This window comes from Actinocorallia libanotica (assembly GCF_039525175.1).
Lineage (GTDB): Bacteria > Actinomycetota > Actinomycetes > Streptosporangiales > Streptosporangiaceae > Actinocorallia > Actinocorallia libanotica.
Genome location: NZ_BAAAHH010000001.1, coordinates 136,963 through 188,818, shown reverse-complemented (window position 1 = coordinate 188,818; position 51,856 = coordinate 136,963). Strand labels below are relative to the sequence as shown.

Genomic DNA, 51,856 nt, shown 5'->3' with positions numbered 1-51,856 from the left:
GCTCCTCGAAGGTGACCGGGATGCCGAGGCCGGTCTCCTCGAAGGACTGGGTGGCGAAGAAGTCCAGGGAGTACAGGCCGATCTTGGCCGCCTCCTGGATGATCGGCCAGGGGGTCTCCTCCCGTTCGTCCCACTCCTCGGCCGCAGGCCGGATCACGTCCCGGGCGAACTCGCGGGTCCAGGCCTGGGCTTCGCGAAGATCCTCCGTGAGCTCCAGGGAGAAGCTCTTGGCTGCGTCGGACATGGTGTGTAGACCCCTTACCGAAATTCCGTCGAATAGCGTGTTACCCACGGTAGCACCGAGGGGTTACCGGAGAGTAGCCCCTGGTGGGAATGATCCGGAGACCCGTGGGGAGTATCACAGTTTGCGGGCGGGGCGGGTCTACTCTCCCCGGCCACAGACCTGGGGGCGAAGTGCTCAGTCGCGTGAGTGGCCGCGGCCCGCTCCCCGTGCCCGCTCCCCCGCGGGCCCCAGGGTCAGCGCGTACTCCGGGACCTCGATCATGGGCGGCCGCTCGGCCACCCCGGCGTCGCGGTCGACGGGCTCGTGCCCCGACGGGCCGCGGTGGAACTGGGTGAGCGCCGGGGACGGCGAGGACAGCGGCATCATCAGGCCGCGCCGGTCCAGCCGGGACCAGGCGGTCTGCAGGATCTGCGCCGCCATGACGGCCAGCGCCTCGGTGGACTGGTGGGAGTGCTCGCGCGCGCCCAGGTCCACCTGGGCCATCCCGTCGAGCCCCACGGCCTCCAGCGCGTCCAGGAGCAGGCCCAGCTCGACGCCGTAGCCGGTCATGAACGGCAGGCGCTCCAGCAGCGAGCGCCGCCCGGCGTACTCCCCGCCCAGCGGCTGGACGATCCCGGCGAGCAGCGGCCAGTGCAGGTTGAGCAGCGGCCGCGCCACCAGCTCGGTGACCCGCCCGCCTCCGGCGAAGGACTCCTCGGGGCCGTTGTAGGGGCGGTCGTAGCAGGCCTTGACGTACGACACTTCCGGACACGTCAGCAGCGGGCCCAGCAGCCCCGTCACGAAGGACGGGGAGAAGTTCACCAGATCGGCGTCCACGAACACCACGATGTCCCCGGACGTCACCGCCAGGGACTTCCACAACGCCTCCCCCTTGCCCGAAAGGCACGGCAGGCGCGGCAGGATCGCGTCCTGCCCGAAGACCTTGGCCCCCGCGGCGGCGGCGACGGCGGCGGTGTCGTCCACCGACCTGGAGTCGATCACGACGATCTCGTCCACCAGCGGCGTGCGCTCGACCAGGTCCCGCCTGATCGCCGAGACGATGCCCCCGACGGTGTCCTGCTCGTCGCGGGCCGGCAGGACGACGCTCACCCGGGTCGACCCCTTCAGTCCCAGCAACGGCTCGGCCGGCCAGTCCGCGGCCGAGCTGGACCGGCGGCGGAGCCAGTCCGCGGCTTCAGCGAGCACAGCACCCTCCTCTCCCAGAAAGGAACATCGCGGACATCCCCGATCATTCACCTACCTATACGGAGGCCGACAGACCGACCCAAGAACTTAACCCGCCGTAACACCCCGTTCACTTCCCTACCTTGCCCCCATAAACCCCATATAGAAGGCATACCGCATCGAGTGTCACACTCGCCGCGAACAGGGCGAACGATTTCTCAGTGCGAGATTCTCTCAACCAGCGAAACGTCTGCGAAACCCTGCGGAATACGCCGCTTCCTTGAGAGAATCCTCGTACCGGAAAACCCCGCCCAAGGACTATCAATGATCATTTTTGTCCTGATCGCCGTCGCGGCCCTGGTGATCGCACTCACCTACTGGTACTTCAGCCGGAAGTCGGCGGACTGAGTCACGGAACGACGATGGGCGGCGCGGAGAACCGCACCGCCCATTGCCCGCACCGGGACGGCGAACCAGAGGCCCGAAGGCCCCTACGCCGGTTCGATGCTGTGCTTGTCCAGGAAGGTGTAGACGTCCGCCTCGTCCACGCCGGGGAAGGCGCCGGGCGGCAGCACCGACAGCACGTGCGAATGGGCGCGGGCCGACGGCCAGGACTGCCCCTCCCAGCGGGCGGCCAGGTCGGCCGGCGGCAGCTGGCAGCACTCGCCGTCGGGGCAGGCGGACCTGACCCGGTTGGCGGTCTCCCGGCCGCGGAACCAGCGGGAGTCCTCGAACCGCACGCCCAGCGTGATCGCGAAGTCCCGCTCGTGGCTGGGGTCGATGTGCGACAGGCACCAGTACGTGCCCTTGGGGGTGTCGGTGTACTGGTAGAAGACCGAGAACCTGTCGTTGCTGTTGAACACGCGGCGCCCGGCCCACTGCCGGCACATGCGCTGGCCCTCGATCGCGCCGTCCTCGTCGGCGGGGAAGAGCAGCCCGTCGTTGGCGTACGCCTTGTAGATCGTGCCGCTCTCGTCGTTCTTGGTGAAGTGGCAGCGCAGGTCCAGGTGGTGGGAGGCGATGTTGGTGAAGCGGTGCGCGGCCATCTCGTAGGAGACGGAGAAGACGTCCGCGAGGTCCTCCACCGACAGCTCCCGGTCGGCCTTGGCGTCGCGCAGGTAGGGCACGACCGCGGCCTCGGGGATCAGCGTCGCCGCCGCGAAGTAGTTGGCCTCCACCCGCTGGCGCAGGAAGTCGGCGAAGTCGCGGGGCACCGAGTGGCCCAGCGCGATGTGGCCGAGGGTCTGGAGCAGGATCGTGCGGGGCGTGTGCATGCCCAGCTGCTCGCGCTCCAGGTAGATGCGCCGGTTGCGCTGGTCGGTGATCGACCGGACGGAGCGGGGCAGGTCCTGGACGTAGCGCAGGGTGTAGCCGAAGTGGTTGACCAGCGCCATGAGCATGCCCTGCGACAGCGCGCCTGAGCGGTAGCCGACGTTGTCGAGGGTCTTGCGCGCCACCTGCTCGATCTCGCCGAAGTAGTTGCCGCGGTCGTGCATCTTGCGCCGCAGCTCGGCGTTGGCCAGGCGGGCCTCCTCCGGGGAGGCGGTGGGCTTGGTGCGCGAGCGCTTCAGCTCGTCGTACAGCCCCAGCAGGTGCTCCAGGACGTCGTTGGGCAGCCGCTTGGACGCCTTCAGGTAGGGCAGGCCGAGGCTCTTGTAGATCGGGTCGCGCTGTGCCTCCTCCAGGGCGATCTCCAGCTGCGCGCGCCGCGAAGGGGCCTCCCGCTGAAGAAGTTCCTCGACCGGCACGCCCAGGGCCGTCGCCAGCGCCTGGAGCAGTGACAGCTTCGGCTCGCGCTTGCCGTTCTCCAGCAGGGACAGCTGCGAGGGGGCCCGGCCGACACGTTCTCCCAGCTCAGAGAGGGTAAGACCACGTTGACGGCGGAGGTGTCGCAGGCGCTGGCCGAAGACGGAAAGGTCTACACCACTCGACAAGTTCAGCGTTTCTTCACTTCGCAAGGTCGCCACGGGTTGATAGTAGCGCAAAAACGACAGAAGTTTCTGTTACTCAGTGGTAGAACCTTGACGTCAAGATATGCAGACTCAGAGACGAAGCACCCAGGGGACGACACAACGAGGGAGCAGGACAATGACCAACGGTCGCCTCAAGGGCGCAGCCGAAGCGCTGCAGAACCAGTGGAACACCGACCCGCGCTGGAAGGGCATCGAGCGGACCTACACCGCCGAGGACGTCGTCAAGCTGCGCGGCTCGGTCCAGGTGGAGCACACCCTGGCCCGCCAGGGCGCCGAGCGCCTGTGGAACCTGCTGCACACCGAGGACTACGTCCACGCCCTGGGCGCCCTGACCGGCAACCAGGCCGTCCAGCAGATCAAGGCCGGCCTCAAGGCCATCTACCTGTCGGGCTGGCAGGTCGCCGGCGACGCCAACCTGGCGGGCCAGACCTACCCCGACCAGTCGATCTACCCGGCCAACTCGGTCCCGGCCGTGGTCAAGCGCATCAACAACGCGCTGACCCGCGCCGACCAGATCACCTGGTCCGAGGGCCAGGAGGACGCCCCGCACTGGTTCGCGCCGATCGTCGCGGACGCCGAGGCCGGCTTCGGCGGCGTGCTCAACGCCTACGAGCTGATGAAGGGCATGATCGAGGCCGGCGCCGCGGGCGTGCACTGGGAGGACCAGCTGGCCTCCGAGAAGAAGTGCGGCCACCTGGGCGGCAAGGTCCTCATCCCGACCGGCCAGCACATCAAGACGCTGAACGCCGCCCGCCTCGCCGCGGACGTCTCCAACGTCCCGACCCTGGTGATCGCGCGGACCGACGCCGAGGCCGCGACCCTCATCACCACCGACGTGGACGAGCGCGACCGCCCGTTCATCACCGGCGAGCGCACCGCCGAGGGCTTCTACCGGGTCCGCAACGGCGTCGAGCCCTGCATCGCCCGCGCCCTGGCCTACGCGCCCTACTCCGACCTCATCTGGATGGAGACCGGCACCCCGGACCTGGAGCTGGCCCGCAAGTTCGCCGAGGCCGTCAAGGCCGAGTACCCGGACCAGATGCTGGCCTACAACTGCTCGCCTTCCTTCAACTGGAAGAAGCACCTGGACGACGCGACCATCGCGAAGTTCCAGCGCGAGCTCGGCCACATGGGCTTCAAGTTCCAGTTCATCACCCTGGCCGGCTTCCACGCGCTCAACTACTCCATGTTCGACCTGGCCCACGGCTACGCCCGCGAGGGCATGACCGCCTACGTCGACCTGCAGGAGCGCGAGTTCGCCAGCGAGGCCCGCGGCTACACCGCCACCAAGCACCAGCGCGAGGTCGGCACCGGCTACTTCGACGCCGTCTCCACCGCCATCAACCCGAACTCCTCGACCACCGCCTACAAGGGCTCCACCGAGGACGAGCAGTTCCACTAAAGAACACACGCCTGACGGCGTGCTGAACGACCCGCACGGTCACTCCCCTCAGGCCGTGCGGTTCCCCTGAGAAGACCCTTCCGGCCCCTGCGGCCGGAAGGGTCTTTTGCCTATGCTTGATCGTTCGGCATCTCACCGGGGAGGGAACCATGGCCTACGCGCTGGTCTGCTGGTTCTCGTTCCGGCGGCACTCCGCCTACCGGCTGGCCGCGCTCGGCGAGGCCGTCTCCAACACGATGTTCGGGTTCCTGCGCGCCTACGTGCTCATGGCGCTCTGGGCCTACCGCCCCCACCTGGGCGGCTACACGGTCACCGACGCGATCACGTTCTCCTTCCTCACCCAGGCGCTCATCGGCCCCGTCCAGATCTTCGGCGGCCTCGACCTCACCGAGCGGGTCCGCACCGGCGACGTCTCCATCGACCTGCACCGGCCCGCCGACCTCCAGCTGTGGTGGCTCTCCGACGACCTGGGCCGCGCCGCGTTCACGTTCGTCGCCCGCGGGTTCGTGCCGATGGCCGCGGGCTGGCTGGCCTTCGACATCCTCCTGCCGGGGCCCGGCCGGTGGGCCGCGTTCCTGCTGGCCGTGCTGCTGGCCGTCCTGGTCAGCTTCGCGCTGCGCTACCTCGTGGCGCTCGCGGTGTTCTGGATCCACGACGCGCGCGGCATCGAGGGGCTGATGCTGGTCTGCACGCTGTTCTTCTCCGGCATGATCCTGCCCCTCGTCGCCTTCCCCGGCCTCCTCGGCACCGTCGCGCACACGCTGCCGTGGGCGGCGCTCGTCCAGATCCCGGCCGACGTCTACCTCGGCAAGCGCGAGGGCTGGGACCTCCTGGCCGCCTACGGGTTCCAGGCCGCTTGGGCGGCCGCGCTGCTGGGCCTCGGCCGGCTGCTCACCCGCGCCGCCCACCGGAAACTGGTGATCCAAGGTGGTTAGGACCTGGTTCCTGCTCGCCTGGACGTGGCTGCGCGCGGCGGCCCAGTACCCGGGGACGATGCTCCTGATGACCGCGGGCGCCGCCGTCAGCACCTCGCTCGACCTGATCGCGCTCGTCATCCTCTTCACCCACCTGCCGCTGCTGGGCGGGCTGACCGCGGCCGAGGCGGGGTTCCTCTACGGCGCCTGCCAGATCTCCTTCACCATCAGCGACCTCGCCGTGGGCGCCGCCGACCGGCTCGGCCGTCACATCCGGGCCGGGACGCTCGACACCATGCTGATCCGCCCGGTCAGCCCGCTCGTCCAGCTGGCGACCGAGGACTTCACGCCCCGCAAGCTGGGCCGGCTCCTGCCCGCGGGCACCGTCCTGGTCTGGAGCACGGCGCGGCTCGACCTGACGCCCGCCGACCTGCTGCTCACCCTGCTGATGGTCGTCAACGGCGCCGTCCTGTTCTGCGCGCTGTGGGTGCTGGCCGCCTCGGCGCAGTTCGTCCTGGTCACCGGGCACGAGGCGACCAAGGCCGTGACGTGGGGCGGGGTGTTCATGACCCAGCACCCGATGTCGCTGTACGGGCGCGACTTCGTCCGCGCCGTCACGTTCACGGTGCCCCTGGCCTTCGTGAACTGGCAGCCGTCCCTCTACATCCTCGGGAAGCCCGACCCCCTGGGCCTGCCGGAGTTCGTCCGCTTCCTCGGGCCCGTCGTGACCGCGCTGCTGTGCGCGGTGGCGGCCGCCGCCTGGCGCGCGGGCCTGCGGCACCACCGATCGACCGGGAGTTGACATGATCCACCTCTCCGAGGTGAGCAAGACCTTCCCCGTCCACCACCGCAAGGGCCCGCTGCGCCGGACGCGAAAGCTGGTCACGGCCGTGGACGCGATGAGCTTCGACGTCGCGCCCGGGGAGTTCGTCGGCTACCTGGGCCCCAACGGGGCGGGCAAGAGCACGACGATCAAGATGCTGACCGGCATCCTCACGCCGTCCTCCGGCCGGATCCGGGTCGCGGGCCTCGACCCGTCGCGGCGCCGGACGGAGCTGGCGCTGCGCCTGGGCGTGGTGTTCGGCCAGCGCACCACGCTGTGGTGGGACCTGCCGCTGCGGGACAGCTTCGCCCTGATCCGGCGCCTTTACAAAGTAGAGCAGCAACGGTTCGCCGCGCGGCTGGCCGAGCTCACCGAGCTGCTGGACCTCGGCCCGTTCCTGGGCACGCCCGTCCGCCAGCTCAGCCTCGGCCAGCGCATGCGCGGCGACCTCACCGCGGCCCTGCTGCACTCCCCCGCGCTGCTCGTGCTGGACGAGCCGACGATCGGCCTGGACGTGGTGAGCAAGGCGACCGTGCGCGAGTTCCTGGCCCGCGTCAACGCCGAGGAGGGCACCACGATCCTGCTCACCACCCACGACCTGGGCGACATCGAGCGCCTGTGCCGCCGCGTCATGGTCATCGACCACGGCCGCCTCGCCTTCGACGGCACCCTGGACGCCCTGCGCGCCACCGCCCCGGCCGACCGCACCCTCGTCGTCGACCTGGCCTCGCCCGTCCCCGCCCCCGCCCTCCCCGAGGGCGTGCGGCTCGTCCGCCGCGAGGGCCCCCGCCTCTGGCTCGCCATCGCCCCGGAGACCAACGCCGCCTCCGTGGTCGCCGCCGTCGCCCGCGACCACGACGTCGCCGACATCGCGCTACGCGAACCCGACATCGAGGACGTGGTCACCCGGCTGTACCGGGGGTCGCCCGTGGAGGCGTGAGGCGCGGGGGTCAGCGGCGGGCGCGGGGCGGGGGACGGTAGTCGTAGTCGTCCTCGAGGCCGTCGTGGGGGTGGGGCCAGCGGTAGGGGGCCCAGGCGGTGACGAAGAGGACGAAGCCGACGAGGGCCAGGAGGCCGGTCGAGAGGAGCATCTGCAGGGCGGCGTCGAGCTCGCCCGAGGGCGGGAAGCGGTCGACCAGTTCGGCGGCCCTGGCGGGCTCCACCACGTACCACACGCTCCAGGACAGCAGGCCCAGGGCGGGGAGCATGGAGACGAACGGCGAGATCCAGCGGGCCACCACGAGGATGCCGATGACCAGGCCGACGGCCGCCATCGCCGCGTAGGCGCCGTAGAACTGGGTCTGGTCGGTCACCGCCAGGTCCGCGGCGTCGACCGACGCCCGGGAGCGGGCGAATCCCCAGCCCATTCCGTAGGCGAGCGCCGGGGTGAGCAGGATGCCGAGCAGAAACCCGAAGGCGTGCCGCAAGGAGAACCACCGTCCCTGTCCGAGGTGCGACTGCACCGCCGCAACTTCATAACAGGTCGATCACCCTAAGGCTATGGTTTCTCCAATATTTCAGACATTCCCCTGCCCACGGCGGGCGCGCTCCTTCTCCTCCTCCTGCTCGTCCAGCTCCGCCACCCACTCCTCCCCCGGCTTGTTGGCCATGATCACGGCTATCAGGGGGAGCGCCGCCGCCACCACGAGCATGATGAACATCAGCAGGGTGGACCAGGGACGAACCACCAGCAGGGCGAGCACGAAGAGCACCAGGCTCGTCCCCATCGCGATCAGGTAGTTGCGCTTCCACTTCTCCATGCGTTCCAGGCTACGCCGGGAAGTTAAAACGTTACCTAAAGTGCATACAGGACACAGCACGCGCGAAAAGCGAGAAGGACGGCGCCGCGGCGCCGCCCGCCTTTCTCAGACCACCTTCTGGGTGCAGTGGGCGCAGCGGCTCGCCTTGATCGGGATCATGCTCAGGCAGTGCGGGCACTCCCGCTCGGTGGCCGCCTTGTCGCGGTCGAGGTAGGCGATGAGCTTGGCCATCGGCGCGACCATCACGAAGTAGACCACCAGCGCCGAGATCAGGAAGGTCAGCGCCACCGAGATGAAGTCCCCGTAGCGGAACTCGCCCTCGCCGAGGCTGAACTTCCAGTGGCTGAGGTTGGGGTTACCGCCGACCAGGGCGAGGAGCGGGTTGATGAACGAGTTCACGAACTGGGTCACCAGCGCGCTGAACTGGGCGCCGACCACGACGGCGACCGCGAGCTGCACGAGGTTGCCGCGGAAGAGGAACTGCTTGAGCCCTGACATGCGATTCACTCCAGAACACCGGACGGGCCCCGTCCGGGACCCGCGTTCACGCGCCGCTCCCGATGAGCGGCAGCCTGCGATCCCGGTATCTTTTCAGCCCAGAACGCCCTAAATGCCAGATCTCATTGTTCTGTTGCGCCACGGCCGCGCGGTCAGCCGTCGGCGCCGGCGCGGTCGTGGTGGTCGTCCCGGGGCGCCCGCGGGGTGAGCAGCACCCACGCGGCCGGGCGGGGCGGCGGGGGCGGGGTGTCGGCGGGCACGGGGCGGGGCGCGTCCCGGCGCTCCTGTGCGGTCATGTCGATCTCCCCCTTCCTGCGGGCTCCGGGCCCCGGGTGGAGAATCCGGTTCCCTCCGTCCGGTGACACCCTGCCGGATGCACCGCTCCCGGAGCAAATACTTTCCGGCCGGATCCCCGCCGGCGCTCCACCGCGGTTACCTTGGTCCCGAACCGGACGGAAGGAGCGTACCCGTGACACCGAGGACACCGGACCCGGAGTTCGAGGCCGGGGAGATCGTCAGGGACGTGTGCTGGCTCGGCGAGGACCACCCCGACTTCCGCGACGACTACCCGCCCGCCTTCCCGCCCGAGCCGCCCGGCGGCGATACCACCGGATCCGCCGAATGAGCCGGGCCCGGCACTTCCCTTCGACCGGCGGAGCGAACACACTAGAATCGCATTCGGTCATCTGAGAGAGGGGCGCACATGAGCCAGTACGCCATGACGATCGGCGGCGAGAGCGTCGCGGCCAAGGAGACGTTCGACGTCGTCAACCCCGCCACCGGCGAGGTGTACACCCAGGCGCCCGACGCCTCCGTCGAGCAGGTCGACGCCGCCTTCGACGCCGCGCAGCAGGCCTACCGGACCTGGAAGAAGGACGAGGCGGCCCGCCGCCGGGCGCTGCACGCCGCGGGCGACCTGCTCATGGCCAAGGCCGGCGACCTGGCCCCGGTGCTCACCAGTGAGCAGGGCAAGCCGCTGCAGGAGGCCACGTTCGAGATCATCGGATCCGGCATGTGGCTGAAGCACTTCGCCGACCTGGAGATGCCGCGCGAGGTGCTCCAGGACGACGACAGGGCCTTCGTCGAGGTGGTGCGCCGCCCGATGGGCGTGGTCGCCGCCATCACCCCGTGGAACTTCCCGTGGCTCCTGGCCTGCTGGAAGATCGCCCCCGCGCTGCTGGCGGGCAACACGATGGTGCTCAAGCCCTCCCCGTACACCCCCGTCACCACGCTGGCGGCCGGGCAGCTGCTGCAGGAGGTGCTGCCCGCGGGCGTGCTGAACGTGGTGAGCGGCCGCGACCCGCTGGGCGCGCACATGACCTCCCACCCCGTCCCCCGCAAGATCAGCTTCACCGGCAGCGTGGCCACCGGCAAGCGGGTCGCCGCCGCGGCGGCCGAGGACCTCAAGCGCGTCACCCTGGAGCTGGGCGGCAACGACCCGGCGATCGTCCTGGACGACGCCGACGTCGCCGAGGTGGCGCCGAAGCTGTACGGCTCGGCGTTCCAGAACAACGGCCAGATCTGCTCGGCCATCAAGCGCGTCTACGTGCCCGAGGCGCTGCACGACGACCTCGTGGAGGCCATCGCCGACATCGCCCGCTCCGCCAAGGTCGGCAACGGCCTGGAGGAGGGCGTGCAGCTCGGCCCGCTCAACAACCGCCCGCAGCTGGAGCGGGTCTCGGAACTGGTCTCCGACGCCCTGTCCCGCGGCGCGCGGGCGGTCGCCGGCGGCAAGGCCGTCGACGGCCCCGGCTACTTCCACGAGCCGACCATCCTGGCCGGCGTCGAGGACGGCTTCCCCATCGTGGACGAGGAGCAGTTCGGCCCCGCCCTGCCGATCGTGAAGTACCGCTCGGTCGACGAGGCCGTCGAGCGCGCCAACGGCACCCTCTTCGGCCTGGGCGGCTCGGTCTGGGGCGGGGACGCCGAGCGCGCCGCCGCGGTCGCCGACGAGCTGGAGTGCGGCTCGGTCTGGATCAACACCCACCTCGCCATCGGCCCCGGCCAGCCCTTCGGCGGCTTCAAGTGGAGCGGCGTGGGCACCGAGAACGGCCACTGGGGCGTGGAGGGCTTCACCGAGGTGCAGGTGCGGCACCAGGCCAAGGGGTAAGTTCTGTCCCATGTGGGACGTTATGTTGCAGGATGATGGTGGTGGTCGGGTGAAGGTCGCCGGCCATCCGACGCGGGTCTCCGCGCTCGCCCAGATGCTGACGCTGCAGAGCGCCTCGGCGCAGCAGCACTATCTGGTCGAAGGGCCCGGTGAGGCGGAGCTCACCACCAACCGCGATCTGTACCTGCACGTCCTGAAGAGCGGCCGGGACGCCCGCGCGGCGTCCTGGTCGCTCTCGGCCTTCCTGCGCTCGCTGTGGAAGACCAGCACGGCGCTGCGCGAGCGCTCCTCGCTCAGCCCCGACGAGGTCGCCGCGCTGTTCTCCGCGGCCGGGAGCACTCCCCCGCCGCCCTTCGACCCGGCCTGGAGCGGCAAGGACCTCGGCCTGGCGGGCGACCCCGCCTCCTACGCCGACTGGGAGCGGGTGCTGCTCGCCCAGGTCGCCGATCTGGAGGACTTCGTCAGCCATCCGCAGTCCGCCGCCGGAACGGGCGTCGAGGCGCCCCGCCCGCCCGGCTCGGGCGCCCGCCCCACCCCCGCCGTGTGGCGCAACTTCGACCCCGCCTCCTACTGCGAGTGCGCGGTCGCCGGCGCCTTCGGCGGCTGGCACCGCGCCGACGGCGCCCGCGTGCCCCGCCCCGGCGCCCCCGACCACTCCCCCGTCCGCGACCTGGCCGAGATCGGCTGGCTCGAACTGAGCCGCCTGATCGTATGCGGACAGATTTTCGAGTAATTCCGGGGAGTAGCCCTTGCTAGCCGTTTCGAACGGCTGGCAATATGGCTTCAGCCTCCCCGAAAGGACTCGAACAATGGATCTCGGATCGGCAACGGACCATTACCTGATCCACCTGGAAACGGTGCTCGGATACTCGCGGGGGACCGTGAGCCAGCGCTCACGGATCCTCCGCCGCTTCACCGGGTGGCTGGAGGAGCTGGGGGTCTCCGACACCACCGGCATCACCGGGGCCGTGATGGAGCGGATCGTGGTCGGCCACCTGGCGGACTCCACCGAGGCCGCGGCCCACTCCGAGCGGGAGCAGCCGCTCGCGGAGCGGACGGCCAACCTCTACAAGAGCCAGCTGCGCGGGTACCTCGCGTGGCTGGGCGAAGAGGGCCACCTGGGCGAAGACCCCTCGCCCGAGCGCAAGCTGGTCAGCCGGCGCAGCCCCAAGCCCGCCAAGGCCAAGACGTTCGTGCACCGCCGGGAGATCCACCATGCCGCGGGCAGGGCCCGCCAGTGGCACCCCCGGGACGAGGCGTGGGTCTACTTCCAGCACTACCTCGGTCGCCGCTACGTGGAGCTGGCGCCCATGCGGGTCAGGCACCTGGACCTGACCCCGCGGCCGGGCTACCCCTGCGGGGTGTTCGTCTACGACAACGTCAAGGCCCGCAAGTACAACATCTCGGGCCAGATAGAGCCCGAGTTCGTGCCCATCGCCCAGGCATGGCTCAAGGAGTACGCCCAGCTCCTCGGTCGTCCGCTGAGGCCGGACGACCACCTGATCCCGGCCCTGAGCGCGGGCAAGGGCGCATGCCTCAAGGGCGTACGCCGGCCTCTGAAGCTGGTCCCGGACAAGCCCGCGTCCTACGACGCGGTGGAGGAGGCCCTCAAGCGGGCGGGTATCCCGGCCTCCCACGCCCTGAGGCGGGGGGAGGCGTCCTACCTCACGCAGAAGTACGGCATCCGGGCGGCCAAGACGATGCTGGGGCACTCCAGCCAGGCGACGACTGAGGGTTACGTGGACTACGACCAGGAGGTCGTGGACCTGGGCGAGATGTTCGCCAGGGGCTCCGAGGAGCAGCGGGGGCCCCAGGAGGCCCCCGCGTTCGATCGGGAGGCCGTGGCCGTCGTGGACTTCTCCGAGCGCCGCAGGAGGCGACTGGGGAGCGCCTGGGGCGCATAGCGGGCGTAGGGGTGGTGGCCACTCCTGCCAGACGTTCCCAACGTCTGGTGATGCCTGAGTGCTAGGCTCGAACGCAGAAGGGCCCGGGGCGCGCTAACGCCACCGGGCCCGGACCCCCAATTCGCACTACCGAAGGAGGGGCCCTTGATGAACAAGGGTACCGAGCTTCAGCCGTTCACGTTCCCGACCACCGGACAGCGAGTCCGGTCCACCCTCATCAACGATGAGCCGTGGTTCGTCGCGGCCGACGTCTGCAAGGCGCTGGAGATCAAGAACAGCCGGGACGCCCTCGCGGGTCTGGACGACGACGAGAAGGGTGTCGCTACTACCGACACCCCCGGCGGTGACCAGCAGGTTTCCGTCATCAACGAGGCGGGGCTCTACTCCCTGATCCTCCGCAGCCGCAAGCCGGAGGCCAAGGCGTTCAAGCGGTGGATCACCCACGAAGTCCTCCCGGCCATCCGCAAGACGGGTAGCTACTCCGTCGCCCAGAAGCCCGCCTCCGCACTGGAGGCGCTCGCCCAGACGGTCGCCATCCTCCAGGAGCAGGAGACCCGCCTCGCCTCTGTGGAGGCGAAGGTGGAGGCCATCGAGGGTCGCCACGACTGGTTCGCTGCGCTGGGCTTCGCCAAGCTCCACGGCCTCCCGACGGAGAACTCCTACCTCATCCGGGTCGGGCTCAAGGCGTCCAGCCTCATGCGCAAGGACGGGCTCAAGCCCGTCAAGCGCCAGAACGCCATGTACGGCGAGGTCAACACCTACCCCGTCGCCTACCTGGAGCAGGCGTTCGCGGAGGTGAAGGCGTGATGGAGCCTGAAGACGTGCCCGCCGAACTGGTCGAGATCGGCGTCACGGCCTGGCGCAAGTCCGGTCGCTACTTCATGGCCCCTTGCACCCGCGCGATCCTCGCCGCGGTGCTGCCTACCCATGAGCGCATGGTGCGGGGGCAGGTTGCCACCGAGATCCGCACGGAGGCCGACCGCGTCGACGACGGCGGTCCGTGGGGCTACGGGATGGACCGCGCGGAGGAGATCGCCCGGGGTGACCAATGAGGTGGCGTTACGAGACCGAGCACCCGTGACCTGACCGTGACATACTGAAGACGCCCGCCGATCGCGACGGCGGGAAGTGGCGAGGGATGGTGTAAAGGCAGCCCGCCCGGCTGGCGATCGGTACGACCGGGTAGTGCGGGTTCGAATCCTCGCTCCCTTGCCCAACACAGAAGACCCCCGGTTTCCACCGGGGGTCTTCGTCGTTCTCGGGACGAGAACTACTCGGCTTTGTTCGGGGTCTGGAAGACCGTGCCGAAGGCGACGATCGCCACGCCCAGCGAGGCGAGGATCTCGACCTCGTCCAGCTTGCCGTCCGCCATGGAGGTGCCCAGGGCGCCGATGAGGGCCGTCAGGCCCGCGGCCCCGGCCTTGGCGTAGGTCTTCGGGTTCTTGAGGGTCTCGAACATCAGGGGGTACCGGTCCTTTGGGTCAGGGTCCCGAAGGACCGTTGAAGGCTCCAGAGGCTTCGCTCTGGGGCCGGGTCTCCTTCTCCCGGATGAGGGTCTCCACCCGCGCTATCTGCGCGGAGAGATTGGCGATCTCCTGGCGGGCGCTGGCCGCCTCGTGCTTGGCGAGCTTCGCCTCCGCCATGGAGGCGATGAGCACGAAGCTCAGCGGGTACTTCTCGCCCCGGAAGAGGGAGGCGTAGTACTCCCCCACGGGGACCATGTCGGTCAGTTCCAAGGTCTGCTCCTCCACCTTCGTGGCGGTTGTCTTGGGCTTGCCTTCGAGCTCCTCCCTCAGGGCCGTGATGAACCAGTCCCAGGGGAAACCCTCCCCGGGGTCGGTGTGGTCGCTGCGCTTGTAGACCGCGGTGACGTCCGCATGGGACGTCAGGCCCTTCTCGCCGGCGCGGAGCTGAGCGCGGGTCAGCCTCCGCGGGGGGATCGAGTACTTCTTGCACCAGGCGGCGACGACGTAGACCGCACGCTGGAGCATCTTCAGCGAGTAGTCGTCCAGCCAGTCCTTGCGGGACTGGCGTGCGTAGCCCGCCAGCTCCAGCTGGAGGCCGTCGGAGTTCGCACCCGGAGCGGCCCAGGCGGTGTCCTCATCGGCCACCGACCGGACCTCGGAGTTGTTGTCCACGGTCACGTGGGCGCTGGCCTTGGTGGAGGGCTGGGCGAAGTAGTTCGCCACGTTCTCCGCGGTGAGAGGCCCCTCGGGGGCCTCGGTGCTATGGATGACGATGACCCTGGGAGGCGAGAGCCGCCCCTCGGTCTGGTTGGGGGTGGGGACGGTCTTCACTTCGTCCTCCGAAAGGCATTGGTGTCCACGGGGCCGATGGCCCCGAGCTTGGAGCTGACCTGCTCGGCCCCGTAGTGGCCGGGCTTGGTGAAGCGGCTGCCGTACCGGGCGTAGCTCTCAGGTGGCCCTAGAGGCCATGACCGCGGCACACAGAGGCCCTCGCAGAGGGCGAGGGGTACTGAGAGGTGGGGGGAGCCCGTAAAGGGCTCAGATTCCTGCGGTACAACCTCGATGGCGTACATCTCCGAGAGGGGGTCCTCCGGGGAGAACAGCGCGTTGCGGTGCCCGGGGGCGATCATCTCGATGATCTCCCCGGTCTCGGCATCCCAGATGAGATGCGGAGCCCTGCCCACCCGGTTGTGCCACTCGGCAAGGCGCTCCAGGTTGTGGCCCGGGAACTGAGGCGGGATCCACAGGACCCGCCCGGAGTGGTCGCACTCGGGAGTCTTGAAATAGGACGGGCTCATACGCGCCCCCCATGAGCGTCGGGGTCGGTGACGTGGGCGTGCAGCTCGTGCTGCACCGCCTTGGCGACCTGCGTGCTCTCCTCGGTCGCATCCTTGATGCTGACGAGGTTCGCCACGATCTCCCGCTGGAGGAAGTTGCGGAACGGCTTGCCCACCGCCCACCACAGCACGCCGCCGATGGCGGCGAGCGCTGCGGCCAGAGCCCCCAGCTCTTTGATGTGCTGCACGATCTGGTCGACGGTCATTCCAGGGTCCTCAGGGTCAGGTTCAGGACGCCGCCCCATGCGGCGTCGCTCTGCTTGGAAGGTGCGGTCTGGCGGAAGTTGACGTCCTCGATGGTCACCAGGTCCGAGAGCCCCGTGTTCAGCTCGGTCAGCATGACGACCGAGCCCTGGGAGGCGATGCCCATCACCTGGTGGAGCCGCTCCCAGCCGAAGCCGGGGTAGCCGATCTCCTGGCCGTCCTGACCCTTCTCGTGGTCGAAGCAGAGCAAAGGCAGCACGTATTCGTACTGCCTCGGGCCACCGGGCAGGGCCTTGAGGATGTAGCCCCGCAGGGTGGGGCCGACCGTCAGAGAGGCCCGATTCAGGGTGAACTTCAGCGCCAGCTGCTCTTGCGGGGTGTCCGGGACGTTGATGGCCAGGTCCGCCGTGAGATCGGTGTTCTCGCCGATCGTGGCGATCGTCGTCATGACGCCCGTGTAGTCCACCGTCTCGACGACGATGGAACCGTAGACCAGGGCACGGACAGAAAGCCGCTTGAAGAGCTTCGGCCAGAGCGTGTTGAAGCGCGTGGCCGCGGTCTGGACCCACCCGGACTCCACGAGCCGGGTGGCGCTGGCCAGGTAGACGCCCTCGCCGGGGACGGCGAAGGCCATGCGGGAGGTCTCCCCCACGGTGGCCACCGCGGTGACGGTGCCCACGTCCGGGATCTGGAGGTCGTGTGCCCAGGCGTAGCGTCCGGAGACCTCGTGCAGCAGCGAGAGGTCCACCCGGATGAGCCCGGCGCCCTCGGTGGAGCTGGAGGCGGCGACGTAGGCGAAGCGGTCGAAGGACGACATGTCCTCCACCGACGCCTCCGTCTCGATCAGCGGGCCGTAGGCGATGGAGCCGCCCGACTCGATGTCGGCGACTCTCACGCCCTTGTTGCTCCCGATGACCATCAGGGTCCCCAGATAGGCGCGGATGCAGCGGGGGGTCTCCCCCGTGGGCAGCTGCGCCACTTCGGTGGCCCCGGTGAGGGTCGGCAGGGCACCGGAGGTGTCCAGGGTCGCGGCCAGGATGGAGCCCCGGTTGCCGGCGTAGCCCGAGGCATAGATCGCCTCAGGGCCCGCCGTGATGGAGGTCCACCTCCAGTCGGGGGTCAGCGAGGTGTAGACCGCATTGGTGGGGAGCGCCTCGGGGAGGGCTCCCCCGGTGAGCACCAGCTCGTACAGCTTGGTGTCCACCCCGGCCATGAGGCGGCCCATGGCCCAGCCCAGGGCGACGGTGGCCGTGGTGGTGACTCCCCAGTCCCAGATCTGGCGGTAGGTGTAGGTTCCCGGGAAGGACGTCCACCGCAGCTCCCAGACGCCCTCGCCGTTGGCGAGGAAGAAGCAGGCGCCATCGGTGGCGATGGCCTGCCACGCGGTAGTGGGGGCGGCCCCCGAGGTCGTCGTCAGGGTCCCGTTGGCGAAGGCATCGGTGACGTACCTCAGAGTCGTTCCCGAGCCGAACACCACCAGGTCCACGCCCGCGATACGGGCGCCCACCATGACTATCTTGTCCGTCGCCGGTACTGCGTAGGCTTCCGGGGCCTCTGGGAGCAGGGTCACCTGCCCCGGAGTCCAGATGTCACAGCCGCGGGAGTCCTCGAACCGGATGGGGGCCGACTCGTCCAGGGCGGGGTCTGAGTACTTCAGACCCGCGCCACCGTGCATGGACAGCTGCGAGCGAGCCCACCAGCCGGTGAGGCTCTGCTCGCCGGGCTCCGCACTCTGGTCGATCTGCTGCTTGCGGAACTCCGCGGACTTGATGAGGACGGGGTCCTCTCGGGAGATCCCCGAGAGGAAGGGCACTCCACCGACCGAGAAGTCGTAGACGCCTTCGAGATCGGTGTAGGTCCCCGAGCCGGCCGAAGCCGGACCGGTGAGGGAGAACGGGAGACCCCTACCGAGGTCCAGGCCTGCCATCAGCTCGTCCCCTGGTCGAGAAGATGGCGAGAGCCACGAAGTTCCTTCGTGTGCTTGGCCATCTCAGTACCTCTTCAGCAGGGCCAGACCGAAGCCCGCGAAGGTCGCCAGGGTCAGGGCTGCGCCCGACTCCTGGCGGACGGTCATGTAGACCTGGTCTCCGGCGGCCAGCGGGTACATGCTGGCGCCGTGCATCCCGGCCCAGAAACCCGCGGACCCGCCGGGTCCGGTGGTGTATCCCTCGCACAGGAGGTCGTCCACCCCGGGCTGGGTGCGCCAGACCTGCGCCACCCGGCCACCGCCATTGACCCCGGCGGCCTGGAAAGTGGCGTTGACCATGACCAAGTAGGTCCCGTCCGCAGGGACGACGACGTAGTTGTTGGGGGCCGTCCACCAGGTGCCGGGCTCCTCGGGACCGGCACCGTCCAGGGGGACGGTGTAGTCCGTCGCCGTGGCCAGGGCGTGGGTACCGGAGTAGCTGACCCACACGTGCGGCACCGACAGGATGCCGCCCAGGGCCGCGGAGCTGTGGTCGTGGGTGGCGTTGACGAAGCTGGCGATGGTGGGCGTGGTGATCGTGGGCGAACCCGCCCACGAGCCGCCCCCCGTCATGACGGGGCTCGTGATGCTCGGGGCCGTCAGCGTCTTGTTGGTCAGCGTCTGAGTTCCCCCGGTGCCGACCACGGAGCCGGTAACCCCATGGACGCCCGTAGGGGCGTCGATGTGCTCCTGCGGCTCGCGGAAGTCCCGGGCGCTGATCCCGTGGCGGACCGAGCCACCCAGGGAGTGGCTCAGGGCCGTGGTGCCGTCTTCCCCGCGGACGACCGTCAGGACGGTCCCCGCCGCGGCGGTCACGGTCATGACCTCCTCGGAGGAGGTCCCTTCGTCCACGATGATCGTGTACGGGTAGCTCGTCGGGTAGCCCGTGAGGGAGTCCACCTGGAGCGAGGTGGCGCTGTTGTTGATGCCTGCGCTCAGGGCCGTGGGGACGGCCGCTGAGCTGTAGTAGCGGTTGACGGCCATCAGAACCTCGTGAAGTGAATCTGCGGGGGGTGGTCCTCGCGCAGGCGCTTGGCGGCCTTGCCCAGCGCCTCCTGATAGAGGGCGTAGTAGTACTTGCTCAGGTCCGCCGCTGCGCCCGTCTCGACGTAGGCGCTGCGCTGGGAGCTCTCGACGGTGCGCACCTGAAGGCGCGGGGAGTCCAGGGTCCCGATCAGCCGGTGCATGGCCCCGTACTTGACGACGTCCTCGCAGTACTCCGGCAGACCGGAATCAGTGAAGGTCCCGCCGCTCGTCAGGGCGGTGGGCTCCCTCTTGTAGGTGATGCGCCAGGGGTAGCCGGGGATGGGGCCCTGCCACAGGTCGATGCTCTTCCCGGAGGGGAAGGTCGTGGTGTTGGCGTTGGGGTTGTAGTTCCAGCGCTTCACGGGCTGCCACGCTCGGCTGGGGCCGACCGTCTCGTAGCGGACCGAGAGCACCCCGGCGCAGGTCGCCGGGAGCTCATACGTCGTGACCGAGCCCTCGTGGACGATCTGAGTGACGTCCACGGCGTACAGGTCCCCGTAGAGACCGCCGATGACCTCATTGATCGTGCGGAGGATGTTCACCCTGGGGAACTTGGGCTTGTTCACCACGCGCTCACCCGCGGCGTGGGAGGCCGCGGTGGAGGAGCGGTAGCCCCGCCCGTACGGCGGGATGACGACGGAAGAGGCGCTGGTGGAGTCCACCCACATCAGCTCGTCCCCTACCTGGACGAGCCCGGCGCTCACCTTCTTGTGGTCGTCCACGGACATGGTGAGATCACCCGACGCCATGGAGGACGTCAGGTGGGTCTGGGAGGGGCTGGTGTCGTACCCGGTGAGGGTCGCCTCCAGGTCGTCGACCAGCTCGACGACGCTACCCATCAGGGGCCGTCCGGGAGCAGGGACAGGGCACCAGGGGCGCCCAGCCCCGTAGTACCCGCCAGTGCGTTGCAGGCCCCCTGAAGGTCTAGGCCAACCGTTCCAGCGGCCTCATTGAGGGCGCCCACCAGGGCGAGGCCCTGGGTGCCCGCGTAGACGTTGGCCGCACCGTCGGGGCCGAGGCCGGACGTGCCGGCGATCCTGTTCAGCTCACCCTGGAGTTCCATAAGCCACCCCCGTGGCGTCGCTGGTGTCCATCGCCCGCCGGACCTGGTCCAGGCGGGTGCCGTCCGGCTGCACGCCCTGGCGGCGTGCGTCGGCGTAGGCGTCCAGCTCCTGCTGGTGCCTCTTCTCCCTGCTGGCGTCCATGCCGCGGCTCGAAGCCGCGTAGGCGATGCGCAGGTTCTTGGAGCGCATGCAGGCCCCGAAGGTGGGGTGGCCACCCTCGGGGCACTTGCAGACGTGCGTGCTCACGAGTACGTGAAGGCCGCGGCGAGGGTGTCGGTGCCTTCGGCCGTGGTGATGACCACGGCCTTGGCGCCCGCGGTCCCCGCGGGGGTCGTGAAGGTGACCGAGGTGGCGTTGCACCGGACGTTGGTGGCGGCGACGCCGCCCACGGTGACGGTGCACTGCGAGGAGTTCGTCCCCGTGGTCGTGGCGGTCACCGAGGTGCCGCCCGCGGTGCTGCCCGTGGTCGGCGAGATCGACACCAGGTCGGGCTCGTCGGGGTCGATGTAGCTCAGGGCGTAGTTCTCCATGACGGAGAACCGCTCGGTCAGGTCGGCGAGCTTGCCCTGAATGACGCCGGTGTACTTGTCGGAGGCGCCGATGTACTCCTGGTACAGGCACTCGCCGGCCGGGAGTACAACACCCCGGACGTTCGTGGTGGGGACGGAGCCGGTGGTGATGTGGAACCGGCGCATGTCGGAATCGAAGGCCATGGGCCTACTCCTCGTGAATGAAGTCTGCGTATCCAGCGGAGACCAGCGCGTCGCGCTGGGGATCGGTGAGGGGGTGCCGGTGCCCGCCCAGCCAGAAGTCCGCGGCGGCGTTCAGCTCGTCCTGCGACGGATAGGTCCGCTCGTACACGGACCCGTCCTGGCGCATGATGAGCGTGATCCCCTGGGGCAGGAGATACCGGGCCGCGAAGCGGTCGGTTCCCATCTGCACCTGGTCCACGATGGGGGGCACCAGCACGTAAGCCATGGGCTTAGGCGGCGACCGAGGAGGAGGTCTCGATCCTGATGAGCGCCTCCTCGCGGTAGCGGCTCCAGCCGCACAGGCCGTACCAGCCCGCGGTACGGAACCTCATGAGCTTGTCCGTGACCGGACCGATCCGCATGCCGGGCTCGATGGCGCACGCCTCGGCGAGCGCCTCGCGGCCCAGGGCGAAGGAGCGGTAGACCCGGGCGCTGGAGGCGCCGTCCGTGGCGGAGTAGATCCGCGGGGACTCGATGTAGCTCGCGCCCTCGTAGCTGCCGATCTGGCCGTTCCAGATGCCGGTCCCGTTGAAGTACTCCTGGGGCTGGCGCCAGCCGCCGGAGCCGGTCTCCGAGCGGAGGTCGTGGCTCTGGTCCGGGTGGAGGAAGACGACGAAGTCCGAACCGTAGGGCTGGACGCTCTGCGCGCGGAACTTGGTGACCGCGAAGCGGGGCAGCGTGGACTTGAAGGTGTCGCCCGCGGCGATGGCACCCACGGTGCCGTTGCCGCCGCCCTTCAGGTTGGAGTACAGCGTGCCGCCGTTGCCCCGGATGAAGTTCGAGCCACCCCGGAGGACGGGCTCGATGATGCCATCGAGGCTGTCCTTCATGTTGATGGCGATCTGGTGGGCCACGATGGGGTCCACGTCCGCCAGGGCCACCTGCCGCAGGAGCATGGTGGTGACCATCGCGTTGCCCCACTCCTGGAGCGTCACCGAGACGCTCCGGGTGGTCGGCGAGGCCACGGCCGAGACGTCGGTGACCTCGTCCAGGGGGGTGGTGGCCGGCGAGAGGTAGTCCGCCAGCTGCATGACCACGGTCTCGCCCGGCATGGCCTGGGCGACCGGCTTCTTGGTGGCCAGCTTGCGGAACAGCGGGTCGGGCCAGAGCTCCCACGCAATAGCGCGGTCGTAAGCGGTCTGGACGAGAGAGGTACCGAGAGTACTCGGGTCTGTACTGGTAAAGGCGTCGACCACGACACAGGTCCTTGTCTAAAGGGGGTGGACCTGGGGCCGTGCGAAGGGGGAGGGTCGGCTAGAGCTTGGTGTTCCCGCCGCGGCGCAGTAGCTCCCAGAAGGCTTCTTTCGAAGGCGCCGAACTGAGGTCCGCCTCGGTGATGTCGCCGGTCGGGGCGGAGCCCGAGGCGGTCATCATCTGCATGGCCTGCATCGCCTGGACCTCAGGGTCCTGGCTCTGCGCGGGGGCGGTCGGCTCGGGCGTGGCGTTCTTCTGAACGCCCAGCACGTCGCCGTACTCCTCCAGCCATTCGCCCACCTTGTCGGGGGCGATGTCCGAGGGGACCAGCTTGGCCACCTTCTCGTTCACGCCGGCGTCGCGAAGCGCGTCCTTGAGGGCCGTCTGGCGGTACTGGCTCTCCATCGTGGCCAGTCGCTCACGGAGCTCCTTCTCAGCCTTCGTCTTCGACTTGAGCTGGTTGCGGAGGTCCTTCACCAGGTTGCCCGAGCCCTGGGGCTCGGACTCGGTCTCCTCGTAGGAGTAGTCCTCGTCGTAGTACTCGCCGTCGTTCACTGCTCCACCCATCTGTGTCTGTGTCGCGGACCAGGAGTCCGCCCCTGGGGTAGGGCGGTCCAGCTTCCGCTACCGGTCTAAGTACTTGCGTGGCGGCCGGTCGGTGCCTCGCAGCGTGCGTCAGCGGGGTCCTGCTCCCCGCTGCCGTCCGGCTTCCTCCCCAGGACCGGGCGGTGGCTCTTCAAGCTCTGACGCTCCCAAACCTCAACCTTGGTTGAGGTTCTAAGGGTGAGTATAACCAGAGGATTGAACTAATGGAACTCTGGGCCCTTTAGTACATCCCCGCCGTCTTGCCCGTGAGCGAGCCCTTGCGGGCCGCTCCCGAGCCCGAGAAGGTCGATGCCTCCCGGCGGGCCAGTGCCGCCCGCCTCTGCGAGGCCAGGGCGGACTGGCCCAGGTACTCGTCCTCCAGGACGTTCTGGTCCACACCCTGATCCCCGCGGTAGACGCGGGAGAGCTTCTGCGCCCCGGGCAGAGCGGCGGCCACCTGGCCGTACGCCTGCTGTGCCTGGCCGATGTCGATACCGCCCTGGCCGTCCTTGAGGGTGTCGTAGAACTCCTCGACCCGTCCGGGCTCCCAGTTGAGCCCGTACTTCATGGCGGCGCTTCCCAGTTTGCCCATGCCGACCTGGCGACGCAGGATCGGCATGGCCCGGTTCTGGTCCAGCATCGCGGCCAGGAGGTCTCCCTCCCCGAAGCCCACGCGCCGAAGGGCGCTGAGGTAGTTCGGGTCCGAGTTGTTCACCGCGTCCACGCCCAACTGGACGCGCTCGCCGATCTCGGCGACCGAGACGTTGTTACCGATCCAGCCGGCGAAGTCGCTGGGGTCGTCGTAGAAGCCCTTGGGCAAGCCCGACTCCTGGAGGAGGCGCTTGTAGGCGTTCTCCGTCGCCAGGTACTCCGCGGGGGACAAGGCCGCGTAGCCCGCCTTCACGCGGGCGTCGTTGCCCGCGAAACGCTTCTTGTAGGGCTCGCTCTTGCGGATCTCCACGAGGATCTGGTTGACGGTGTAGTCCTGCTGGAGGTAGCCGGTGACGACACCGGCCAGACCACCGAGGCCCCACTCCTCGAACATCATGGTGAGCGAGGCCAGAGCGTCCGCACGGGCGGACGCCTTCTGGGCCGCGAGCTGGGCCTCTGCCGCAGCCGCGGCGTTCTCCGCGGCGACCTGAGCCGGAGTCTTGGCGGGAGTGGCCGGGGCCTTGATGGTCCCGGCCTTGGGGGTGGGCCTGCCCTGGAGGGCGGCCGCGGCCGTGGACGCCGTCCCCCTGCCGGGGGTTTTCACGGTCGAATTACTGGGCTTGGGCGCCAGGGAGCCACTGCTCCCGCTGCCGCCCTTGTAGACCCCGGTGCCTACGCCGATGCCGGGAGGGTTCGCCATCTCAGCCCACCAATCCGAAGTCCTTGAGGATCTGGTGCCCGATGTCGGTCGCGTCGTTCACCGCGGCCGTCGTGCTCAGATACCTCGGGTCCTGCTTGAGCATGCGACGGAAGTCGCCCAGGTTCATCAGGGCTCCCGTGCCGTCCTTGTTCTGGAACTGCAACGCCTTGAGGAGGGTGGCGTTGTTGAGCTTGATGGCCTCGGGGTTGGCCTCCCACACCTCGGCCATGAGGTTCATGTACGGGTCCGCCAACTGGCGGACCGTCTTGCCCTCCTTGATGAACTGGCCCAGGCCGGGGTAGGTACTCATGGCCTGCTGCTGAATCCAGGACTTGTAGCCCTGGATGGTGCTCTTGCCCGCGAGGATCGACTTCAGCCACTTGGAGACGTTGCCCGCGGACAGGTTCACACCCTGGTCCGCGGCGTAGGCGCGGAGCTCGGCCTCGGCTTCGCCGGCCTCACCGCCGTAGCCCCCGCCCTTCTGCTGCTTGAGGAAGCCGGCGACCGCGTTCCTCATCTGGGCGTCGTTCCAGCCGAAGGCCAGCGCTCGCTCCACGATGCGCTTGACCTGGGGAGCGGCCAGCTCACTTCCGGTGAGGTTGGCCGCCATGTCCTGGACCTCGGCGTACAGGCCGTCGTACTTCTGCTTGTAGGTCCCGGGGTCCGTGATCCGCAGGACCTCGTTCTCTCGCCAGACCTCGGAATGCTTCTTGAACCAGCGCTTCCGGCGAAGTTCGGCGACGAACTTGCCGGTACTCCAGTCGTTCTTGATGGCCTGGTTGAGGAGCTTCCACAGCTCGGGATCGCTCTTGAAGACCGCGACGGCCCAGCCGTACCTCTCGGCGTACTCCTCATGCTCATCGGTGATGCCGTTGCCGGGGGTCATCACCCCCGTAGTGGCGGTGACCTTGCCGTCGCTGGCGTTCGGCTTCGGAGGCATCTTCTCTACAACCCCGCATAACTGTTGACTGCCTGGTTCGTGGACTGCACGGCCGGAGCGCTCGCGGCGCTCGGCCGGGAGGCCCTGGCGGAGGGGCCCTTGCCTGCCAGGGACAGGGCGATGCCCACCATGCCCCTGTGGACAGGGGCGATCCTCACCACGTCGCCCGTCTGGGGCGCGTGGATCATCTGGCCGTTGCCGATGTAGATGCCGATGTGCGAGCCCGAAGGGCTCGCCACCAGGTCCCCCGGCTGGAGCTTGTCGATGGCGGACCGCTGGCCCAGCTGCATCTGCTGGGCGGCGACCATGTCCCCGACCTTGTAGCCCGCCTGGTTCAGGGCGAACTGCACCAGGCCCGAGCAGTCGAAGCCCACGGTCCCGGCACCCTGCTTGATGCCCAGGGTCGCGCCCTGGGCGTTGCCACCGCCCCAGGAGTAGGGCGTGCCCAGCACGCTCATGGCGGCATCGATCATCTTCTGTCGGGCGCCTCCGGCGGCCAGGGCGTTCAACGCCGGGAAGTCATGCCCCATGCCGGGCATGACCTCGGGGTCCACGAGGTCCGGCTCGGGTGCGGCCACCTCCTGGACGGGCATCTGGAGGGGCTCCGGGGTGGCCGAGATGCCCGTGTGCGTCAGCGTGGGCGTAGCCGTTCTGAGCCCCGCGGGATCGCTGGTGAGGGCTTCCTCCACAGTGGGCTCCGGAGGGGCTGGAGCGAGCGCCCCCACCTCGTCCAGGTCCATCCTGGGGGTGATCAGGGGGAAGGGCAGGCCACCATCACCTCCCATGGAGTTGATGAGCCTGCGGGCGTTGTTCTCGTGCTTGGCGTAGGCGTAGGGATAGGCACTGCGCTGGACGGCCTGGGCCGCCAGCGTCAGAGACATCCGGTTGCGGTCCTTGACCCGCTTCAGGCCCTCGAAGAACTTGGTGCTCGCGTAGATGGGGTCCGTCACCTGGGCGACGGTCCCCCAGCCCTGGGAGGGCCTCTGCTGGAAGAGGCCCTGGGAGTCCCGGTCCCCGTAGCGCAGGTTGCGCAGGCCGGACTCCTGCATGGCGGTCATGATGGCGATGAGGATGTCCCTGCTGGACATCTTCATCTGGCGCCCCACCTCGATGATGACGCGGGCATTGGCCCGCTGCTCGTCCGTGGCCATCTACTGCACCGGACTCTGAATCGCGCTCAAGAGCGCATCGAAGTACGTGGTGGCCATCTGATAGTCCCCGCGCTCCTTGGATCGGGTCTCGTCGTCGTCCACCCACTCCTTCGCGAACTGCTCGGCATCGATGCCGCCGGAGGTGGAGGAGTTCAGATAGCGACCCGTCTTCTCGTCCAGCTTGTAGGTGGTCTTCGTCGGATCGCTCTTCTCCGCGGTGTTCAGAGCCGCCAAGAAGGCAGCCTTTTCCGCGGCCGTGGGGTCGCGGCCGAGTTCCTCGGCAAGGACCCTGTCCAGGACGGCCCTGGCCTCGGTCGGGTTCGTGAGCCGGTCGGATCCCTCGGTGTAGGACTTGGGCTTCGCCTCCCCGGCATCGCCGACCGGATTCTTCATGTAGTGCCGGAGCAGCTGCTCCACCGTGGGCGCCTTGCTGGGGTCGGCCGCGTATCGCTTCGCGGCCTCCATGAGGACGACCCTGAAGCCCTCCCAGATGGTGTCCCGGGTGGACGTCTGGTCGATCCCCTCGAAGCCCGCCTTGGCGAGCTGGCCCGCCAGGGAACGGATCTTCTCGTCCGACCAGCCGTAGAACAGCTTCATCATCTGCGAGATGGTCAGCTCTTGCAGGCCATTCGCGCCGCGGACGCCGTCCTGGACGCGGACGGTCAGTCCGCCTCCCCGCTCATCGGCGAAGATGTCGCCGCCCGGGACGGCACTGTTGGTGCCATCCCCACGCATCAGCCCGTCAAGGACGGGATCCCCCGTCTGGGGCGCTGCCTCGGTGCTGAAGCCGGGAGTGCCGGGGATGCCCGACGACGGAGGAGTAGAAGCAACCGGGGGCCTCGGGGGCATTACTGGCTCTCCTGTATGTAGTCGTTGGCGAAGTAGCGGTCCAGCCACAGCTCGGAGAACCGGGTGTTCTTCTCCGCGAGGTAGTCGCGGACCTTGTCCCACTTCTCCAGCAGGTCGCGGTTGGCCTGGGCGTCCAGCGCCTTCGATCCGCCCTGGAGGTCACGGGCGGCGAGCTGCTGGACGAACCAGCCGCGGACGCTCAGGTACGTCCGCAGGGTCTGGAGCTCTCCCGTGCGGTGGGGGTCGCTCTGGAGGCGCTGGTCATTGGCGACGGTCCACGCCTGCTCCCGGATGCGGTGGGACCGCTCGGGATCGGGGGTGCCGTAGGCCCGGCCCCAGGCCGGGTCCTTCTCGCTGAGGTAGGTGACGATCTGGGACTTCTTGGACTTGAGGTCCTCGGCTCCGGGGTCGTTGAACGTGAGCAGGCCACGCTCTGTGAGCTGGGCCCGCAAGTAGTTCATGATCTTCCCGTAGTTCTGCCAGGTCTGCCTCTTGGCGGCTTCGGACGCCCAGGTCGCAGGGTCCTGAACCTCACGGAACTTCTGACCGGTATCCGGGTTCCAGGTGCTCGTCATCTGGGCGTCGTAGACCGCGGCGTCGAACTTGTCGTACTCGTGGTCCTCGATGCCTACGGCGGAGTCGAAGATGTCGGAGGCACTGGCCGCCAGATGCTGGAACTTGCGGGCCTTGGCCATCGCCTCATAGTTGGCCGGGATGCCACTGTTGTTCTTCGAGGTGGACTCCATATAGAGCCACGCCTCGGGCGTCTCCTCCAGGAAGACCGCTTCGCCCTGCTCGTTGCCGAGCCGGCTCTTGTAGTCCCTGAGCTTGCCCGCGAGGAACTGCCACTCTTTGGGGACCTTCGTCTCCCATTCCTTGGCATAGAACATCGGCTGGGTGCTCACGGGCGATAGGAGCGCCTCGAAGAACCTCAACCGCGAGAGGTTGTCGGTCTTCTCGTAGACCTCCTTGACCGTGGGGGGCGTCTTGCGGTCGCCCCGCTGGTAGCGGGCCTCCTCTACGCGCATGATGTTGAACCACGAGTTGACGTAGGCGCGGCTGTCCTTCTTCTCCTGCTCAGCCGCGTAGCGCTGCCAAGTCGTCGGGAACGCATGTTCCTTCCAGTTGTTCCGGGCCCCGAAGGGCAGGACGCCGACCTTCTGCATGAACTCGGCGGCCTTCGGGTCGGCCTGTCCCTCCTCGACGCCGAACCAATCACTGGGCAGCACGCCGAACGCCTTGCGACCCTGGACGACCTGCGAGATCGGCACCGTCATGAACGGGCCGAACCCGGGCGAGTACCAGGGGTCGCCCTGGAGGACGGTGTTGAAGGACCGCAGGGGGATGGCGCGGCCCGGAGCGAACTGCTCCGTGCCCTCTGGGATGAGGGGCAGCGCACCGAGCATCTTGGCCATGCGCTCCGGCATGCGAGCCACAATCTTGTGCTTCGTGTCGAAGCCGTAGATCTCGTCCCCTGCGTCCTCCACCGGGACGCCGTCCTCATCGACGACATCGAAAGGTTTGTGCAACCCTTGCCAACCCTGGTTGGCGCGGGCCACAATCCACGGGTTCTCTCCGACCTGGGTCGCCCATCGGGCGATGGCGGCACGCCACGCCCCGAAGAAGGGCATCGCGAACTTCAGGGCGGTCTGCGGGGAGGAGAACAGGTTGTCCTTGAAGATGCGGTCCATCTCCTTGACGGTGAACTGCCGCGCCGTCTCCTCCAGCTGGTACAGCCGGTCGGGGCGCTCCATCATCCGGATGCCCTGGGCCTCCTGGACGGCCACCAGCTCCCGGAGCTTGGACTGGTACATCAGGTCCGCCACGGGATGGCGGACCAGTGCGTCCGTGGGGAGCTTGGAGGCGACGGTGTAGAAGTTGTCCGCGAGCGTGTTCAGCGCCTCGTCCAGGGCGCCCGTACCGAGGGCGTGCTCGATCTGCCCGCCGTGGACGGGCATCCGCTTGTCCACCGGGATCGTCTTGAGCTGCTTGGTGGAGACCTTGCTCTCCAGCGCAAGGCGCATGAGGTCGGGGTCTCCCAGGGTGTACTGGTCCACCATTCCGGCAACGCCGCGGAGCCAGTCCTCGCGGTTGGCCCGCACGAGCGGGCCCATCCGCTTCATGTAGTTGCGGCCCTCGGGGGTCCTGGTCCAGGCCAGGACCTCGTCCACCGTCTCGCCGCGCAAAAAGCGGCGGCCGACGACGTCACGGCCGATCTGGTGGTTCAGTGCCTTGGACCACGCCTGGAGGTGGGAGAGCTCCTGCGTGGGGTCCGTCGGGTCCAGGACGCCCCAGTTGGTCTTCGTCCGCAGGGTCTCCAGGATGTCGTCATAGATGCCGAACATCCGACGCTGGTCGGCAGAGACCAGAGCCTTGGTGACGGATGCGTTCGGGGAATCCAGAAGACCGCGAGCCCAGACGCCCTTCGTCACCTCGAAGGGCTTGGTGCCTCGCTGGAAGGGCACCTCTTTCAGCTCCGCCTCCGGCAGGTTCCGGGTACGGACCGCCATCCGGTTCTTGGCCTTGGCTCCGAGGTTGCGCACGCGCGTCGGCTGGCTCGCGGCCAGCCTCGCGGCGCCGGGGACCGCCCCGGCCACGTACATCCATGTGTTCAACACGGTGGCGGCCATGAGCACTTCGTCCGAGACGGTGCGGATGGAGAAACCGGCCCGAGCCAGGACCGAGAGCTTCCAGAGGCGACCCGTCCAGGTCGCCAGGTTCATCACCGGGTCCTTGAGCTTGCTGCTCGGCAGCAGGGACTGGAGGACGGTGCGGTCCCGGCGGAACGCCTTGTCCAGTAGGTCCACGTCTAGCAACGGGCGCTCGTTGACGAGCTGCTTCACCAGCTGAGGGCCCGGCACGATGGCCGTGCCGTCCAGGCCCAGGGTCGCCGGCTTCACCGCGTTATAGGTCTGGCCGTCGCCCGCTCGCGGGGTGCCCTTCTCTGCCGCGGCCTTGGCCTCGTCCGCCATGCGGCCGAAGACGGCCTTGTGGCTGCCCATGGTGTTCGCCACGATCTGCTCAATCGTGGCGTCGTCCTTGACGTTGTGAATCCTTAGGAGGTGCTCGACGACCTTGCCCTCCATGGCCTCCACCAGGGCCAGCTTGGACTGCTCGTCGGTGGCACCCATAAAGCGCCGGACCCACTGCATGCGCTTCGCGGGGTCGAACCCGCGGACGCGCTTGAGCCAGGCATCAACATCCCGCCATGCTTCGGGGTTGCCTGCGGAGAAGGTGCTCGGGGTGTTGCCCCGGGTGAAGCCCTCTTTGATGTCGTTGAGGATGTAGACGGGCTTGGAGGCCCATCCGGCGTGGATCAGCTCTCCCCGAGCTCGGCGCTTGGTGGCCATGGCCATCTTCGTGCCGAACTCGGCCTTCTTCTCAGCTACGCGCGCGTACGCGCCGCCCTTGGGTAGCACGTCCACGGAGCCGAAGATGCCCGCTTTGGGGGTGGCCACCGCCAGGTCCGCGGCATCGTCGGCGATGCGGGAGAAGAAGGCGCCCTTGCTGTTCAACTGGGTCAGCTCGGGGATGACCAGCTCATCAATGATGTTGAGCTGGCCCTGCATCCGCTCCGCGAAGCGGTTCGCCAGGTCGGGGTTGTAGGAGTCCAGCTCGTCCGCCAGACGAGCGCCCGGGAGGGTTCCCCTGTCGGGGCCCGTCGCCTTGAGATCCTCCACCGAGGGCATGCCCTCCAGGCGCCGCCGCTTGGAGCGCGGGGGCTTGGGCCCCGCCTCCAGCGCGGGCTTCGCGCCACGGGCCGTCCTGTCGATCGCAGAGTCCGTGAGTTCGCGCATGCTCGCGCGGTAGTTCTCGAACTGCTTGACCGCGCCCTCAATGTCCTCGACGGTGCGCTCGATACCGCCAGTGGCACTGAACAGCTGGCGCTCGTTGCCGGGCAGGTCCCTGTAGACGGTGGCGTAGGTGTTGAGCACCCGAGCCCGGTCGTGAGGGAGCCAGCGAGTCCCGAAGGGCTGCTCCGGGATGTCCTGGCGGGGCATGAACTCCGTCTCCGCCAGCTTGAGCTGAGTGCGGTTCTCCTTCCGGAAGTTCTTCTCCATCTCCCGGTGCATGCCCTTGATCTGCTTGCGCTCGGCCTTGGACAGGCCGAGCGTCGGCAACATCTCCAGCTCGAAATGCCGGTGCTGACCCTTCATGCGCATGTACTGCGCCGCGATGGCGGGCGCAGTCTGCTGGAGTTCGTCGAAGGCCCTCGCGTCCCCGAGGGAGACGCGGTAGATGAGGTCCTTGTCCGTCATCGTCGCCCTGGACAACAGGTCGGAAATCAAGCCGGCCTGCGGGGAGTTCCTCAGCGCGGAGTGCCGGGCGATCTCGTCGGCCTTGCGGCCGTCCGTCCAGCTCAGGAACCGAGCCACAGGCTCGGAGCCCATGATCTCGTCAAAGTCCTCGGACTTCGTGATGGCCGGGGCGGACTTCTCGGTGGTGCGCAGCATCCTGCTGGTGGCCACGTACTTCCCACCGATCCACAGCGGGTCCAAGAACATGACGCCCAGGAAGTCGACGGTCCCCGAGGCGAGATTGAAGCGGGTGGCCTGCCCGCCACCGTCGTAGGCCAGGTCGTCGCTCGGGTCATCGGGAGTACCCATGTCCAGGGTGCCCTCACCCTGGCGGCGCACCCGGGCATCGTGGGTCCGCAAGCGGACCTCGCCCGGATGCCTGAGCCCCTCCCCGATGTTCATCCACGTCTCGACGACGCCCCGACCCCAGGACTCCGTCTCGCCCCGGCGCCACGCCTCCTTCCAGGTGCGGCCGTCCAGGATGACGTCCATCTGGTTGCGTGCGCCGATCTCCTTGTACCAATCGGCGTCGAACGTCAGCAGGTTCATCTGCGTGATCGGGGCCAGCACCTCGGAGCTCAGCTCCCGGTACGCCCACGCCAGGGCACTGAAGACGGGCTCACCGAAGCCGAAGAGCTGGGAGGCGAGGGACTCCTCTTCGGGGGCCTCGCCGACCGCCTGGGGAGCGGCGATCTGGTTCTGTGCTGCCTCCAGGGCGCGCAGGTCCATGGGATTGGCGGCCGAGAGCTGTGCCAGGTTCGGCTGCGCCGACTGCTGGGGCTGGGCCTGCGGGAGGGCGGCCACCGACCAGGGGGCGGTGGCCAGGTCGAGAGTGGCTCCGTACTGGCCCTTGGGGATGGCGCCGGACTGGCTGAGCGCCTCCAGGCGCTCCCACCAGCGCATCTGCTGGAAACGGCCTGTCACAGCATCCCCTTAATGCGGCGAACGATCGCCCTGGTCGAGGGCGATGCGTTCGGAAGCGAACTCATCCACTCCAGGTAGGGCAGCATCACCCGCATTTGCTCCATGTCCTGCTGGTTGACCCGCTCGTTCGGGTCGGGGAAGCCCAGGGACGTGGAGCCGGGGCCGGCTCCGATGTCCACGCCCGCGGTCACGGGCTCATCCGGGCGCATGGAGGGCGCCCCGAAGGGGACGACCTCCACCGGGGGCCTGCCCTGCGCAGGGGCTCCGGGTCCTGCCTGGGAGTCGCCCGCCATGGGGGCGGACGCCTGGGCGTCCTGGAAGGCCGCCTGCTCTCCGTACTGGGCATCGGGCAGCTGACGGCGAGCCTGGGGGCCGCCATCGGTCCTCTTCGAGAGTGCGCCCGGCCCACTCACCGGAGCGGGCTTGCGCGGGGTCCTCTTGCCTCCGTGTCCGTTCGCCATTACGCCGGGATGCTCCTCTTGACGTTGACGTTCGTGGTGGGGCCACCACCGGAATTGAGCCCGGCGAGCATCGTCATGATGTCCGGCATGCCACCGGGGCCCATCTGGGCCTGACCGGGCGCCACGCCTTCGGGCAGACCACCCATTCCGCCCCCACCCGCACCGCCCAGAAGGGCGGAGAGCGGGTCCTCGGCACCCGGGCCTGCCCCCGCCTCCGCGGGGGCCTCCTCCGGCTCCGGTGGAGTGAACGCCTCCAGCACCGCGTCCTCGATGGGCTTGCCCTTCTGACGGCTCTTGATGACGTCGGCCAGCTGGCGGATGGGCACCATCGGGTCCTGGCCCATCTGCGCCATCATCGGTATGGACTGGGCGAGGCCCGCCATGGCCTGGACCATGGCGTCCCGCATGTTCTCGGCCTCGATCCGGCCTTCCTCCTGGGAGATGTCCAGGGAGAAGGGCAGCTCCCGGCGGATGGTGTCCTTCGACAGAAGGCCACCACCGAGGACCTGGAGCAGGAAGACCAAGGCCCGGTTCGCGTCCAGTCCGGCGACCATGCCGTACCGGACGTCAACCGTGTAGTCCCCCTTGATGTCCTTGCCGGGGGTGTAGTTCAGCTTGTAGGGGACGCCGTCCTTGCGGCCGTCGGTCTCCTTCTCGACGTCCGGCCAGTAGGTCTCGTCCGTCTTCAGGCACAGCCGGATGATGTTGATCCAGTCCGGCTCGAAGATGTCGTGCGCACTGCGGATCTGGGAGTCGAAGCCGCCCTCCAGGGCGCGCACGCCCTGGCCCGTGATGATCGAGGCATCCAAGTTGCCGGTCCGGACGCCCGGGTACCGGGCGCCGGCCTTCATCTCCGCGTCCAGGAGAGAGCCCTCGGCGAAGGCCGCCTGCGGGATCTCCTGTCCGACCTTGCGGATCTTCTCCGGGGTGTTGCTCCGCAGGCCCGCGTGCGGGCCGATCGCCACCTCGGCGACGTCGTTGGGCAGCGCCAGGGGCGCTTCCACGGCCTGCTCCGCGGCCTCCATGGCGAGCATGGTGAAGCGGTTGCGGGCGACCTGAATCCACATCACGTCGTCGTACTGGCCCCGCGGGTCCTCGGTGACCCCGGGACGCTCGGCCACCGAGACGGGCACCTCCCCGAGGCGGTTCTTCGCCTCGTGGAGGACCAGGTCCTGGCAGTCGGGGACGAACATCAGCACCCGGCTGGAGTCGATCCAATGGACGACCTCAAGGCGGTCCTCGGAGTTGCGGGTCTTCCCATGCTGGGGGTCGGTGAGCCGGGGCTCCAGGTGCGGGTACAGGGAGCACAGCTCGGCACGGGTCCGCGTGAACACGCGGGCGTAGTGCCGCATGCGGCCCCAGTGGTCCTTCTCGTAGTAAACGCCTCGCGGATCGACGAAGCTGATCCGCGGGAGCTTCTCGGTGAAGTCGGGCTCCACCACAGTGACCTTCAGGCCGTAGGAGGCCCAGTGGTCGCAGGCGTCGACATGGCGGGCGGCGACCTGGGACGCCGCCAGGTACGAGTAGACGATGCGGGTCTTCATGTCCGCGCGCTTCCGCGCGGCATCCGAGGTCATCTGCTGGGTGCCCGCCGCGAAAGTCGGCAACGGAGCGAGGCTCTCGGCGACGTCACGGGCGAAGGTATCGATCCCGTTCGCCATGACGGGGGCGGGGAAGTCGTCGTTGAACATCGAGGGGAAGACCTCACCGATCCGCCCATCGCGGATGCGGTAGATGTCCCCCATCACCCGGTCCTTGGCGGCCCGCGCCTCGCGCAGCCGCCGGACCGTGGCACTGATGGCCTTCACGTCACTCAAGACGCCCACGACTCCATCCCCTGAACCAGCGCAAGCCGCTGCTGGCGCTGTCGATACCTGGGGAGGAATCGCGACTGCTGGTGGCTCTTGGTTCTGCCAAGAGCCTGGTCCATGACCTCGCGGGCCTGAAGTTCGGCGAACCACAAAGCCATGGGCAAGTCCTGGACAAGCTTAGATCCTTTAACGCCCGGACGCCATGTCACCAGCTGCTCGACCAGCGCCTTCATGCCCTCGTGGTTGTGCGAGGACGGAAGGCGGATCTTCTTCTCGGTGAACAGCGGCGCCAGTGAGGCGACGCCGAAGTCCGGGTCGATCTTGTTGTTGCCGCTGTAGTGCTCGACCATCGCGCAGCCCCGAACCGCGAGGTAGTCGCGGATCTGGGCGTCCCGGGTCAGGAAGAGCTGGAAGGCGTTCTTCTCGATGACCCACTTGGAGGGCTTGTACTTGTCCGTCCAGGCGTAGATCAGCTCCCTGATCTGCTCCGGGGTGGGGGCCTTCATCCGGTGGGGCTCCAGCACCCACCGGTCCCCGGTCTTCATGTCGACCGCATACGCGATGGTGGCCGTCTCCCCGGCCATGGCCGGGTCCATGGAGCAGATGACGTAGAGGCCCTGCATGCCCTCGGGGCGGTGGTGGAACTTGTTGTCCCCGCGCAGGACGCCCACCGTCCTGGCGCCGTTGATGCAGCCGCGCACCGCGGCCGGGGGGAAGATGGACTCCTCCCCCACCTCCTGCTGCTGGTAGACGAGCGCCCAAATGCGCTCGTCACCGATGGACTTGCGCCTCTTGGCCAGGTGGCGCCCCGACCATCGGGGATAGAGCCCATCGGCGTCAGGCGTGGTGTCCCGCGGGTCCTTGGACCCGACCCACGGCCGGTCGGACTTCGGCCAGAGGGTGACCCAGTCCTCCGGGTCCTCCGCGTATTCCAGGACGGCCGGCTGACTCAGGTACGTCCAGGGGGACTCCCCGTCGGGGTAGTTGTCCGGGTCGCGGAGGACCTTGTAGAGGTCCACCGCACCCACCCGGGTCCCGACGACCAGGAGGGTCCCGCCGGGGCCGATGCGGGTCAGGACCTCCTGGTTGATCCAGGAGCGCTGGGACTCCCACTGGTGGGCGTTCCGCAGGGTCAGGATGTCGTCGCAGACGATGAGCGTGGCACGCGAGCCGTAGATCTGGCCGCCCATGCCCAGGGCCTCGATGTTGGGGTCCTTCTCGACCCCGTCCCGGGCCTCGCCGTCCAGGTAGACCATGGTGGACTGCCACACGGCGTTGGGGCCGTTGAAGCCGTCCGCCGGTGCGAACGCCAGCTGAAGCTTCGAGTAGGTCGGGTGCGTCAGGCGTTGCTTGATCGCATAGACGAACTTCTTGGCGAGCTCCTGCGTCGCCGAGACGATGATGACCCGCTCGTTCGGATCCTTGCAGATCCGATACGTCACGTAGTCGATCGTGAGCGTCATGGATTTGGAGAACTCTGGCGGGGTGTTGATCAGGACGAACTGCTCGTCACCCGGCTCGTAGACCATCGCCGAATGCAGGTCGCGGGGCTCCCTGCCTTCGATGGCGTCGATCCACCGCTGCTGGTGGGGGAAGGTCTCCGTGTTGAGGTATTCGCGGCGGAACTCCTCGAAGGAGTCCGCCTTCTCTCCGCGGCTGACGTTGTTCTGGTTCGCGCGGATCTGGCGAATGAGGTCCACCTCGCGGCGGAAGGTCTCGTCGCTCTTGCGCCAGTACTCGTAACTCTTCTCCGAGTACCCGACCTCGGCCATGGCCTCGCGGGTGGTGCGGCCGTTCTGGACGGCCCGCAGGAAGAGCCTCTTCGCTTCGATAGTGCCCGGCCTGGAGCCCTTGGCGGGCTTGGTCCGGGCACTGGCCTTGACCTTCGGCCGGTCGGCCTCTCCGAGCTTCTTGGCCATCTCTCCCCAGAGCTCACCGGAGCCTCAGGCTCCGGGTCCTTGGGGAGGAACACGACCATTATGCCCCAGGGGGTATAAGTTACCGCCCAGTAGGGCGGAACTCTGTATACGGGACGACGGGGCCCGAGCCCCCCCGGGGCTCGTTCTCTCGCCTGCGCTCCTGGCGGAGCTTGGCTCTGGCGACGAGGAAGCTGGGCAGGCGGACCGGTCCTCCAGACCGGGACGCCCTGGGACCAACCATTTCCCATCTGGAAATGGTTCCTGGCGACCAGGTGAGTCCAGGAGGTCCGGCGAAGTCTTCGAGACTTCGTCCGGGTTCACGGGGGCGAGCGAGCAGGCGACCGAAGGGAGCCTGCGAGCGAGAAGAGCGAGGGACCCCTACCGGTTCTGGAGTCTTGAGGACTCCAGAACAGACCTGTCCTTAAACCGGAGTTCTAGGGATGTCTCGCGGGGCTCTTTAGGAGCCCCGCTTTCGGGGGCGGGTTACCGGACCTCATGGCCGGTCAGGCCAGGGGGTCAACCGCCCCCCCTTACCCCCCCAAAACGTACACCCCGTTCGGTCTGTCAATAAGAGATAGGGGTATGAGATTGGTCACAACCACTCCTGACCTGCGAAGACTCCCTAAAATTCCTGGACTCCTATCGGCGTGTCGATTTGACAAGTTCTCGTGTCAATAGAGACCCAGGGCTCCAGGGGCCCTCGATGGGGCCTCGGGAGCCGGATGTGCCCTACGTCCGGCCTCCGGCCCGGAAGGCATGCCGAGAGACCTCGGAGCACGGCCTCCGAACTGGGGGCCATGGTCCAGGCCCGGACTTTTCCAAAATTTCTGGGTGGGACTGTATAGGGGGGAGGGGGGCGCCCATTTAAAACCCCCCGGGTCAAGCCTGCGCCGGCCTGGGCACACACAACCCGCCCCCTCCCCACCCTCCTCACACCGCGCCCCACCGGGGGCGCACACCCCACCCCCGTGTTCTTCGTCGCCCTGCTTCTCCCCTGGTCACGGTGCATGTCGCCCCCTACCATGGGGGCGCGGGCCGCCTCACATAATGCGAGTTATGTGAAGGCGAGACGTAACGAGACGTAAGACGAAACGGGGACGCAACCCCTCTGCCTCTCCCAATGGCGGAGAAGATGACTTCCCCGGCATTCAGCTCCCACCCCACACAGAGGCAGGGCCCACAGCCCTGCCTGCCGAGAGCCCAGAGAGCTCCCAGGGGGCGCCAGGGCCAGGGCGGGCATGGCGCATGCCGGCCGATCGAGGCCCGACGGGCGGGGATCCCGGGGGATCCAAGGGCGTAACGGCGTTCCGGAGGCTGGAACAGCGCTTTGCGCTGACATTCCTACGTGCACAAGTGCACAAGCCCCCTCGCCTACGCATACGTGAGACACCACGTCTCACAAGCCCTCCCATGGCCCCCTGAAGGTGGTTCGGAAACCCCTTCACCAGCCCTCAAGAGCCCATGCCCACCCGAGAGGGCGGCTCCGTCCATTACGACCAAGACACCGGTAGATAACGAACCGGTGACGGACCTTGCGAGCCGTAGCAAACAGGTGGTGAGCTTTAGCCATCACCGAACGAACGGAGCCCTCCCATGGACGTCACCTTCACCCACTTCCGCCCCGGTGCGGACACCAACCACTTCCTGTCCGCCCGGTGCACCGAGTGCACCGCCGGCCGGCTCTCCCGGATGAACCTGGGGGAGGTCGAGACCGCGCACTACCTGAACCACCTGATCACCAGTGATGCCCTGGCCGCCTACCGGCACGTGTGGGCGTCCCTCTCCCCCCACGGGGGCGGGAACGCGTCCTGGCACGACGCCCCCAGTAACCCCGCGGTCGCCGAACTGGCCGCCTACATGCGGACCGCCTACGAGCTGAACAAGGCCGGTTGGCCGGCGGACGTGCCCACCTACACCGTGCGGGCGTCCATGCGCTCCGGGCCGCTGGGCTGCACGGTCAAGGACGTGCCTCTCACCGAGGCCCTGGCCCAGATGGCCCGGTGGGTCGCCGGATGGCCCGGCCAGGTCACCCGGGAAGAGTCCGCGGGCCTGGTCGAGAGCTTCGAGAGCTTCCGCGCCGGCTACACCGGGCGCGGGACCTGGGAAGCCGACACCGAGGAGATGCGGTTCCTCTTCGCGCCCTCCGACCACGCGCTCCTGACGGGCCTGTAGCAGCGAAGCGAACGCACCTCTCGCAGGTGCGTCGCACTTCGTCAGTGCAGTTCCCAACGATCAGAAGGGCACGTCATGAAGATCTCCCCCGCCGGCCGTCTCACCACTTTCATCTGCAACAGGAAGATCGACCGCGGCACCAACCCTGACACGTGGGGCAACGTGGTCGACACCTTCAGCCACACCTACCCCGTGCGCGACGGCGAGCACACGGCGACCCTCACCCTGAAGACCAACGGCCTGGTGTTCGTGATCTTCCACCAGTCGGCGCCCGGCAAGTGGCGGGGCCAGAGCGAGTTCTTCATGTCCGCGCGAGAGGGCATCGCGCGCCAGCGCTTCGAGGAGGCCAAGGAGTCCCTCTCGGCCTACGGCCTGTAGCAGCGGAACGGCCGTAGGCCGTGAAGCGAGCGAGACGAGCGCCCGCCACGCGCGGGCGCCGGCTCTCGCAGTGCAGTCCCCACGAACCGAGAGGAATCCCTCCCCATGCTCCTCACCGAATCCCAGGTCACCGAGATCTTCCGCATCACCGGTGTCCGCCTCTCCGTCCGGACCCTGACCGTGCTCGGTCACCTGGTCCGCGTGGTCAACCGCTACGGGGTGCACTACCTCCGCAGCGACGTCCGCACCGTGATCGGGGGGTTGGCGTGATGGTCGCTGGTATCTGGCTCTTCGTCGCCGTGACCCTGGGCGCCTGCGCCCTGTGCTTCACCCCCGAGTTCGCCCACGCCTTGAGGCGTGACGACTACTCCGGACGCCGTCGCGTCCGCCACTTCAACGACTAGCTGAGGAGCAGCCATGTCCGAATACGAGCTCGGCCTCATGGACCACCACCCCAGCGAGCAGCGCTTCGGCGTCTTCCTCCGGGATGTGCCCAGCTGCAGCTGCGGCCCCAACTGCTGGTGCGGCTACGTGACTCGTGTCTGGGCCGTGGATGAGGCGGACGCCTGTGTGCGCGCCGCACGGCATCTGTCCGGCGACGACGGACTGACCGTGCGGCACTACACCGCGGACCAGCTGCGGGCAGAGCCCGGTCGCTGGTAGCCCCCACCGCCCCGCCGGCGGGTATCCGGCGGGGCTCCCAACCCCAACCGAGAGGCGGGAATCGTGCGCAGCCTTCCCCTGGGCGCCGAGAACCGCGAGAACTACGGAGAGGTCAAGCTGTGAACACCGCAACCCTGGACGCTCCCCAGGTCGTCAAGGTCCGCGGACGCTTCTACGTGTCCGGCGGAACGTCGTACTACCTGTTCGGCCCCGACACCAAGAAGGCATGTGAGGCGTGGGTTCAGCAGTCCGCCGAAACCCGCGCGGCCCTGGCCGCGGGGGATGTCAGGCGGGAAGAACTGGCCGTGCGTCGCGTGGAGAGGCTCCGCAGGGAGCCCGACCACGAGGACAACACGATCGAGTTCGTCCGACTCGGGATGACCTACTCCCTGGAATGGGAGATCCAGGTGTCCAAGGAGCGGACGTTTGTCGGGTGCCTCGCCCACATGGCCTACGGCCGCATGAAGCCGGCTCACGCCCTGGGTCTCCTGCTCCCGTTCTTCCGCAAGTCCCACGGCGTGATGGTGGGGCGCCTGAGTGAGCCGTTTGTGGAGATTGGGTTCCCCCAAGGCCCGGAGCGCCAGCAGCTCTGCGCGGACCTAGTGTCCGCAGCATGGGAGTCCGGAGCCGACATCGTGGCCGTGTACGCCTCCCCACGGCCGTCTGAGCCGATCTACCTGCGCAAGCCCTCGAAGCTGCCCGCGGACCTCTGGCGGGTCCGCATGAAGTGGGACGGCTGAACCACCCACCGCCCCGGGCGATACCCGCGCCCGGGGCTCTTTGATCGAGAGGAACCCCCATGCTCTGGATCGCACGCGCCACCCACCGGACCCTGCCCCTGGAGTCCATCGGCCCCCTCATGGATCATGACGATGCCTGTGAGTGGCTGGTGGGCCAGGTGGCCACCATGTCCCACCTCACCGAGACCGAGCGCGACCACGTCGCCTCCCGTGCCCGTACCGCGGAGGCCGGCATGCGCCACGCCACCGTGGCGTGGGCGTTCACCATCGCCCCCGAGGTGACGACTGGGTAACAGAGCCCGGAGAAACCTTGCCAGTCGTCGTAAACAACTGGTGAGATCCAACAGAACCCCCACGCGAAAGAAGAGGAATCATGCGAGAGAGCACGGGACACCGCCGTATCACCCCTGGTGACGTCGTGGTGGTCGATGAGGCGTACAAGGGGTACGTCAACCCCGTCTACTGGGTCGGCGTGGTCGAAGAGTTCGACGCCGCCGGACCCGAGCTCCCGATCGTTCGCCTGACGCGCAAGCCGGCCCGCCTCTCCGACTGGTGGGTGATCGGCAAGGCGTACCAGCACGAGCGCAAGCACGTGCTGACCCTGGAGGAGGCGCGGGAGCGCTTCGGGGACCAGCCCGAATTCGAAACGGCCTGAGCCCAGGTGTCGGGAGCCGTGGGCGCGGCTCACGGCTCCCTTCATCCCGACTCAGACCACAACCAGAGGGAGAACACCATGAAGCTGCACCACCACAGAACCGACGTCGGCGCCGGCATGGTCCGCGCATCCTGCGGCACGGTCGTCCCCGCGGGCTCCACCCGGGACGCCGACGACCTGGCCGTCATCAAGCCCGTGCACCGCTGCAAGCGCTGCTGGTCCGCGGTCTCCAGCCCCGGGAAGGCGACCGTGCTCGCCAGGGTCAGGGCCCTGTGCGAGGCCAACCGCCTCACGCCCCTGGCTGGGCTGATCCTGGCGGAGTTGGAGAGCTGAGAAGTCCGGAAACCCATGCCCACTGTCGGGAGCAGTGGGCATGATGAAGAGCCAACCGAGAGGAAGAGGAAGCATGAGCGAGATCAAGGGCAAGGGCCTGGAGTTCAAGAAGTCCGACAGCCCCCGCGAGTGGGCCGTCTACCTGGACGGCGACTGGATGGGGCGCGTCCGCCAGGGCAGCCCGAACGTGATGGGAGACCGCCTCTGGAGTGGCACCACCACTCACGCGACCGTGGCGGTTCGCGAGGAGTGGGACCGCGACACCGCGGCATGGGAGGTCATCCGCGAGGAGCGCCGCGAGCGCGCCTGATCCACCAGCACGACAAGACCCCGCCCAGGGAAAGTGGGCGGGGTCTTTCTCATTCTAACTAGGCAGGGCTCGCTCACCTCAGAGGCCGTAGGCTCTCCCCGTGAGCATCCCACCCGGCTACCTGGACATCGCCCGAGAGCTGCGGGCGCAGATCGCCTCCGAGATCCTGAAGCCCGGCGAGGCCATCCCCAGCACCGCCGAACTGGCCCAGCGCTGGGGAGTCTCGGCAAGCGTGGTGAAGTCCGCGGTACGCGAGCTCAAGTCCGAAGGACTCCTCATCGGTCGGCAGGGCAAGGGCGTGTACGTCGCCCCTGGCGCCGCCGAAGGGGCGGGGGAATCGGACCAGCTCTCGCTGGTGCGGGAGCTGCTGGAACGCATCGAGGACCTGGAGGAGCGGGTCAGGGCCCTCGAAGAGGGCTAGGCCTTACCGAGACGAGCCCCGAGCTACGGCTCGGGGCTCTCTGCTTCCCTGGCGAAGGTCCCGACCCCGATGACCAGTCCCTGCTGCTTGAGCCGGTCCAGCGCCTTGGAGATCGTCCCCGGCGCCACCCCGAACTCCCTCTCCAGCTCGAAGCGGGAGGGCATCCGCCCTCCCGGCGGATAGGTCCCGTCCTCGATCCTCTCGCGGAGGATCCGGACGAGCTGCTGGTAGAGCGGCGTTGGAGCGTCGGGATTGATGGTCACCACCCCATCGTGCTCAAGCACACCTGCCCGGAAAAAGCCATACCTAGCCATGCTTAGGCATGGACAGGTGTGTACAGGTTCACCTAGCGTGATGGCATGTCTCTGGAGATGGAAATGCAGCTGATCCGCTGCCAGGCCCTGGACCGCCTGAGGGCCGAATACCCCGGATGGAGCATCCGGTGGGACGGCTGGTGGACAGCGGTCCGCAAGGACCGCCGTACGCTCACCGACACTGAGCTCTCCGCCGGCATGGCCATGACCCTCATGGAGGACACCCTCCACGACCTCCGCGAGGCACTGGAGCAGCAAGAAGGACTGGTCCCGTGAGCTTCAGGAGCAACAACCCCCCGGGGAAGTTCACCAAGGCTCCCGAGGGCAAGGTGCCCGGAAGCGGGCGCCTGCTGGGTCTGTGGCTGGACTCCATCCCCACTGCCAAGGGGGAACCGATTGCCCCTCCGCTGGACGCGGAGGAGATTGAGAAGGCGGCCGAGATCCTCGACCGCAGAGCCGAGAAGGAGAACCGTGGGTAAGAAGGACGATCAGCCGCAGCCGCGGCAGGGGACCTTGCCCCCTGTGTCACGGCAAGGGCCACCTGAGCTACCAGGTCACCGACCCCAAGGGGAACCTGGTCTGGACGGAGCGCAAATGCTCCCGCTGCAACGGGAGCAGAACGGTTACCGTGTCATGATGCAGCGCTACCGCTACACACCCACCAGCACGTACCGCCCCCCGCTGGGAGCCAAGGTCGTGGAAATCACCGCGCCGACCGCCCGGGAGGCGGACGAGCGCATGATCCGCGGAGAGCGCGACTGGCTCCAGTCCTGGACCGACAACGACGGCCTCCCCCGTGAGTGGTCCATCAGCAGGGGTGGCAAGGTCATCGCCTCAGGGAAGACCACCCCCCGCGAGGACTGAACCATCGGGAACACGAGAAGACCCCGGCACCGGGAAAGGGTGCCGGGGTCTTTGTCTTGGTCTCAGGAGCTGAACCACCAGGGAACGAAGTGTAGGTCTCCGCAGGTCTGACACTGGCCTTCGGCGATGCAGCAGGGCGAGAAGCGCCCCGTGCCGCAGGGGGCGTCGTCGGCCGGCTTCCAGAGCGGGTCCTGAATCCAGGTGCTCACTGCTCCTCCTCCAGGAACGCTTCGAGGTCCATGCCTCGAAGCTCCGCAGCCGTGGCGACGCGGAAGCGGTCGTCATCCTCCCGCTTGAAGAAGACCTGGACGCTCTCGGGGCTGTTCCAGTCGAGGTCCCGGATCAGCCCGAGGTATTCAGCCTCGGGCAGGTGGTTGAACGCCCCGGCAAAGACGTCCGCCTGGGGGACCTTCCCCCCACCCCACCAGTCGGCGGGGCACGGGTCCGGGTGCGCCTCCACGAACGTGATGGACCTCAGGGAGTAGTTCCGGTTGGTGTCGGTGAGGTACGCCGCCTCGATGTTCAGGTGCATGATCAGGTCGGGGTCCTCGTGGGACACCGAGAGCATCACCGTGGTCACGACGCTCATACCAGCACCCCCGGCTTCTCGACGTCGGCCCGGATGACGGCGAAGGTGTCGCCGCCGCTGTACTGCACCCGGTGGCCCTGGATGGTCTCGATGTGGCCGGACTTCCAGACCACCTCGAAGGCGCGCAGCGCGCCGTAGTCGTGCTCGTTCACAGTCCCATCGCCTCCACCAGGGCTCCAGCACCTTCGCGCTGGAGCGTCTTGTTCACGTCCCACTGCGTCTCGATGAGCCGCAGGTGGGGCACGTCGTTCTTGATCTGCTTGAAGAGTTCGTCTCCTGCTTCGTCCGGGTCCTTCCAGAACCGGACGACCCGGAAGTCCCTCACCAGCCGGCGCCAGACCGTGCGGGAGGGCTTCCAGCGCTTGGCACCCGGCACCCCGATGGCCAGGAGCCCGAGTGCGTCCGTCAGGGCGATGGGGTCCCATTCGCCCTCTACGATGTCCAGCTCATCGCTGGACGGGTCCGACAGGCAGTCCGTGTTGAACAGCCAGCGCCGCTCGCCCCGGGGACCGAGCACCTTGGGGTGCTCGCCGTGGTCCTCCAGAGAGTTGCCCTCGTCGTCGAACTGGTTGACCTTGCATTCGGGCCGGATGCACCGGAAGAGCAACTGCACGGGTTGACCCGCCTTGAGTACGGGGATCACCAGGCGCCCGGTGTACTGGCGGTCCTCGGGGCGGACGGGATCAGCGACGCGCCCAATCCGGAAGGTGGGTGCGGCCTCCAGGGGATTGAGAGCGCGCCCACGAAGGTAGGTCTCCCCTGCCTCCCCCAGCTGCTCCTGATACCGGAGGCAGGCGTCCGCCAGCGATTTCCGCCGCTCTTTGTCGGGCCAGTCCAAGGTCCATCCCCTCAATGGTCGAGATCAGGTGGTAGACCCCGCCCCCTGCTCCGCAGCCGTGGCAGCGCCACACGCCCTTGGACATGTCCAGGGAGCAGGAGGGACGGGAATCGTCGTGGTCGGGATCGGGGCAATGCACCTTGCCCCAGCCGGGAGAGCTGATGCCGTAGTGCTCGCACACCAGGTGCATCAGCTCTCCGTAGTCGAGTTCGTCAGGCATCCGATCCCGATTCGGGGATCGTCACTTTCTCCTTGAAGATCCAGATCCCGCCGTCGTCGTCGGGCTCCTCGGACTTCATGTGCACCATGTAGGCGCACGTGCCGTCCTCGGCCTCCTGCTCCTCGGGAGTGGCGACCATCGGGTCTCCCTCCTCACCGAAGAAGGCCAGCGCCTTCAGCGCGGACTCCAGGGTCAGGTGGACGCCGTAGCGCGTCCGCCCATCCCAGGGGTTGTCCGAGACGTCCACAAACTCCGGGATGTAGACGAACTCCGGGGCTTCCATCACTTCTCCTGGGGGGTGAGTACCGGGGAGCCCTGCGAGGGCCTGAGATTCCCGACCCCAAGGGCTCCAGGGGGCATCCTGCGGGCGTCCGACCACCGCAGGTACCTGTCCAACCGGAACCGGGGCCTGCCCTGCTTGTCCCGGATTCCGGCGGGGTCCAGGCAGGTCAGCTGGGAGCCGGGGGGCTGGGAGTAGTCCCACTGCTGATGGGCGTCGAAGCCCCAGACCCCGGCGAAGCGGCGCCGGCAGGAGGCGCATTCGGCGACGGCCATCTACTCCTCCCTCTTCCTCTCGGGCTGACTGGTGAGGTGCCACCCGCTGCACGCGGGGCACTTGTAGACGCGGCAGGGGACCTTGCCCCCCGGGCTCTGGGCCCGGGAGCTGGGGTGCTGGAGCACCGAGAGCGCCAGGATGGCGCCGGTCTTCCGGCGGTAGCGGGCCTTGGTGGGGTGGATGGGGCAGGGCGTGAGCCCTGCCCTCTCGATGCGGACCCTCACTGGGCTTCCTCGCGCAGGGCTTCCGCCCTGCGGAGTCCCTCCTCGGTCAGGGACCAGGAGGCCGGCTTCTGCACGTGATGGGGCCTAGTCGGCGAGAAGCCGCCGAACCCGGGGACCTGGACCTTCTCGCCGCCGGTCTTGGAGACCAGTCCGCTGGTGAGCATTCGGCGCAGCGCGGTGTGGGCGGAGGCGGTCGGGATGTTCAGTTCCGCCTCGATCCTCTTGGTGGTCAGAGGCCCCTCCGCCAACCACAGGTGGCGGAGGATCTCCTCGGCGCGTCCGATCCTCACCGCTTGCCCCAGAAGCCGAAGAGCTTGGGCTTGCCCTCCAGCCGCTCCGCGGTCGCCTTGTAGGCGTCCCGCTCCGCGGTCATGCGCTCCAGCGCCAGTTCCGCCTCCTCGGCGGTCCGGAACGGCAGGGGGGTGCCCTCACGGTGGTGGGTGAGCAGCTCGGAGGCCCGGTTGTCCCAGGCGCTCCAGCGCTCGGCGTCGTCGTCGTGGTAGCCGCCGTTCTGCCGGAGGCCGTGGGCCTCGGCCAGCAGGGCGAACAGCTCCCCGATGGACGCCTCGTGCTTGGCGGACATCATCGCCAGCTGGTCGAAGGCGTTCCGCTCGGACTCCAGCTTCGAGCGGACCTCGGTCAGCTCGTCGATCAGTTCGGCCTTGAGCATCTTCTCGATGGGCTTGGTCACGTGCTTCTCCTTGGGGGTTGAAGGGCGGGGGCATCAGGCCCCCGCCCGGGGGGGTCAGGTGTTGCGGTCTTCGGGGAGGTGCTGGTCGGTCTCCGTCTGCGTGGAGTCCTCGTCGTCGTCCCGCCCGTCCCGGGCGGTGAGGGCGCGACCGAGGGCCCTCCACAGTTCGTAGCTGTCGGTGTGCGTGGCCCACTGGCGGTGGAGGACCCGCACCCGTTCGAGGGCTGCTTCCGCCTGTCCCCGTGCCGCCTCGTGGCCGCACTCGATGGGGTCGCTGTCGCAGGAGCACTTCGGCTCCCGGAGAGCCTTGCTCTGGTTCAGGAGGCGCTCCTCCTGCTCGTCGGCCACCTGCTTGAGCGTCTCCAGCTCCTCCAGGTTGCGCTGGTACGCCTTGGCCAGCCCGATGTTGGCCAGCCCCACGTTGTCGTGGTCGGTGCGCAGCTGCTCCAGCTGCTTGTCCAGCTCGGCCGCCCTCGCGGCCGAAGAGGCGTAGCGCACCAGATCCCGGGTCAGGCCCTGGATCAGTGCCGCGGTCTGCTCGTCCATCAGCTCTCTCCCTCGATCAGCTCGTATCCCCGGCCCTTGTAGCCGGGGCTCCAGGACGGCCACCCGACGCGGCGGACCCTGTTCAGGCCGGCCGCGGAGCCGGTCAGGACCTTGAAGGCGACGCCATCGACGGAAGCCTCCGTGACCTGGACCGTGCGCTCCGGGCGGCGCCGGTCCCGGTAGACCTGGCCCGGCGTGGGCCAGGTGGAGGTGTCGGCGCCTTCTTCCACCGCGAGCTGCGCCTTCAGTGCCCCGATGAGCTCCCGGACCCCGTCCGGGGTCAGCTCCGCACCCCAGGGCGGGAGCTGGAGGTAGACCCCCGGGGAGTCCGACCCTGCGGACTCCACCCGGATGGGCTCCCCGTCCCTGTCGAGTACCTCAGGCATCCCCGTCCCCCAGGTACACGGCCCACACGGTCCAGCCGGCGCCGTTCTCCGCGGGGCGGACTTCGGCCTCGAAGTCGCCCGCCGGGGCCCAGGCCGGGGACGGGCCCACGCGCACCCGGTGAGCATGGGTGACCGCGTTCTTACGGCTGGTGGGGTAGTGCCTGATGGGCATCCATTCACCGCGCGAGGCCCTCAGGCTCTCCGCAGTGAGGCGGGCGGGGCTCTCCACCGGCTTGGCGGTGCCCTCCATGAGGTGGCGCTTGCGCTGGTCCCGCAAGGCCGCGAACCCCTCTTGCAGGTCCTCCCGGGCCGCCAGGATGCGCCGCGCCCTGGAGCGGATCAGGCCGTCCAGGCGCTTGTACTCCGCGGCGTGCCCCTGGGGGTCCGGGCAGTCCTTGACCCGGTGCCCCAGGCAGGTGCCCTCCAGGCCGACCCGACCGGACTCCAGGAGGCTCCTGTAGTCCTCGGGGTGGTCCCTGGTCAGCATCCCCATCGCCCAGCTGATGGCCTGGGCGTGGGCCGCCTTGCGTCTCATCCCTGCTCCTTGGTCATGAACTCGGCGAAGACGTCCGCCCACTCGCGGACCGTCTTCAGGTGCTTGTCGAACTCGGGGCGGTACTTAGCGACCAGTCGCCGGATGGCCTCGTTGCGCACGTCGCCCCCGGGGTGTCCGCCGGCCCTGATGTCGTCCATCAGGCCGCGGAACTCCTCCTCGTGGGCCTCGATGAGGCGAGAGGTCGCCTCGTAGCGGTTGGCCCGGTGGGTCTGCTGCCTGGCCTTGACCTCTGGTGGGGCGATGCGCCACTTCGTGCGGTTCTCCGCCTGGTGCGCCGCCCGACAGGGCTTGCACACCTCCTCGCCCTTGCGGATGTGCCGCAGGTAGGCCGCGTTGGTGCCACATGGCCTCAGCTCACGCGGCATCCGGTGCCCCTTGTGAGGCCGCGGCGTACAGCCGCGCGTACAGCTCTGGGTAGCGGCTCGTCAGGGTGTCCGTGGCCGCCTTCACCGCCTTGAGGTGCGCCCGCCTTGCCTTCTTGCGGTGGGCCTCGGGGGTGGGGCACTGCTCCCGGCGGTGCCCCAGGCAGCTGTTTCCCTGGCGGGCGGCCCGCTCCCCGGCCAGAAGCCGGGAGAACTGGGCCGCCCTGAGCGTGCGCAGTCGCCTGCGCGCCCGGGTGCGCACCGATGCAGCCTCAGGCGGCATCGGCCTCTCCGCCCTCAAGCAGGTACTCGACCTCGCCGTCGTACGCCTCCCGGTAGACGGCGTAGTGCTCGTCCCGCAGCCGCGAGAGCGCGGCGTAGCGGGCGGCGTTCTTGGCCTTCTGGTAGGCGGTGCGGTGCTCCCCCTTGGGGAGCGGGCACCAGAGCTTCTCGTGGTTCAGGCAGTTGCCCTCCGCGGTCCCGCCCGCCCGGGACTCGGCCGCGATGCGGTAGCGCTCGTAGTCCGCGCGGTGCTCGCGCTGGAGGTAGCCCAGCGCCCGGCGCTGGGCCAGCGCGTGGATCTGGGGCTTGGTCCTAGTCGACATGGTGTTCCTTCTCGTGGTTCTCGATGGCCTTCAGGAGTTCGGGGAGCTCCACGGCCGGGAGCTTCATCCAGGAGTCGCAGTCTCTGCACCGGGCATCGACCCGGCCGCCCCAGTCGCCGCCGATCTCGTACCGGCTCCAGTCCGGAGCCCAGGGCTCCGTCTTCACCAGAGCCAGGGCCTCGGTCGCCTTGGCGATGTGGTGGCCCTTGACGCCGGCCCCCCCGAAGCTCCAGCTGGAGCTGGTGGTGCTGTAGAGCCAGCTCACGTAGAGCGGCCTGGCGTCGGCCCTGTTGAGGCGCATCACCAGGGAGATGGGGCCGAAGCCCCATCCGCTCTCGCGGGCGGCCTTCAGGAAGCCCCCCGCACTGCGGGGGAGCTGGGCCTTGCCCTCGGGGAAGAGGTCCTCGATCCCGCCCCACGGCCCCTCCGGGGAGGACTTCCGGAAGGCCGCGAAGTCCCAGGTGGGGACGATCTCCTTGGGCCCCTCGGGGCCGCAGGAACACTGCGGAGCACGTGTTCCGCTAAGAAGCCCTCGTCCCGAGGGCTTTGACCATGCGCCCGTGTAGTCGCTCACAGGTACACCCCGTGTCCGTCGCCCTCGAAGGGCTCGTCCCCCGGGCGGATCTGCTCCATGAACCAGTCCGGGACCTCCCGGTCCTCGTCCAGCTCGTCCTCGTCGGCCGGGAACAGCCGGTCCCAGCAGGGCGGGCAGATGCCCGTCATCAGCGTCTCCCGGTCGTCCGCGGACAGCTCGGGCATGACGTGCTGGATGTACTCGCCCTTCCTCCACCTCTCGTAGCCGTCCTTCGGGACGGTGACGTGGTGGACGGCCTCGCACTCGGGGCAGGTCTTGGCGACCTTGATGGTTCGGGACTGCGAGGAACTCGCGTCCCTCATCGATCCCGTGCTCCGCTCGGGCTCGTACTCGGTCACTGGGAGTCCTCCCAGGCGAAGAGCTCCGAGAGGAACTCCGCCGCGGTGCCGTTGCTCTCGTAGAGCAGGCCCCCGTGGCTGTCGAGGTGGGAGACCCGGACCTTGAAAGACGGGTCCTCGTAGGTCCAGGAGGAGTACCTGTACCCCTCGTCGTACTCGATCTCGATCCGGAGGCCCTCGACCTCGGTGCCGAGCTTGTCCTTGTAGTACGCCTGCAAGGCGTCCATGAACGGCTTGCTCACTTGCCCACCTGCTTGTACTCGTAGGTGGTGAGGGCGACCTTCTCCACCGGGTGGAAGTGGACGAAGCCCTCCTCCTCCACGCCGTAGTAGTCACCGCTCCAGTAGTCGTCCTCCTGGTTCTCGGTGAGGCCGCGGTGGTAGTCCTCGCTCGCGAAGAGCGCACCGTCGCTCTCGCGGCGGATGATGAGCCGGTGGTGGCTGCTCCAGCGGGAGGACCCGCAGTCCTGGACGGCCTCGAAGGCGTAGCCGTCCATGGGCTCCGGGCTCTCCAGGTCGCCCTCCTCCAGCAGGTACAGGGCCAGGTTTCGGGGGAGCTTGATGGCTTCGGTCACCGGGAATCCTTGAAGTCGATGTGGTAGCGCTCTCCGAGAATCCGGAGAGCCGGGGGATTTTCGAGGGCATCGGCCGCGGCCCGGAGGACCTCCGGGCGATCGCGGGCCCCCTTGGCGAGCAGGTAGTTGTTGCACCTTCGGCACGCCAGCATTCGGACCAGGCCCGTTTTGTGGTCGTGGTCCACCGAGAGCCGCTCTCGCCGGCTCTCCTTGCAGATGGCGCATTTGCCGCCCTGGGCGGCGAACAGGACCGCGTACTCACCGGGCTCCAGGCCATAGGTCTCGGAGACCCTGCGGTCGTGGGTGGCCCTGGAGCGGTTGGCCTTGAGGCAGGTGGAGCAGTAGCGGGCCTTCGGGGAGCGGAAGAACCGCTCGCTGCGGTTCTTCTTGCACTGCTTGCACTGCTTGGTCTTCGAGGCGGCCATTAGCGGAACTCCCCCGCGGGGAAGGTGTTGGCGAGCCGGGCCCGCGCAATCGCGCGCTGGCGGACCTGCTTCCGGACGTGCTGCTGGAGCGACACCAGCAGCCCCGGTGACATGGAGGTGAGCCCCTTGGCCCACTCCACGGCCCCGGTGAAGTCGATACCGGTGAAGTACTCGCTCCTGCGGTGGCCGGCGCAGTTCAGTGCGCACCAGGAGATGAGGACCATCTCCGCCTGGTGGGCGGAGTCGAACGCCTCGGACACCCAGCTCTGGGCGATGCGGATCCCGAATCCAGCCACGCCCGAGGCGTGCTGGTTCAGGCGCCTCTCCGGCTTCGTGGAGAACCCCACCTTGGTGGTGCCCTCACTGAACTCGATGACGTAGATGTGGCCGCTCACCTACTCCTCCAGCAGGCTGAACAGGAAGCTGACGACGCGCTTCCACCAGGGGGTCTTCTTCTTCATGGCTTCCTCGGGGAGGGAAGGCCGGGGGCTTGGCACCCCCGGCCGGTGGGGGTCTGTCAGGTGGCCGTCAGGCCGCGTCGGGGAAGTCGCCCGGGAAGGGGCCGCCCTCGGCGGCACCTGTGAGGAGCCGGATGAACTCCTCCGCGGAGAGCTCCTCGTCCTCGAAGTCCTCCGGCGGGGTCACTGGTCGCCGCCTTCGGCGTCGCCGGGGAGAACCTCGTTCGCGTCGCTCTCGGCTTCCGCGATGGCGCCCATCGCGTTCTCGTCCGCGACGATGTCCGCGGTCTCCATCACGGACTCCCGCCACAGCAGGAGCTCCTCCAGCTGCCGGCCCTGGGCGGTGAGCGCCTCGGTGAGGTCCCCGACGCGCTCCAGGAGGCCGATGTACTTCGCCTCCATGCCGTCCAGCTCGGCCCGGAGCTCCTCGCGCCTCTCCGCCTCGATCTCGATCCGCCGGAGGCCGAGCTTCTCGGCCTCGATGATGCGCGCCAGGTGGGCGCCGGTCCGGCTCTCCAGGCTGGACACCCGGTCCACGACCCGGGAGACCCGCTCGCTGTGGGAGGCCAGGACGGAGTCCGTCTCCCGGGCCCGGTCCTCGCCCTCCTTCTTCTCCTCCGCGCGGCGCAGCGCGCCCTTGAGGTCGGACCGCACCTTCCGGATGGCCCAGCGCTCCAGGGCCTCCAGGCGGCGCAGGTCCTGCGGGCGGTCCTCGGGCACGGCCTTCGGCTCGGTGGCCCCGGTGATGCCGTCGATGAAGTCCCAGGCGGGAGCCTCTGTCTGGGCCTTCATGAAGTTGATGAAGCTGTCCACACGGCACTGCCTGCACATGGTCAGTCGTCCTGTTCGTAGGAGGAACGCCCCCAGATGTGGGGGCTCGGGGTGTAGAGCGGCTTGTCCTTGAGCAGCCCAGAGGGCGCGTCGAAGAGCAGCTCGTGGTACTCGGAGGCGTC

The 51,856-nt window shown here is 68.4% G+C and carries 75 protein-coding genes, 1 tRNA gene and 1 pseudogene (2 of these 77 running past the window's edge); 25 read left to right on the top strand and 52 right to left on the bottom strand.

The genetic code is table 11. The features are described from left to right. The 3 genes from ABD140_RS01020 to ABD140_RS01010 all read right to left on the bottom strand — a co-directional run. On the bottom strand, positions 1–244 hold the 5' end (the start) of the coding sequence (locus ABD140_RS01020; protein ID WP_344235633.1) for an acyl-CoA dehydrogenase family protein. The gene continues 983 nt to the left of window position 1, outside the view; only the first 244 of its 1,227 coding nucleotides appear in the window; it begins with the start codon at positions 242–244; its stop codon lies beyond the left edge, outside the window. Positions 245–418: 174 nt separating this feature from the next. Continuing rightward, a complete protein-coding gene (locus tag ABD140_RS01015) occupies positions 419–1,429 on the bottom strand; it encodes a glucosyl-3-phosphoglycerate synthase (RefSeq protein ID WP_344235631.1) in 1,011 nt (336 codons plus the stop codon). 470 nt (positions 1,430–1,899) lie between these two features. Beyond that, complete coding sequence (locus ABD140_RS01010; RefSeq protein WP_344235629.1) at positions 1,900–3,342, bottom strand: helix-turn-helix domain-containing protein; 1,443 nt, start codon at positions 3,340–3,342, stop codon at positions 1,900–1,902. Between the two features lie 154 nt (positions 3,343–3,496). On the opposite strand from ABD140_RS01010, the gene aceA reads away from it, so the two are divergent. The 4 genes from aceA to ABD140_RS00990 all read left to right on the top strand — a co-directional run bounded on the left by aceA (position 3,497) and on the right by ABD140_RS00990 (position 7,460). Further along, positions 3,497–4,783, top strand: a complete 1,287-nt coding sequence (gene aceA, locus ABD140_RS01005) for an isocitrate lyase (RefSeq protein WP_344235627.1) — start codon at positions 3,497–3,499, stop codon at positions 4,781–4,783. A 149-nt stretch (positions 4,784–4,932) separates the two neighbouring features. Continuing rightward, positions 4,933–5,718 carry an ABC transporter permease gene (locus ABD140_RS01000; RefSeq protein WP_344235625.1) on the top strand — a complete coding sequence of 262 codons (786 nt, stop codon included), beginning with the start codon at positions 4,933–4,935 and terminating at the stop codon, positions 5,716–5,718. Then, positions 5,711–6,499, top strand: coding sequence for an ABC transporter permease (locus ABD140_RS00995; RefSeq protein WP_344235623.1), 789 nt, complete (start codon positions 5,711–5,713; stop codon positions 6,497–6,499). The genes ABD140_RS01000 and ABD140_RS00995 overlap by 8 nt, the downstream gene beginning before the upstream one ends. 1 nt (position 6,500) lies before the next feature. Beyond that, entirely contained in the window at positions 6,501–7,460 is a 960-nt protein-coding gene (locus tag ABD140_RS00990) for an ABC transporter ATP-binding protein (RefSeq protein ID WP_344235621.1), read from the top strand. A 10-nt stretch (positions 7,461–7,470) separates the two neighbouring features. Here ABD140_RS00990 and ABD140_RS00985 read toward each other — a convergent pair whose 3' ends face one another. From ABD140_RS00985 to ABD140_RS00970, 4 genes are all read right to left on the bottom strand, one after another. Then, a complete protein-coding gene (locus ABD140_RS00985) occupies positions 7,471–7,947 on the bottom strand; it encodes a hypothetical protein (protein ID WP_344235619.1) in 477 nt (158 codons plus the stop codon). A 90-nt stretch (positions 7,948–8,037) separates the two neighbouring features. Continuing rightward, positions 8,038–8,280 (bottom strand): DUF3099 domain-containing protein, encoded by a 243-nt coding sequence (locus ABD140_RS00980; protein WP_344235617.1) that lies wholly within the window; start codon positions 8,278–8,280, stop codon positions 8,038–8,040. 105 nt (positions 8,281–8,385) lie between these two features. Beyond that, the gene (locus tag ABD140_RS00975) at positions 8,386–8,778 is read right to left on the bottom strand and encodes an MscL family protein (RefSeq protein WP_344235615.1); all 393 of its coding nucleotides are present in this window, start codon (positions 8,776–8,778) and stop codon (positions 8,386–8,388) included. A 152-nt stretch (positions 8,779–8,930) separates the two neighbouring features. Then, on the bottom strand, positions 8,931–9,074 hold the full coding sequence (locus tag ABD140_RS00970; protein ID WP_344235614.1) for a hypothetical protein: 144 nt from the start codon (positions 9,072–9,074) through the stop codon (positions 8,931–8,933). Between the two features lie 173 nt (positions 9,075–9,247). Here ABD140_RS00970 and ABD140_RS00965 point away from each other — a divergent pair, with 173 nt between their 5' ends. The 7 genes from ABD140_RS00965 (at position 9,248) to ABD140_RS00935 (ending at position 14,008) form a co-directional block, all read left to right on the top strand. Then, positions 9,248–9,403, top strand: a complete 156-nt coding sequence (locus tag ABD140_RS00965; protein WP_344235613.1) for a hypothetical protein — start codon at positions 9,248–9,250, stop codon at positions 9,401–9,403. Between the two features lie 78 nt (positions 9,404–9,481). Continuing rightward, positions 9,482–10,888, top strand: coding sequence for an aldehyde dehydrogenase family protein (locus tag ABD140_RS00960; protein WP_344235611.1), 1,407 nt, complete (start codon positions 9,482–9,484; stop codon positions 10,886–10,888). 49 nt (positions 10,889–10,937) lie between these two features. Then, complete coding sequence (locus ABD140_RS00955) at positions 10,938–11,621, top strand: hypothetical protein (protein ID WP_344235609.1); 684 nt, start codon at positions 10,938–10,940, stop codon at positions 11,619–11,621. Between the two features lie 76 nt (positions 11,622–11,697). Next, positions 11,698–12,792 carry a tyrosine-type recombinase/integrase gene (locus tag ABD140_RS00950; protein WP_344235607.1) on the top strand — a complete coding sequence of 365 codons (1,095 nt, stop codon included), beginning with the start codon at positions 11,698–11,700 and terminating at the stop codon, positions 12,790–12,792. A gap of 147 nt (positions 12,793–12,939) precedes the next feature. Further along, positions 12,940–13,599, top strand: coding sequence for a BRO-N domain-containing protein (locus ABD140_RS00945; protein WP_344235605.1), 660 nt, complete (start codon positions 12,940–12,942; stop codon positions 13,597–13,599). Next, a complete protein-coding gene (locus ABD140_RS00940) occupies positions 13,596–13,844 on the top strand; it encodes a hypothetical protein (RefSeq protein WP_344235603.1) in 249 nt (82 codons plus the stop codon). Before ABD140_RS00945 ends, ABD140_RS00940 begins: the two co-directional genes overlap by 4 nt. A gap of 80 nt (positions 13,845–13,924) precedes the next feature. Beyond that, positions 13,925–14,008: transfer RNA gene (locus ABD140_RS00935), tRNA-OTHER, on the top strand. Between the two features lie 54 nt (positions 14,009–14,062). On the opposite strand, the gene ABD140_RS00930 is transcribed toward ABD140_RS00935, so the two are convergent. The 21 genes from ABD140_RS00930 to ABD140_RS00830 form a co-directional block, all read right to left on the bottom strand. After that, the gene (locus ABD140_RS00930) at positions 14,063–14,251 is read right to left on the bottom strand and encodes a hypothetical protein (RefSeq protein WP_344235601.1); all 189 of its coding nucleotides are present in this window, start codon (positions 14,249–14,251) and stop codon (positions 14,063–14,065) included. Positions 14,252–14,273: 22 nt separating this feature from the next. Continuing rightward, positions 14,274–15,089, bottom strand: a complete 816-nt coding sequence (locus tag ABD140_RS00925) for an N-acetylmuramoyl-L-alanine amidase (protein ID WP_344235599.1) — start codon at positions 15,087–15,089, stop codon at positions 14,274–14,276. Beyond that, on the bottom strand, positions 15,086–15,556 hold the full coding sequence (locus ABD140_RS00920) for a hypothetical protein (protein WP_344235597.1): 471 nt from the start codon (positions 15,554–15,556) through the stop codon (positions 15,086–15,088). Before ABD140_RS00920 ends, ABD140_RS00925 begins: the two co-directional genes overlap by 4 nt. Then, complete coding sequence (locus ABD140_RS00915; RefSeq protein WP_344235595.1) at positions 15,553–15,801, bottom strand: hypothetical protein; 249 nt, start codon at positions 15,799–15,801, stop codon at positions 15,553–15,555. The genes ABD140_RS00920 and ABD140_RS00915 overlap by 4 nt, the downstream gene beginning before the upstream one ends. Beyond that, positions 15,798–17,726, bottom strand: coding sequence for a hypothetical protein (locus tag ABD140_RS00910; protein ID WP_344235593.1), 1,929 nt, complete (start codon positions 17,724–17,726; stop codon positions 15,798–15,800). The genes ABD140_RS00915 and ABD140_RS00910 overlap by 4 nt, the downstream gene beginning before the upstream one ends. A gap of 63 nt (positions 17,727–17,789) precedes the next feature. Continuing rightward, entirely contained in the window at positions 17,790–18,749 is a 960-nt protein-coding gene (locus ABD140_RS00905) for a hypothetical protein (protein WP_344235591.1), read from the bottom strand. Next, complete coding sequence (locus tag ABD140_RS00900) at positions 18,749–19,630, bottom strand: phage adaptor protein (RefSeq protein ID WP_344235589.1); 882 nt, start codon at positions 19,628–19,630, stop codon at positions 18,749–18,751. Before ABD140_RS00900 ends, ABD140_RS00905 begins: the two co-directional genes overlap by 1 nt. Next, complete coding sequence (locus ABD140_RS00895) at positions 19,630–19,854, bottom strand: hypothetical protein (protein WP_344235587.1); 225 nt, start codon at positions 19,852–19,854, stop codon at positions 19,630–19,632. Before ABD140_RS00895 ends, ABD140_RS00900 begins: the two co-directional genes overlap by 1 nt. Next, positions 19,838–20,101 (bottom strand): hypothetical protein, encoded by a 264-nt coding sequence (locus ABD140_RS00890; protein WP_344235585.1) that lies wholly within the window; start codon positions 20,099–20,101, stop codon positions 19,838–19,840. The genes ABD140_RS00895 and ABD140_RS00890 overlap by 17 nt, the downstream gene beginning before the upstream one ends. After that, positions 20,098–20,568, bottom strand: coding sequence for an IPT/TIG domain-containing protein (locus ABD140_RS00885; protein ID WP_344235583.1), 471 nt, complete (start codon positions 20,566–20,568; stop codon positions 20,098–20,100). The genes ABD140_RS00890 and ABD140_RS00885 overlap by 4 nt, the downstream gene beginning before the upstream one ends. 4 nt (positions 20,569–20,572) lie before the next feature. Beyond that, positions 20,573–20,833, bottom strand: coding sequence for a hypothetical protein (locus ABD140_RS00880; protein ID WP_344235581.1), 261 nt, complete (start codon positions 20,831–20,833; stop codon positions 20,573–20,575). Between the two features lie 4 nt (positions 20,834–20,837). After that, positions 20,838–21,803, bottom strand: coding sequence for a N4-gp56 family major capsid protein (locus ABD140_RS00875; protein WP_344235579.1), 966 nt, complete (start codon positions 21,801–21,803; stop codon positions 20,838–20,840). Positions 21,804–21,861: 58 nt separating this feature from the next. Then, the gene (locus ABD140_RS00870) at positions 21,862–22,368 is read right to left on the bottom strand and encodes a hypothetical protein (RefSeq protein ID WP_344235577.1); all 507 of its coding nucleotides are present in this window, start codon (positions 22,366–22,368) and stop codon (positions 21,862–21,864) included. Positions 22,369–22,627: 259 nt separating this feature from the next. Further along, positions 22,628–23,737 (bottom strand): hypothetical protein, encoded by a 1,110-nt coding sequence (locus ABD140_RS00865; RefSeq protein ID WP_344235575.1) that lies wholly within the window; start codon positions 23,735–23,737, stop codon positions 22,628–22,630. A 1-nt stretch (position 23,738) separates the two neighbouring features. Then, a complete protein-coding gene (locus ABD140_RS00860; protein ID WP_344235573.1) occupies positions 23,739–24,677 on the bottom strand; it encodes a hypothetical protein in 939 nt (312 codons plus the stop codon). A gap of 5 nt (positions 24,678–24,682) precedes the next feature. Continuing rightward, complete coding sequence (locus ABD140_RS00855) at positions 24,683–25,828, bottom strand: C40 family peptidase (protein WP_344235571.1); 1,146 nt, start codon at positions 25,826–25,828, stop codon at positions 24,683–24,685. Beyond that, positions 25,829–26,677, bottom strand: coding sequence for a hypothetical protein (locus ABD140_RS00850; RefSeq protein ID WP_344235569.1), 849 nt, complete (start codon positions 26,675–26,677; stop codon positions 25,829–25,831). After that, positions 26,677–31,899 carry a hypothetical protein gene (locus tag ABD140_RS00845; protein WP_344235567.1) on the bottom strand — a complete coding sequence of 1,741 codons (5,223 nt, stop codon included), beginning with the start codon at positions 31,897–31,899 and terminating at the stop codon, positions 26,677–26,679. The genes ABD140_RS00850 and ABD140_RS00845 overlap by 1 nt, the downstream gene beginning before the upstream one ends. Next, on the bottom strand, positions 31,896–32,360 hold the full coding sequence (locus ABD140_RS00840; protein WP_344235565.1) for a hypothetical protein: 465 nt from the start codon (positions 32,358–32,360) through the stop codon (positions 31,896–31,898). The genes ABD140_RS00845 and ABD140_RS00840 overlap by 4 nt, the downstream gene beginning before the upstream one ends. Beyond that, positions 32,360–34,177, bottom strand: coding sequence for a hypothetical protein (locus ABD140_RS00835; protein WP_344235563.1), 1,818 nt, complete (start codon positions 34,175–34,177; stop codon positions 32,360–32,362). The genes ABD140_RS00840 and ABD140_RS00835 overlap by 1 nt, the downstream gene beginning before the upstream one ends. Further along, positions 34,174–36,090, bottom strand: a complete 1,917-nt coding sequence (locus ABD140_RS00830) for a hypothetical protein (protein WP_344235561.1) — start codon at positions 36,088–36,090, stop codon at positions 34,174–34,176. The genes ABD140_RS00835 and ABD140_RS00830 overlap by 4 nt, the downstream gene beginning before the upstream one ends. Positions 36,091–37,683: 1,593 nt before the next feature. On the opposite strand from ABD140_RS00830, the gene ABD140_RS00825 reads away from it, so the two are divergent. From ABD140_RS00825 to ABD140_RS00775, 11 genes are all read left to right on the top strand, one after another. Then, on the top strand, positions 37,684–38,262 hold the full coding sequence (locus tag ABD140_RS00825) for a hypothetical protein (protein ID WP_344235559.1): 579 nt from the start codon (positions 37,684–37,686) through the stop codon (positions 38,260–38,262). A gap of 75 nt (positions 38,263–38,337) precedes the next feature. Further along, on the top strand, positions 38,338–38,640 hold the full coding sequence (locus ABD140_RS00820; RefSeq protein ID WP_344235557.1) for a hypothetical protein: 303 nt from the start codon (positions 38,338–38,340) through the stop codon (positions 38,638–38,640). 105 nt (positions 38,641–38,745) lie between these two features. Next, a complete protein-coding gene (locus tag ABD140_RS00815; RefSeq protein WP_344235555.1) occupies positions 38,746–38,910 on the top strand; it encodes a hypothetical protein in 165 nt (54 codons plus the stop codon). After that, entirely contained in the window at positions 38,910–39,044 is a 135-nt protein-coding gene (locus ABD140_RS00810) for a hypothetical protein (RefSeq protein WP_344235553.1), read from the top strand. The genes ABD140_RS00815 and ABD140_RS00810 overlap by 1 nt, the downstream gene beginning before the upstream one ends. Positions 39,045–39,057: 13 nt before the next feature. Next, complete coding sequence (locus ABD140_RS00805; protein ID WP_344235551.1) at positions 39,058–39,303, top strand: hypothetical protein; 246 nt, start codon at positions 39,058–39,060, stop codon at positions 39,301–39,303. A gap of 119 nt (positions 39,304–39,422) precedes the next feature. Then, complete coding sequence (locus ABD140_RS00800) at positions 39,423–40,043, top strand: hypothetical protein (RefSeq protein WP_344235549.1); 621 nt, start codon at positions 39,423–39,425, stop codon at positions 40,041–40,043. Positions 40,044–40,102: 59 nt separating this feature from the next. Next, positions 40,103–40,336 (top strand): hypothetical protein, encoded by a 234-nt coding sequence (locus ABD140_RS00795; protein ID WP_344235547.1) that lies wholly within the window; start codon positions 40,103–40,105, stop codon positions 40,334–40,336. An 80-nt stretch (positions 40,337–40,416) separates the two neighbouring features. Beyond that, on the top strand, positions 40,417–40,698 hold the full coding sequence (locus ABD140_RS00790) for a hypothetical protein (RefSeq protein WP_344235545.1): 282 nt from the start codon (positions 40,417–40,419) through the stop codon (positions 40,696–40,698). Positions 40,699–40,776: 78 nt separating this feature from the next. Then, positions 40,777–41,031, top strand: a complete 255-nt coding sequence (locus tag ABD140_RS00785; protein WP_344235543.1) for a hypothetical protein — start codon at positions 40,777–40,779, stop codon at positions 41,029–41,031. A gap of 73 nt (positions 41,032–41,104) precedes the next feature. Beyond that, the gene (locus ABD140_RS00780) at positions 41,105–41,341 is read left to right on the top strand and encodes a hypothetical protein (protein WP_344235541.1); all 237 of its coding nucleotides are present in this window, start codon (positions 41,105–41,107) and stop codon (positions 41,339–41,341) included. 100 nt (positions 41,342–41,441) lie between these two features. Then, positions 41,442–41,762: a GntR family transcriptional regulator gene (locus tag ABD140_RS00775; protein WP_344235539.1), complete on the top strand. Its 321-nt coding sequence runs from the start codon at positions 41,442–41,444 to the stop codon at positions 41,760–41,762. Positions 41,763–41,785: 23 nt separating this feature from the next. Here ABD140_RS00775 and ABD140_RS00770 read toward each other — a convergent pair whose 3' ends face one another. After that, positions 41,786–42,025, bottom strand: a complete 240-nt coding sequence (locus ABD140_RS00770; protein WP_344235537.1) for a GntR family transcriptional regulator — start codon at positions 42,023–42,025, stop codon at positions 41,786–41,788. Positions 42,026–42,121: 96 nt separating this feature from the next. Here ABD140_RS00770 and ABD140_RS00765 point away from each other — a divergent pair, with 96 nt between their 5' ends. From ABD140_RS00765 to ABD140_RS00755, 3 genes are all read left to right on the top strand, one after another. Next, the gene (locus ABD140_RS00765) at positions 42,122–42,352 is read left to right on the top strand and encodes a hypothetical protein (RefSeq protein WP_344235535.1); all 231 of its coding nucleotides are present in this window, start codon (positions 42,122–42,124) and stop codon (positions 42,350–42,352) included. After that, positions 42,349–42,555: a hypothetical protein gene (locus tag ABD140_RS00760; RefSeq protein ID WP_344235533.1), complete on the top strand. Its 207-nt coding sequence runs from the start codon at positions 42,349–42,351 to the stop codon at positions 42,553–42,555. Before ABD140_RS00765 ends, ABD140_RS00760 begins: the two co-directional genes overlap by 4 nt. 115 nt (positions 42,556–42,670) lie before the next feature. Next, complete coding sequence (locus ABD140_RS00755; RefSeq protein ID WP_344235531.1) at positions 42,671–42,940, top strand: hypothetical protein; 270 nt, start codon at positions 42,671–42,673, stop codon at positions 42,938–42,940. 205 nt (positions 42,941–43,145) lie between these two features. On the opposite strand, the gene ABD140_RS00750 is transcribed toward ABD140_RS00755, so the two are convergent. The 23 genes and pseudogenes from ABD140_RS00750 to ABD140_RS00645 all read right to left on the bottom strand — a co-directional run. Further along, complete coding sequence (locus tag ABD140_RS00750; RefSeq protein WP_344235529.1) at positions 43,146–43,529, bottom strand: hypothetical protein; 384 nt, start codon at positions 43,527–43,529, stop codon at positions 43,146–43,148. Next, the gene (locus tag ABD140_RS00745; protein ID WP_344235527.1) at positions 43,526–43,681 is read right to left on the bottom strand and encodes a hypothetical protein; all 156 of its coding nucleotides are present in this window, start codon (positions 43,679–43,681) and stop codon (positions 43,526–43,528) included. The genes ABD140_RS00750 and ABD140_RS00745 overlap by 4 nt, the downstream gene beginning before the upstream one ends. Beyond that, positions 43,678–44,367 carry a hypothetical protein gene (locus ABD140_RS00740; RefSeq protein WP_344235525.1) on the bottom strand — a complete coding sequence of 230 codons (690 nt, stop codon included), beginning with the start codon at positions 44,365–44,367 and terminating at the stop codon, positions 43,678–43,680. Before ABD140_RS00740 ends, ABD140_RS00745 begins: the two co-directional genes overlap by 4 nt. Positions 44,368–44,392: 25 nt before the next feature. Further along, positions 44,393–44,452 (bottom strand): annotated as a pseudogene (locus ABD140_RS40040) (hypothetical protein); the annotation flags it as partial. Positions 44,453–44,579: 127 nt separating this feature from the next. Beyond that, positions 44,580–44,870, bottom strand: a complete 291-nt coding sequence (locus ABD140_RS00735; RefSeq protein WP_344235523.1) for a hypothetical protein — start codon at positions 44,868–44,870, stop codon at positions 44,580–44,582. Then, on the bottom strand, positions 44,870–45,142 hold the full coding sequence (locus ABD140_RS00730) for a hypothetical protein (RefSeq protein WP_344235521.1): 273 nt from the start codon (positions 45,140–45,142) through the stop codon (positions 44,870–44,872). Before ABD140_RS00730 ends, ABD140_RS00735 begins: the two co-directional genes overlap by 1 nt. Continuing rightward, positions 45,143–45,367 (bottom strand): hypothetical protein, encoded by a 225-nt coding sequence (locus ABD140_RS00725; RefSeq protein WP_344235519.1) that lies wholly within the window; start codon positions 45,365–45,367, stop codon positions 45,143–45,145. Further along, on the bottom strand, positions 45,364–45,657 hold the full coding sequence (locus ABD140_RS00720; protein WP_344235517.1) for a hypothetical protein: 294 nt from the start codon (positions 45,655–45,657) through the stop codon (positions 45,364–45,366). The genes ABD140_RS00725 and ABD140_RS00720 overlap by 4 nt, the downstream gene beginning before the upstream one ends. After that, entirely contained in the window at positions 45,654–46,058 is a 405-nt protein-coding gene (locus ABD140_RS00715; RefSeq protein ID WP_344235515.1) for a hypothetical protein, read from the bottom strand. The genes ABD140_RS00720 and ABD140_RS00715 overlap by 4 nt, the downstream gene beginning before the upstream one ends. Before the next feature lie 54 nt (positions 46,059–46,112). After that, the gene (locus ABD140_RS00710) at positions 46,113–46,604 is read right to left on the bottom strand and encodes a hypothetical protein (protein WP_344235513.1); all 492 of its coding nucleotides are present in this window, start codon (positions 46,602–46,604) and stop codon (positions 46,113–46,115) included. Then, positions 46,604–46,990: a hypothetical protein gene (locus ABD140_RS00705; protein WP_344235511.1), complete on the bottom strand. Its 387-nt coding sequence runs from the start codon at positions 46,988–46,990 to the stop codon at positions 46,604–46,606. The genes ABD140_RS00710 and ABD140_RS00705 overlap by 1 nt, the downstream gene beginning before the upstream one ends. Beyond that, positions 46,983–47,525 (bottom strand): hypothetical protein, encoded by a 543-nt coding sequence (locus tag ABD140_RS00700; protein ID WP_344235509.1) that lies wholly within the window; start codon positions 47,523–47,525, stop codon positions 46,983–46,985. The genes ABD140_RS00705 and ABD140_RS00700 overlap by 8 nt, the downstream gene beginning before the upstream one ends. Next, positions 47,522–47,911: a hypothetical protein gene (locus ABD140_RS00695; RefSeq protein WP_344235507.1), complete on the bottom strand. Its 390-nt coding sequence runs from the start codon at positions 47,909–47,911 to the stop codon at positions 47,522–47,524. The genes ABD140_RS00700 and ABD140_RS00695 overlap by 4 nt, the downstream gene beginning before the upstream one ends. Then, positions 47,901–48,191, bottom strand: coding sequence for a hypothetical protein (locus ABD140_RS00690; RefSeq protein ID WP_344235505.1), 291 nt, complete (start codon positions 48,189–48,191; stop codon positions 47,901–47,903). Before ABD140_RS00690 ends, ABD140_RS00695 begins: the two co-directional genes overlap by 11 nt. Further along, positions 48,181–48,513 carry a hypothetical protein gene (locus ABD140_RS00685; protein WP_344235503.1) on the bottom strand — a complete coding sequence of 111 codons (333 nt, stop codon included), beginning with the start codon at positions 48,511–48,513 and terminating at the stop codon, positions 48,181–48,183. The genes ABD140_RS00690 and ABD140_RS00685 overlap by 11 nt, the downstream gene beginning before the upstream one ends. Then, entirely contained in the window at positions 48,503–49,087 is a 585-nt protein-coding gene (locus ABD140_RS00680) for a hypothetical protein (protein ID WP_344235501.1), read from the bottom strand. Before ABD140_RS00680 ends, ABD140_RS00685 begins: the two co-directional genes overlap by 11 nt. Further along, positions 49,084–49,446: a hypothetical protein gene (locus ABD140_RS00675; protein ID WP_344235499.1), complete on the bottom strand. Its 363-nt coding sequence runs from the start codon at positions 49,444–49,446 to the stop codon at positions 49,084–49,086. Before ABD140_RS00675 ends, ABD140_RS00680 begins: the two co-directional genes overlap by 4 nt. Continuing rightward, positions 49,443–49,688, bottom strand: coding sequence for a hypothetical protein (locus ABD140_RS00670; RefSeq protein ID WP_344235497.1), 246 nt, complete (start codon positions 49,686–49,688; stop codon positions 49,443–49,445). Before ABD140_RS00670 ends, ABD140_RS00675 begins: the two co-directional genes overlap by 4 nt. Continuing rightward, positions 49,685–50,020 carry a hypothetical protein gene (locus tag ABD140_RS00665; protein WP_344235495.1) on the bottom strand — a complete coding sequence of 112 codons (336 nt, stop codon included), beginning with the start codon at positions 50,018–50,020 and terminating at the stop codon, positions 49,685–49,687. The genes ABD140_RS00670 and ABD140_RS00665 overlap by 4 nt, the downstream gene beginning before the upstream one ends. After that, positions 50,017–50,445 (bottom strand): endonuclease domain-containing protein, encoded by a 429-nt coding sequence (locus ABD140_RS00660; RefSeq protein WP_344235493.1) that lies wholly within the window; start codon positions 50,443–50,445, stop codon positions 50,017–50,019. The genes ABD140_RS00665 and ABD140_RS00660 overlap by 4 nt, the downstream gene beginning before the upstream one ends. Continuing rightward, positions 50,445–50,840 carry a GIY-YIG nuclease family protein gene (locus ABD140_RS00655; protein WP_344235491.1) on the bottom strand — a complete coding sequence of 132 codons (396 nt, stop codon included), beginning with the start codon at positions 50,838–50,840 and terminating at the stop codon, positions 50,445–50,447. The genes ABD140_RS00660 and ABD140_RS00655 overlap by 1 nt, the downstream gene beginning before the upstream one ends. 246 nt (positions 50,841–51,086) lie before the next feature. Further along, the gene (locus ABD140_RS00650) at positions 51,087–51,695 is read right to left on the bottom strand and encodes a hypothetical protein (RefSeq protein ID WP_344235489.1); all 609 of its coding nucleotides are present in this window, start codon (positions 51,693–51,695) and stop codon (positions 51,087–51,089) included. Between the two features lie 41 nt (positions 51,696–51,736). After that, positions 51,737–51,856: the 3' end of an AAA family ATPase gene (locus ABD140_RS00645; RefSeq protein WP_344235486.1), read on the bottom strand. 648 nt of this gene lie beyond the right edge of the window; 120 of the gene's 768 nt are visible here — the last part of the coding sequence; its start codon lies beyond the right edge, outside the window — the gene reads right to left on this strand; its stop codon occupies positions 51,737–51,739.

Coding starts and splice junctions, on each gene's coding strand:
- ABD140_RS00710 (WP_344235513.1), bottom strand. CDS start 46,604: ATGGACGAGCAGACCGCGGCACTGATCCAGGGCCTGACCCGGGATCTG.
- ABD140_RS00795 (WP_344235547.1), top strand. CDS start 40,103: ATGCTCTGGATCGCACGCGCCACCCACCGGACCCTGCCCCTGGAGTCC.
- ABD140_RS00920 (WP_344235597.1), bottom strand. CDS start 15,556: ATGAGCCCGTCCTATTTCAAGACTCCCGAGTGCGACCACTCCGGGCGG.
- ABD140_RS00790 (WP_344235545.1), top strand. CDS start 40,417: ATGCGAGAGAGCACGGGACACCGCCGTATCACCCCTGGTGACGTCGTG.
- ABD140_RS00765 (WP_344235535.1), top strand. CDS start 42,122: ATGTCTCTGGAGATGGAAATGCAGCTGATCCGCTGCCAGGCCCTGGAC.
- aceA (WP_344235627.1), top strand. CDS start 3,497: ATGACCAACGGTCGCCTCAAGGGCGCAGCCGAAGCGCTGCAGAACCAG.
- ABD140_RS00695 (WP_344235507.1), bottom strand. CDS start 47,911: ATGCCGCGTGAGCTGAGGCCATGTGGCACCAACGCGGCCTACCTGCGG.
- ABD140_RS00755 (WP_344235531.1), top strand. CDS start 42,671: ATGCTCCCGCTGCAACGGGAGCAGAACGGTTACCGTGTCATGATGCAG.
- ABD140_RS00950 (WP_344235607.1), top strand. CDS start 11,698: ATGGATCTCGGATCGGCAACGGACCATTACCTGATCCACCTGGAAACG.
- ABD140_RS00830 (WP_344235561.1), bottom strand. CDS start 36,090: ATGGCCAAGAAGCTCGGAGAGGCCGACCGGCCGAAGGTCAAGGCCAGT.
- ABD140_RS00945 (WP_344235605.1), top strand. CDS start 12,940: ATGAACAAGGGTACCGAGCTTCAGCCGTTCACGTTCCCGACCACCGGA.
- ABD140_RS00825 (WP_344235559.1), top strand. CDS start 37,684: ATGGACGTCACCTTCACCCACTTCCGCCCCGGTGCGGACACCAACCAC.
- ABD140_RS00810 (WP_344235553.1), top strand. CDS start 38,910: ATGGTCGCTGGTATCTGGCTCTTCGTCGCCGTGACCCTGGGCGCCTGC.
- ABD140_RS00730 (WP_344235521.1), bottom strand. CDS start 45,142: ATGGCCGTCGCCGAATGCGCCTCCTGCCGGCGCCGCTTCGCCGGGGTC.
- ABD140_RS00805 (WP_344235551.1), top strand. CDS start 39,058: ATGTCCGAATACGAGCTCGGCCTCATGGACCACCACCCCAGCGAGCAG.
- ABD140_RS00860 (WP_344235573.1), bottom strand. CDS start 24,677: ATGCCTCCGAAGCCGAACGCCAGCGACGGCAAGGTCACCGCCACTACG.
- ABD140_RS00895 (WP_344235587.1), bottom strand. CDS start 19,854: ATGGAACTCCAGGGTGAGCTGAACAGGATCGCCGGCACGTCCGGCCTC.
- ABD140_RS00815 (WP_344235555.1), top strand. CDS start 38,746: ATGCTCCTCACCGAATCCCAGGTCACCGAGATCTTCCGCATCACCGGT.
- ABD140_RS00885 (WP_344235583.1), bottom strand. CDS start 20,568: ATGGCCTTCGATTCCGACATGCGCCGGTTCCACATCACCACCGGCTCC.
- ABD140_RS00975 (WP_344235615.1), bottom strand. CDS start 8,778: ATGTCAGGGCTCAAGCAGTTCCTCTTCCGCGGCAACCTCGTGCAGCTC.
- ABD140_RS00930 (WP_344235601.1), bottom strand. CDS start 14,251: ATGTTCGAGACCCTCAAGAACCCGAAGACCTACGCCAAGGCCGGGGCC.
- ABD140_RS00690 (WP_344235505.1), bottom strand. CDS start 48,191: ATGCCGCCTGAGGCTGCATCGGTGCGCACCCGGGCGCGCAGGCGACTG.
- ABD140_RS00970 (WP_344235614.1), bottom strand. CDS start 9,074: ATGACCGCACAGGAGCGCCGGGACGCGCCCCGCCCCGTGCCCGCCGAC.
- ABD140_RS00850 (WP_344235569.1), bottom strand. CDS start 26,677: ATGCCCCCGAGGCCCCCGGTTGCTTCTACTCCTCCGTCGTCGGGCATC.
- ABD140_RS00905 (WP_344235591.1), bottom strand. CDS start 18,749: ATGGCCGTCAACCGCTACTACAGCTCAGCGGCCGTCCCCACGGCCCTG.
- ABD140_RS00900 (WP_344235589.1), bottom strand. CDS start 19,630: ATGGGTAGCGTCGTCGAGCTGGTCGACGACCTGGAGGCGACCCTCACC.
- ABD140_RS00960 (WP_344235611.1), top strand. CDS start 9,482: ATGAGCCAGTACGCCATGACGATCGGCGGCGAGAGCGTCGCGGCCAAG.
- ABD140_RS00705 (WP_344235511.1), bottom strand. CDS start 46,990: ATGCCTGAGGTACTCGACAGGGACGGGGAGCCCATCCGGGTGGAGTCC.
- ABD140_RS00990 (WP_344235621.1), top strand. CDS start 6,501: ATGATCCACCTCTCCGAGGTGAGCAAGACCTTCCCCGTCCACCACCGC.
- ABD140_RS00855 (WP_344235571.1), bottom strand. CDS start 25,828: ATGGCCACGGACGAGCAGCGGGCCAATGCCCGCGTCATCATCGAGGTG.
- ABD140_RS00980 (WP_344235617.1), bottom strand. CDS start 8,280: ATGGAGAAGTGGAAGCGCAACTACCTGATCGCGATGGGGACGAGCCTG.
- ABD140_RS00785 (WP_344235543.1), top strand. CDS start 40,777: ATGAAGCTGCACCACCACAGAACCGACGTCGGCGCCGGCATGGTCCGC.
- ABD140_RS00650 (WP_344235489.1), bottom strand. CDS start 51,695: ATGAAGGCCCAGACAGAGGCTCCCGCCTGGGACTTCATCGACGGCATC.
- ABD140_RS00870 (WP_344235577.1), bottom strand. CDS start 22,368: ATGGGTGGAGCAGTGAACGACGGCGAGTACTACGACGAGGACTACTCC.
- ABD140_RS00865 (WP_344235575.1), bottom strand. CDS start 23,737: ATGGCGAACCCTCCCGGCATCGGCGTAGGCACCGGGGTCTACAAGGGC.
- ABD140_RS00780 (WP_344235541.1), top strand. CDS start 41,105: ATGAGCGAGATCAAGGGCAAGGGCCTGGAGTTCAAGAAGTCCGACAGC.
- ABD140_RS00750 (WP_344235529.1), bottom strand. CDS start 43,529: ATGAGCGTCGTGACCACGGTGATGCTCTCGGTGTCCCACGAGGACCCC.
- ABD140_RS00820 (WP_344235557.1), top strand. CDS start 38,338: ATGAAGATCTCCCCCGCCGGCCGTCTCACCACTTTCATCTGCAACAGG.
- ABD140_RS01000 (WP_344235625.1), top strand. CDS start 4,933: ATGGCCTACGCGCTGGTCTGCTGGTTCTCGTTCCGGCGGCACTCCGCC.
- ABD140_RS00915 (WP_344235595.1), bottom strand. CDS start 15,801: ATGACCGTCGACCAGATCGTGCAGCACATCAAAGAGCTGGGGGCTCTG.
- ABD140_RS00880 (WP_344235581.1), bottom strand. CDS start 20,833: ATGGCTTACGTGCTGGTGCCCCCCATCGTGGACCAGGTGCAGATGGGA.
- ABD140_RS00735 (WP_344235523.1), bottom strand. CDS start 44,870: ATGGAAGCCCCGGAGTTCGTCTACATCCCGGAGTTTGTGGACGTCTCG.
- ABD140_RS00660 (WP_344235493.1), bottom strand. CDS start 50,445: ATGGCCGCCTCGAAGACCAAGCAGTGCAAGCAGTGCAAGAAGAACCGC.
- ABD140_RS00910 (WP_344235593.1), bottom strand. CDS start 17,726: ATGGCAGGCCTGGACCTCGGTAGGGGTCTCCCGTTCTCCCTCACCGGT.
- ABD140_RS00700 (WP_344235509.1), bottom strand. CDS start 47,525: ATGAGACGCAAGGCGGCCCACGCCCAGGCCATCAGCTGGGCGATGGGG.
- ABD140_RS00685 (WP_344235503.1), bottom strand. CDS start 48,513: ATGTCGACTAGGACCAAGCCCCAGATCCACGCGCTGGCCCAGCGCCGG.
- ABD140_RS00840 (WP_344235565.1), bottom strand. CDS start 32,360: ATGGCGAACGGACACGGAGGCAAGAGGACCCCGCGCAAGCCCGCTCCG.